The following is a 56,673-nucleotide window of genomic DNA, read 5'->3' as shown; positions in this document are numbered from 1 at the left end:
CGGCAATATCCGCGGGGTTGAGAGCCACGGCATGATGGCCTCGATGCGGGAACTGGAGCTGGGTGAGGATCACGACGGCATCATCGAACTGGCCTCGGGCGAGGTCGGGCAAAAGTTCACCGACTGGCTGGCGCAGAATGATCCGGCCAAGGTCGATCCGGTGATCGAGATTGCGATTACACCCAACCGTCAGGACGCGCTGGGCATCCACGGCGTCGCGCGCGATCTGGCGGCGCGGGGGCTGGGCACGTTGAAACCGCTCAAGGTTGAGACGGTCAAGGGCGGCTTCCCCTGTCCGATTGCCGTCACCATTGACGCCGATACGGCGGGCGACGGCGACGCCGATACGGCGGGCGACGGCGGGTGTCACATCTTTGCCGGGCGGCTGATCAAGGGCGTCAAGAACGGGCCAAGCCCGCAGTGGCTGCAGGACCGACTGCGCGCCATCGGGTTGCGCCCCATTTCGGCGCTTGTTGATGTGACCAACTTCTTCACCTTCGACCGCAACCGCCCGCTGCACGTCTTTGACGCGGATAAGGTCAAGGGCGGTGCCCTGCGCATCCATCGCGCCAAGGCCGGTCAGACGCTGGTCGGGCTGGATGAGAAGGACTACGCCTTTTCCGATGGGCAAGTGGTGATCTCTGACGCCGAGGGGGTCGAGTCGATCGGCGGCATCATGGGTGGACTGGCGACAGGCTGTACCGAGGAAACGGTCAACGTCTTCCTGGAGGCCGCCGTTTGGGACCGCATCCAGATCGCCCACACCGGTCGCGCGCTCAAGATCAATTCGGACGCGCGGTATCGCAACGAACGCGGCATCGACCCGGCCTACAACATGCAGGCAATGGAAGACGCGGCGCAGATGATCCTTGATCTCTGCGGTGGTGAGGCGTCTGAGGTTGTCGTCGCGGGTGAGGTGCCGAACACAGACCGCGCCTACAAGCTGGACACAGATCATGTGGTGTCGCTGGTCGGCATGGAAATCCCCGCCGACACGCAGCGCGCCACTCTGACGGCGCTGGGCTTTCGCATGGACGGCGACATGGCGCATGTGCCGTCGTGGCGTCCCGACGTGATGGGTGAGGCCGATCTGGTTGAAGAAGTGGCGCGCATCGCCTCGCTGACCAAACTTCAGGTCAAGCCGCTGCCGCGTCTGTCCGAAGGTGTGGTGCGGCCCATCCTGTCACCCATGCAGGTGCGTGAGCGCAGTGCGCGCCGCACCGTGGCGGCGCTGGGCTACAATGAATGCGTGACCTACAGCTTTGTCGATCAGGCGGCGGCGGCGCTGTTTGGCGGCGGTGATGACGCTCATAAACTGGCCAATCCGATCAGTTCAGAGATGAGCCATATGCGGCCCTCACTGTTGCCCGGACTGTTGCAGGCGGCCGCCCGCAATCAGGCGCGCGGTTTTGCCGATGTGGCGCTGTTCGAGGTCGGCCATGTGTTCGACGGCGGTGAGCCGGGCGAGCAGCATCTGCAGGTTGCGGGGGTTCTGGTGGGCCGGACCGGACCAAAGGACGTGCATGGCTCCGCCCGTCCGGTTGATCTGTTTGACGCCAAGGCGGACGCCGAAGGTGTGCTGGCGGCCATTGGCGCACCTGCCAAGACGCAGATCCTGCGCGGCGGCGAAGGCTGGTGGCATCCCGGGCGGCATGGCCGTTTCTGTCTTGGCCCGAAAAAGGCGCTGGGCGTCTTTGGGGAACTCCACCCCAAGGTGCTGGATGCGCTGGACGTCAAAGGCCCGGCCGTCGGCTTTGTGATCTGGCCGGAACTGGTGCCGATGCCGCGCAGATCCGGTGCGACACGGGCGGCCCTGGTACTGAACGATCTTCAAGCGGTTGAACGCGACTTTGCCTTTGTCGTCGATGCGGATGTTGAGGCGCTGACACTGGTCAACGCCGCCGTCGGTGCGGACAAGGTGCTGATTGAGGACGTGCGCGTCTTCGACGAGTTCATCGGCGGCAGCCTGGGGGAGGGCAAGAAATCTCTGGCCATCACAGTGCGTCTGCAACCGACTGACAAGACGTTGAAGGAAAAGGACATCGAGGCGATCTCTGCCAAGATCGTCGAGAAAGTCAGCAAGGCTACCGGCGGCACGCTGCGGGGATAAGCGGCGGCAAGACATTTCACCGGACGGTAGCGAAAGGGCGGGGATATCCCCGCCCCTTGGCGTGTCAGGGGGTCAGTTCTTGCCTATGCCCATGCCCATTCCACGGCCAAAGTCGGCAGTGGTGACCGCGCCGTCCTCGTTCTTGTCCATTGCGACAATCCAGGCGGCGGCATTGCCGACAAACTCCTCACGGCTGACTTTGCCGTCGTTGTCGGTGTCATTGTGGGCAAGCAACATGCCATCGGCGGCGCGCATCATGGCGCCGCGTCCGTGTCCGCCATTTTCGGCCATGTCGGCCTCGCGGGCCGCGTCAAACATCACATATTCCTCGGCGTCCAGAAAGCCGTCTTCATCGCTGTCAAAGGCGGTGAAAACGTCATTGCGGCGCTCTGCGGCCTCTTCGGCGGTCACTTTTGCATCGCCGTCCAGATCCCACATTTCGATGAAATGTGCGCCGGACTGGCCGTGCTGGGCAAAGGCGGGGGCGGCGGCAAGAACAAGGGCGAGGGCAATAAATCGGGTCATCTGATCCATCCATTAACTGTGGTTGCAGTTATATAACGGTATTGGAATGTGATCCCGTCGCGGCAGGCTGTCGCAGGGACAAACCGGGGCGCGACCCGGCGGACAAACAAAGAGGCCCCCCAACGGGGCCCCTTTGCAAACACGATGCAGTCCGCTGTTCAGGCGGAGAATTCGTCAAATGCGGCCAGCGCTTTGGTGCCGTACATGACGCCGGGGCCGCCGCCCATTTCGACACAGACAGCCAGCGTTTCGGCGATCTCTTCGCGAGTTGCGCCCAGTCGAACCAATGCCTCTGTATGGAACAGGATGCAGGGTTCGCAGCGGATCGCCACGGCGATGCCCAAGGCGATCAGTTCCTTGGCCTTGTGGGTCAGCGCGCCGTCATTTGAGACGCTCTTGGCAATCGCACCAAATCCCTGTGCTGTGTCGGCGATCGCAGTGTTGAACGACTTCACCTGCGGTTTCATCGCGGTGAGGGTGGCTTTGTAGCTCATGGATCGGCTCCGATGTTGTGTTCGTCGGCTTCAAAACACGTCGGTGAATAGCCTGCCTTGATCAGGATCAGCTTCGGCATCGGACTGCCCCTTGGTCATCACCGGCTGCACAAGGGGCCAGCGATGAACGAAAAAGGGCCCCGCCAAATGGCGAGGCCTTGTCCCGGTCTGGTGTCCGCGTTCAGGCCAGCAGGCGGCGCGCGATCACCTGTGCCTGAATCTCTGCTGCACCCTCAAAGATGTTCAGGATACGGGCATCGCAGAGGATGCGGCTGATGCTGTATTCCAGCGCAAAGCCGTTGCCACCGTGGATCTGCAACGCGTTGTCCGCATTGGCCCAGGCCACGCGCGCGCCCAACAGCTTGGCCATGCCAGCCTCAAGGTCACAACGACGGCCCTCGTCCTTTTCGCGGGCCGAAAAATAGGTCAATTGGCGCGCGATCATGATTTCCACCGCCATCATCGCCAGCTTGCCGGACACGCGCGGAAAGTCGATCAGAGATTTGCCGAACTGCTTGCGGTCGATGGCGTATTGCATGCCCACGTCCAACGCCGACTGCGCCACGCCGATGGCCCGGGCGGCGGTCTGGATGCGGGCGGATTCGAACGTCTCCATCAACTGTTTGAAGCCGTTGCCTTCCTCACCGCCCAGCAGGTTCTCACCCTTGACCTTGAAGTTGTCAAAAGCCAGTTCGTATTCCTTCATGCCGCGATAGCCCAGCACCTCGATTTCACCGCCGGTCATACCCTCGGTGGGAAACGGGTCCGCATCGGTGCCGGCGGTCTTTTCGGCAATGAACATCGACAGACCCTTGTAGTTGTCGGTCGAGGTGTCGGTGCGCGCCAGCAGCGTCATGATGTGCGTGCGGGCGGCGTGGGTGATCCATGTCTTGTTGCCGGTGACACGATAGTCGCCGTTCTCATCTTTGACCGCACGGGTCCGCAGCGCGCCAAGGTCAGAGCCGGTGTTAGGTTCTGTAAAGACGGCTGTTGGCAGGGTCTCTCCGCTGGCGAGACGGGGCAGCCATTTTTCCTTTTGCGCCTGCGTGCCGCCCGCGATGACCAGTTCGGCGGCAATCTCGGAGCGGGTTCCCAGAGAGCCGACACCGATATAGCCGCGCGACAATTCCTCTGAGACCACGCACATCGAGGCCTTGGACAGTCCCAGACCGCCAAACTCCTCCGGGATGGTCAGGCCAAAGACGCCCATCTCTGCCAATTCCTCGATGATTTCCATCGGGATCAGCTCATCCTTGAGGTGCCATTCGTGCGCATATGGCTCAACCCGCTCGACGGCGTAGCGGCGGAACTGATCGCGGATCATTTCCAGTTCTTCATCAAGGCCAGTACGCCCCACCGTCACCTCGGCGCGGCGTTCCTGCATCAATTCCACAAGGCGGGCACGGGCGCCGGGGTTGTTGCCGTGTTGCATGAGATGCTCGACCTCGGCGGTCAGCATGACGCGGCGTTCGTCCTGATTCAGGCCCATGTCCGCAAGGCGTACGATCTCGCCCTGGTTCATCTGGATGCCGCCGTGGATCTGCGACAGGTACTCGCCAAAGGCGATCTGGTGCAACAGCTGTTCGACCTCACCAAAGCTGCCTTCGCCGTTCAGGGTCGTGGCCCAATGCTGCATCTGCCGCAACGATTCGACATAGGTCGCCAGCCAGGCCAGCCCGTGCGCGGCGAACTGGTTTTGCTCGACCAGCGCGCCGGAAACGCGGCCATCGGCCATGACCCTATCGCGCACATGGCCTCGGGCGGTTTCCAGAATTGCCTCGACAGGGGCGACGGCCGCGCCGGTAAGTGTCAGAAGATCCGGCAGAATCACGCTGTCGAGTGTCAGGTCTTGTCCATCATGTGCCATCAAATCAGGTCCTTTCTTGGTGCGCTGGCCTTGTCATGGCGGCCCGGAACGGGACCAGAGCGCGTCTCTTTTTTCGGTGCGGAACGTCTTGGGGTGAGCCCGGTTCTGCAGTCTCAATGGTCCTAGCTACTTTGCAAGTGCAGCGCAACAAAAATACGTAAAGACATACTTTGTTGTTCATTTGTTGCGCGTAAAAGATTCGACGTGCAGTCGTTTGGTCATATGCTATGACGTAAATCATGCCCGGAATCCTTGCTGAACTTTCTCCATTTATCCTGCTTTGTGCCGTTGGAATTGCGGTTCTCTCGGGCGTTATCAAGGGGCTTGTCGGATTTGCCATGCCGATGGTCCTTGTGTCCGGGCTGGGCAGCTTGATTGCGCCTGAACTGGCACTGGCCGGATTGATCGTGCCGACCCTGTTGGCCAATGGTGTCCAGGCCTTGGCGCAAGGGCCGCAGGCGGCCATGCAATCCGTGCGGCGTTTCCGCCTGTTTCTGGGGATTGCCTTTGTCATGTTGCTGTTGTCGGCGCAGCTGGTGGCCGTTGTTCCGACCCAGGTCCTTTTGTTGATGATCGGCGGGCCGATCATCGTCTTTGCGATCCTGCAACTGGCGGGCTGGCAGCCACGGGTGGCGGATAGCGGTCATCGGGGGCTGGAGATCGGAGTTGGGGCCTTCGCCGGGTTCATCGGCGGATTTTCCGGCATCTGGGGCCCCCCGACGGTGGCCTATCTGACCGCACTGGGCACCGAAAAGCGTGAGCAGATGCGTGTGCAGGGTGTGATCTATGGACTGGGCGCGGTGGCGTTGACGCTGGCGCATATCGGATCGGGCGTACTGAACACCAAGACGGTCTGGCTGTCAGTGCTGCTGTTGCCTCCGGCCTTGGTGGGCATGTGGATCGGCAAGCAGGGGCAGGACCGGATCGACCAAAAGGCGTTTCGCCGTGCGACGCTGCTGGTGTTGCTGGTCGCGGGCTTGAACCTTGTACGCCGGGCCTTACTCTGAGCCCCATGACATTTGAGGATCTTGCGGCCCGGGTGACCCGTCTGGTGGACGGCGAACTGGCGGGCTTTGCGGTGCGGGGGCGTGGGGATCGTCTGCTGCTGGAAGACTTCGCCCGCCTACGGGTCCGGCGCCCCCGGCCCATCACGGTGAATTTCAGCGGTGGACTGACAGGGATCTGCTACAGCGTGACCCGGTCTGACGGCGACTATTCGGTCCTGTTCATGCCGACGGCAGGCTATTTCAGCCTGTGTGTGGACAGCGTCTTCGGCCCGCTGGATATCGGCGTACACGGCCCGGCGCTGGGTTGTTTTGCTTCCGTCTGAAGGACGAAGGGGCGGACCTCCAAAGACATCCGCCCACCCCGTTGCCGCATTGAATACGGGCGTTTAGCGCACAAACTTCTTGAACTTCACCCGCTTCGGTTCCAGCGCATCTGCCCCCAGACGGCGTTTCTTGTCCTCTTCGTATTCCTCGAAGTTGCCTTCGAACCATTCCACATGCGCCTCACCCTCAAACGCGAGGATATGCGTGCAGATCCGGTCAAGGAAGAAACGGTCGTGCGAGATCACCACGGCGCAACCGGCGAAGTCGACGAGGGCATCCTCCAGCGCTCGCAGGGTTTCGACGTCAAGGTCGTTGGTCGGCTCATCCAGCAGGATGACGTTGCCCCCTTCTTTCAACAGCCGCGCCATGTGGACCCGGTTGCGTTCACCCCCCGACAGCAGGCCGACCTTTTTCTGCTGATCGCCGCCCTTGAAGTTGAAGGCCGAGCAATAGGCGCGGGAGTTCATTTCCGCATCGCCCAGCTTGATCAGTTCGGCCCCGCCAGAGATCGCCTCCCACACGGTTTCATTGGCCGACAGGTCATCGCGCGACTGGTCGACATAGGCCAGTTGCACGGTGTCGCCCAGTTCGATGCTGCCCGCATCGGGTTTGTCCTGACTGGTGATCATCTTGAACAGCGTGGATTTACCCGCGCCGTTGGGGCCAATCACGCCGACGATGCCACCGGGCGGCAGCGAAAAGGACAGATCTTCGATCAACAGCTTGTCGCCCATGGCCTTGGTCAGGTTTTCGACCTCGATCACGCGCGACCCAAGGCGTTGGCCGTTGGGGATGATGATCTGCGCGCGGGCCAGCTTTTCCCGCTCTGACTGGTTGGCAAGGTCGTTGTAGGCGCTGATCCGGGCCTTGGATTTCGACTGGCGTGCCTTGGCGCCCTGCCGCATCCAGTCCAGTTCGCGTTCCAGCGTCTTTTGCTTGGCCTTGTCCTCACGCGCCTCTTGGCTGAGGCGTTTGGCCTTTTGTTCCAGCCAGGCCGAATAGTTGCCCTCATACGGAATGCCGCGACCGCGATCCAGTTCGAGGATCCAGCTGGTGATATCATCAAGGAAATAGCGGTCGTGGGTGACGATCAGGATCGTGCCCTTGTATTCCATCAGGTGGTTTTGCAGCCAGGCGATGGTTTCAGCGTCAAGGTGGTTGGTCGGTTCGTCCAGCAGCAGCATGTCGGGCGCTTCGAGCAGTAGTTTGCACAGTGCGACACGGCGCGCTTCACCGCCTGACAGGGTGGTGATATCGGCGTCATCAGCGGGGCAGCGCAGGGCCTCCATCGCGACGTCGATCTGGCTGTCCAGATCCCACAGGTTTTCTGCGTCGATCTGATCCTGCAGCGCGGCCATCTCTTCGGCGGTTTCATCCGAATAGTTCATCGCCAGTTCGTTGTACTTGTCGAGGATGGCCTTCTTTGAGGCCACGCCCAGCATGACGTTTTCGCGCACTGTCAGGGTTTCGTCCAGTTTCGGCTCCTGCGGGAGGTAGCCCACCTTGGCGCCCTCGGCGGACCACGCTTCACCGGTGAAATCCTTGTCGAGGCCGGCCATGATCTTCATCAGGGTGGATTTACCAGAGCCGTTGACGCCGACGACACCGATCTTGACACCGGGGAGAAAGTTCAGGCGGATGTTTTCAAAGCATTTCTTGCCGCCCGGATAGGTCTTGGAGACGCCATCCATGTGATAGACATACTGGTACGAGGCCATGATCCGCTCCTGCGCGCTTGTGCGTTGTTCGGCACGGAGTACCGCGTTGCCGGGACAGGTGCAATCAGAGGCGGGCGCGCGCGGTATTCTTGCGGAGGCGACCCCAAGCGCGTATCGGGGGCGCGTTGCTTGGGACGCAGGAGGGGCGCCGCGTGCCACCAGAGATGGATCACGGAACAGAAATGGGCAGATGTCTGGGCGGTGCTGCCCTACCAAGGGGCGCGCGGGTCGGGCTGCTGGGCGGGTCGTTCGATCCGCCTCACGAGGGCCATCTGCATTTGTCACGGGAGGCCCTGAAGCGGTTTGATCTGGATCTTGTTGTCTGGTTGATCAGTCCCGGGAATCCGCTGAAACCCAATCCTCCGGCACCCCTGGCGGACCGGATGGCGGCGGCTGGTGCGCTGGTGGATCACCCGCGCATCCGGATCAGCGATTTTGAGGCGCGGTTAGGCACACGCTACACGGCGCAAACTCTGGCCAGCCTGCAACAGCAGTTCCGCGACGTTCAGTTTGTTTGGTTGATGGGGGCAGACAATCTTGCGCAGTTTCACCTTTGGGAAGACTGGAAGGACATTCTGAGGACAGTGCCGGTGGGAGTTCTGGCGCGCCCGGGTTTGCGGATCGCCGCGCGCAGTTCGCCCGCGGCGCGGATATTTCGGGCGGCACGCATCCCGGCAGGGGCGTCGCATTTGCTGGGCGCGGCCGACGCACCCGCCTGGTGTTTTGTGAACATCCCGATGATGGACGTCAGCTCCAGCGCGATCCGGGCCATGGGCCGCTGGGCAACAGGGCGCAAATCGTGAACTGCTGCGGTCCAGTTGTCAGTTGCCCGCAGGTGCGGGATTCGCTTAGATCACGCGCATGACGAAAGGCTTTTCCAGACGTGCCTTCATGGGAGGGACTGCCGGGCTGGCGCTAGGCGGGGCGTTGCCCGGCTGGGCGCGCGCGCCGGACACCTCCTTGCGCCCGGTGGCGCGGGCAGATGATTTCCGCAAACGGGTACAGCCCCCCGCCGAGGCGCTGATTGAACGCGCGGCGCTGGACGGCGACGTCAGTTTTGCCGTGGCCCGGTTGCAGAACGGCGAATTGCTGGAGACACATTCCCCGGATGTGGACCTGCCTCCGGCCAGCGTGGCCAAGGCGTTGACCGCTGGCTATGCGCTGGACGTGCTGGGACCGGCGCATCACTTTGTCACCCGCGTGATCGCCACCGGCCCGGTGACGGACGGTGTTGTTCAGGGGGATCTGGTGCTGGCGGGCGGCGGCGATCCGACGCTGGACACCGACGCGCTGGCCGATCTGGCCAAGGCGGTCAGCGCGGCGGGCGTGACCGGCGTGACAGGTGGGCTAAAGGTCTGGGGCGGGGCGCTGCCGTCACTGCCCGGGATAGACGCCAGCCAGCCGGATCATGTGGGCTATAATCCCTCGGTGTCGGGTCTGAACCTGAACTATAACCGGGTGCATTTCGAATGGCGCCGCGCCGGGGCGGATTATGCAGTCACGATGCAGGCACGATCCAGCGCACATCGGCCTGATGTGCTGATGGCGCGCATGGCGCTGATTGATCGCAGCCTTCCAGTCTATACCTATGAGGACGCGGGCGGGCGCGACAACTGGACCGTGGCGCGTGGTGCGCTGGGCGATGGCGGCGCACGCTGGCTGCCGGTCAAGAAACCCGAATCCTATGCCGGTGAGGTTTTTCAAACCATGCTGGCGGCCAATGGCGTGCGCGTCAGTGGTGCCAAAACTGCCGCGGCACTGCCTGCGGGCGAGGTGCTGGCCAGCCATGACAGCCAGCCCTTGCGGATCATCCTGCGCGACATGCTGAAATGGTCGACCAACCTGACGGCAGAGGCGGTGGGCCTTGCGGCGACGGTCAAGCGGACCGGCGTCGTTCCTGCCTCGCTGGCGGCCTCCGCGGCCGAGATGAACGTCTGGGCGCAAACACGGCTGGGAGTGTCGGGCCTTGCGCTAGTCGACCATTCCGGGCTGGGCGATCAAAGCCGGATCAGCGCGCGTGAAATGATGGGATGCCTGCGCGCCTTGCGGATGACCATGGGGATCAAGCCGCTGCTCAAGGATATTCCGATGCGCGACGACTCGTATGCCGTGGTTGAGGATCACCCGGTCAAGGTGCGGGCAAAGACCGGGACATTGAACTTTGTCAGCGGGTTGGCCGGGTTCATCGACCTGCCGGATGGCACCGAACTGGTCTTTGCAATCTTTGCCACCGACTTGCCGCGCCGCGACGCCCTGACCAAGGCGCAGCGTGAACGGCCCGATGGCGGGCGCAGTTGGAACAGCCGTGCAAAGATCCTGCAACAGGGACTGATCGAACGTTGGGGCGTGCTGTACGAAAGCGATCCGGCCTGAGACGCAGACACGGGATGCAGGCATGAAAAAGGCCCCGTAATGGGTACGGGGCCTTTGGTCTGACGGGCAGCGCCAAGCTGCCGGGACAAAACTCAGTTGTCGATCACGACCTTCATGTTCTTTTTGCCGACTTGCTGGGTCAGCTTGAACAGCAGGGCCGCATGTTCGGGATGCAGGCGCACACAGCCAGCAGAGGCGGGACGGCCAAGGCGACTGATCTGATCGGTGCCGTGGATCGCATAATCCCCGTTGTAGAAGATGGCGAAAGGCATCGGCGCGTTGTTGTAGATGCTGGACCGGTGATGCTTGGACAGCCAATAGGCGTTCCACTGGCCGCGCGGCGTAATCTTGCCATTGCGGGCGGTGGACACGGGCCAGCGATAGGCGACCTGACCGTTGTAGATCACGGTCATTGTCTGAGTTGATACATCAACCTTGGCCACAAGTGGCGCGGCCATGGACATCAATGGGGTCAGACAGAGTAGGGCCACGGCAAGCGCGGCAGCGTAAAAACGATTCATATGTCCCTCCAGGTAACAAGCTTGGCAGCTTCGGCAAAAAAATGCCTGAAGGGACCCTACTACGCGGTTAACCGCCGGTCAGTCGGGGATTCCCGACCTTGCGGATTCCAAGGAAAACAAGCTTTTCGGATATGGGATTTATGCAACGGTTTGATGAGAGTTTCAGCCAAACCCTGCTTCGTCAGGGCTGAAGGTGCCGCGCGCGGGCGCCACGTTCGATTGCGGCGGCGTGCAGGCGATCAAGATTGAGCTCATAGCGAATCTCTTCGAGCAGGCGCAGTTCTGCTTCGCGCAGCGTGCCGTCGGCGGCGGCCACGTCACAGGCCAGCGCATATGCCGTCTCGAACAGTCGTTCGGGCAGGTTGTCGCGGATCAGCCCGAACAGCGCATCAAGTCCGTCTTCCTGATCGAACAGTTCGAAAATTAAGCTGGACATGGTGCGGACCCGGTCGGCATCGTAGTCGGCAAAGATCGGCAGCATGTTCACGGCGCTTTCGATCTTGATCAACTCGGCGGTGCGGACGTTCTCGTCCGAGGCCGAGACGGCGATCATCAGCGCCACAAGGCAATCCTGCGGGCTGAGCGGTTGGGTGTCATCGGTCATTTTGGGCCTCGGGTTGTTTGCGGCGATGCAGCGCAATTTATTGACGCAGACCCCAAGGAGCAATAGGAAGCGCGCGCAACATTTCCCCAAGGAGAACCGAAATGTCCGATCTGCGCGATGCGGCGATGAGTGCCAAGGCCTGGCCGTTCGAAGAAGCGCGCCGGATCCTGAAACGGTATGAAAAAGCGCCCCCCGAAAAGGGTTATGTGCTTTTCGAGACCGGCTATGGTCCCTCGGGTTTGCCGCATATCGGCACCTTTGGTGAGGTTCTGCGGACCACCATGATCCGTCGCGCGTTTGAGACGATGTCTGACATTCCGACGCGGCTGATCTGTTTTTCCGACGATCTGGACGGGATGCGCAAGGTTCCGGGCAATGTGCCTAATCAGGAGATGTTGCAGGAGCACCTGCAAAAGCCGCTGACATCGGTGCCCGATCCGTTTGGCACACACGACAGCTTTGGCGATCATAACAACGCCATGCTGCGGCGGTTCCTCGATACCTTCGGGTTCGACTATGAGTTTTATTCGGCAACAGAATTCTATCGCACCGGCCAGTTCGACGCGACGCTGATGCTGGCCGCGGAACGCTATGACGACGTGATGAAGATCATGCTGAAGTCGCTGCGCGAGGAGCGTCGTCAGACCTATTCGATCTTCCTGCCGATCCACCCGGAAACGGGTCGCGTGCTGTATGTCCCGATGAAAAACGTCGATGCGGCAAAGGGCGAGATCACCTTTGACGATGAGACCGGACGCGAATGGACGCTGCCGATCACCGGCGGCAACGTAAAGTTGCAGTGGAAGCCGGACTTTGGCGCACGCTGGGCGGCACTGGGTGTCGATTTCGAGATGTACGGCAAGGACCATTCGACCAATACGCCGATTTATGACGGCATCTGCCGGGCGCTGGGGGCAAAGGCGCCCGAGCATTTCACCTATGAGCTGTTCCTTGACGACAAGGGGCAGAAGATTTCCAAGTCGTCGGGCAACGGCATTTCGATCGATGAGTGGCTGACCTATGCCTCGACCGAGTCTCTGTCCTATTTCATGTTCCAAAAGCCCAAGACGGCAAAGCGGATGTATTTCGATGTCATTCCCAAGGCGATGGACGAATACCACCAGCAGCTGCGCGCCTACGCGACGCAGGATCTAAAGGCGCAATTGTCGAACCCGGTCTGGCACATTCACGGCGGCGATGTGCCGGAATCGAAGATGGTTGTGCCGTTCTCGATGTTGCTGAACCTTGCCAGCGCGGCAGGGGCCCACGACAAGGACACGCTGTGGGGCTTTATCCGCCGCTACGCGCCCGACGCCACGGCACAGACCCATCCGGATCTGGATGCGGCGGCAGGATATGCGGTGAAGTATTGCGAAGACTTCGTTCTGCCGAACAAGACCTTCCGCGCACCGGATGACAAAGAGCGCGCCGCGATGACAGATCTGGCCGCGCAGTTGAAGGCGCATGATGGCGCGACGGATGACGAAACGCTGCAATCCATGGTCTTTGCCGTCGGCAAGGCGCATGAGTTCGAGAACCTGCGCGATTGGTTCAAGGCGCTCTACGAGGTGCTGTTGGGTCAGAGCCAGGGACCGAGATTTGGCGGTTTCATCGCGCTCTACGGTGTCGATGAAACCGTGGCGCTGATCGAAAAAGGGCTGGCGGGTAAACTGGGCTGACAAGCCCGGTCGATTTGGGCATCGCCGCTTCGTGATTGTGACAGTTGCGCCTCGCGGCCTACCTCTGGGAAAGCCGCGAGGAGGATACCATGCGTAAAATATTGATCGGGCTGGCCATGGCGGCCGCCCTTGCCGGGGCGGTCCGGGCGCAGGACGCCCTGACGCCCAACCCGCAGATCCAAGGCATTATTCAGGGTCAGATCGACGCCTTTCAAAGCGATGATTTCGTGACGGCCTTTGGCTTTGCCAGTCCGGGCATTCGGGGAACCTTTCGCACGCCAGAGAATTTTGGCGCGATGGTGCAGCAAGGCTATCCGATGGTCTGGCGTCCGCAGGATGTGCGCTTTGGTCCTCTGCGCGAGATCGACGGCGGCCTGTGGCAACAGGTGCTGATTCAGGACACCGGCGGCCAAAGCTATATCGTGGAATACCGTATGGAGCAGGTGGATGGCGCGTGGCGGATATCCGGGGTCCAGGTGATCCCGGCGCCGGGCCTGTCAACCTGACGGTGCGGGACGGGAGCGGCGCTCGCGCGCGCTGCGCGCATTGCCCCGCCCACCGTCCCCGGCCGAAAGAGACCGTTTCGTGAGATCTAGAAGTCGGTCCAGACACCGAACTTGAGCCCCATAAACGTGTCACCCGTCAGCCCCCATGTAACCCCGGTTTCAAGTTTCACCGGCCCCCGCAGAGGCAGCACGAGCGATGGCGCCACGCGGACAAAGGGATCGCGCCCATCGGGCTGGCCGGTCTGAACCTGAAGGATCAGCTTGCGGTCCTTGGACAGGTTGCGCCCCCATGTCATGTCCAGCTTGAGATCGGTACGGCCCGTGTCGACATAGCTTTCGGCGACGCTGTCGATCGACAACCAGCCGGTCTTGAGGCCCCAGCCAAGCGATAGACCGGGACGCAACACGCGCTTGCCCGAAATGATGCCCAAACCAAACTGTGCAGAGATCTGCGGACCCTTTTCGGCCTGCCGCACAGGCCATTGGAAAAACAGGACCGACTTGCCGCTGCCAGACACCGAATGGCCGATATCCGCGCCAACGGTCAGCCGGTCGGTCAACCCGTATTCCATGTAGAGGGTCGAATAGTCGTCCGTCGGGTCCATTGATGTCCATGTGCCCATGTCCTGCGGCCAGCCCAGCCGGATGGACAAGCTGGCAAAACCGTCGCCCTGCTTGCGCGGCCACGCCCCGGCTTGCGCCGAAGAGGCGACAAGGCAGCTGATCACGGAACAGGCAAAGAGACGGACGACTGGGGACATCTGTGCTGCGCGGCCGCGCCTCCGTTAAGGCATTGTTTACCAAGGTAGGGGCGGATTGGTTAACGAGAGGTGAATCAATCCGCCGGAGGGACTGGATTCCCCGCGCGCTGGGGTGCAAGGTCCGTTGAGGTGGTGTGCGGGGGATGTCATGGCTGGACGGGTGATCACGGTTGCGCAGCAAAAGGGCGGCAGCGGCAAGACGACGCTGGCGGCGCATCTGGCGCTGGGTTTTCACGGTCAGGGCAAACGTGTCGCGGTGGTGGATCTTGACCCGCAGGGCAGTCTTGGCCGGTGGTTCATGACCCGGATCGAAAATGCGCCAGAGACCTGCGAGGGGCTGGAATTTGCGACCTCCTCTGCCTGGGGCATTTCCTACGAGGTGCGCAAGCTATCGGCCTCCAACGACATTGTCATCATCGACACCCCGCCCAAGGCGGACAGTGATCTGCGCCCGGCGCTGCGCGTGGCGGATCTGGTGGTGGTGCCGGTGGCGGTCAGCCATGTGGATCTGTGGGCGACCGAAGGCGTGCTGGATCTGGCCGCGCGGGAAAACTGTGCCACGCTGCTGGTGATGAACCGGACCCGCGTGGGTACGCGTCTGAACGCGGAAGTGGCAGAGGCAGCATCACGTCTTGGGGCAGAGGTGGCGCGGGCCAGCCTAGGCAACCGCGTCGGCTATGCCGAGGCGCTGGGGCAGGGGCGCGGTGCGCATGAGGGCGGCAAATCACCCGCCCGGGATGAAATCGCGGCGCTGTTGCAGGAGGTGGCGGAGCGGCTTGGGACCGGGTAAAGGGGCGCCAAGGAGACGCCCGATGACCGATCTTGACGCACTTTCCCAGTTGATCCGCTCCGACGCTCAGGCGCGGGGGCAGACGATTTCCCGCCTTGGCTATTTCTGCGCGCCCTTCCGCCCGGCCAGCGGTCCGCTGTCGGACAAGGTGATCAAAGTCTATCGCGGCTTGCGTGACGTTGCGGCGCTGGAAAGACTGAATCAGTGCCACGACGATTACGTCGACGCGCTGCTGGCGGGCGGCGTTCCCATGCCGCAGACCGAGTTTCATCTGCTCGACCTGGACGGGACCAAGGTGCCGGTGATCGTACAAGAGGCGCTGCCTATGGACAGCCTGATGCGCCCCATGATGCAAGACGCGCCGGTGTCCACCACGCTGGAGATGATGGAGGCGGCAGGGCAGGTCATCGCCCGCTTTTGGCATTGGGCAGCAGCGCAGGAGGGCCGGATCGGCTTTCACCCCTCGATTCGCAACTTTGGGATCATTGACGGCAGTGCGGTGTTTTTCGACACGTTTCCGCCGCTGATCCACTACAGCCGCGAAGAAATGGGCAGGATGCTGCTGACCTTTTCGGACAAACGCCTGATGCGCGTGATCGGACCGCTGATGCAGACACGCGTGACGGGTATTCAGGACGAATGGTATTCGCCAGCAGAGACGCTGGTGGGACTGGTCGGCTCGGCCTGCCGGTTGCGCCCGGATCATGCGGCGGCCTACCTTGATTGGGGCCGGGATTTCGTTGGCCGTGAGATGACGCCCTGGGCCGATGAGGCGTTGGCGGGGCTGAACGCGCCGCCCAAACTGCCGGGCTACTGGACCGGGTTTCGCAAGCTGCTGGGCCTGCAGGGTGAACCGAACGTCTGATGGGGTGATGTGACAGACCCCCACTTCGCGGTACATGCCAGAAATGGCGCGCAATAGATGTCATTCGGCTGGGTCGCGCGGTTGGGATGCTCCGCAGCGGGTCTTTCTTCAGAGAAGTAATCACGGCATTCTCCCAATTTCTTCTGGCCAAAAATATCCCGGGGGAGGCGACCAAAGGGAGACGGGGGCAGCGCCCCCAACCATCGGATCGGCCCTGACGCAGAACCTTCTGCCAGCCCCTTTTCCTGTTCCTGGCACTGTCCAGCCGACCGAATAATCGAATGGCCTCGGCAAAGAAAGTCGTTGTGCCCAGCCGTGACGGCTTGGCCTTTTGCGCGTGGGGAATTACGCCATGGACATGCCAAGCAAGACACCGGATTTCTTTGACACTGGCGCGCTGGTGGGCGTGCTGACCACGCAGCCGCTGGACCGGGTGCTGGATTATCGCGCGCCTGAGGGCGGGTGCTGGCTGGGGGCCTACGTCGAGGTGCCGCTGGGGCCGCGCAAGGTGCTGGGCGTTGTCTGGGGGCCTGGGCGCGGCGATTTCGACCTGTCAAAGATTCGCGCCGTGAACCGGGTGCTGGATGTCGCCCCGATGCGCGAAGAGATGCGGTTGTTCATCGAAAAGTCCGCCGCCTACACCCTGACCCCTTTGACGGCGATGCTGCGGTTGGCGACGCGGGCGCCGGGGCTGGGCGATCCGCCGTCGATGCGCAAGGTCTACCGACTGGGCGATGGAGAGCCGCCGCGCATGACCGACGCGCGTACCCGCGTTTTGGATGCGGCGCGTGAGATGGGCGGCATGTCACTGACGTTGAAGGAGCTGGCAGAGGCGGCCGGGGTGACGCCGTCGGTGGTTAAGGGGCTGGTCAAAAGCGGCGCGATCCTTGAGGAGGACACACCGCGCGACACGGCCTTTCCCCGTTTGGACGCGGAGTATGGCGGCAAGGAACTGACAGAGGATCAGGCTGCCGCGGCAGAGGTCTTGCGCGCCGGTCAGCGGGCCGGCCGCTATGAGACCGTGTTGCTGAAAGGCGTGACCGGGTCGGGCAAGACCGAGGTCTACCTGGAGGCGGTGGCAGAGGCACTGCGGCAGGGGCGGCAGGCGCTGGTCCTGCTGCCGGAGATTGCCCTGTCGGCAGAGTTCCTGACACGGGTCGAGGCGCGTTTTGGCGCGCGCCCGGCCGAATGGCACTCTGGCGTGACGATGACCGAACGGCGGCGGGTTTGGCGTATGGTCGGTGAGGGCAAGGCACAGGTGGTGGTCGGTGCCCGGTCCGCGCTGTTCCTGCCGTTCCAGAACCTTGGCGTAATCGTCGTCGATGAGGAACATGACACGTCCTACAAGCAAGAGGATGGCGTACTGTACAACGCCCGCGACATGGCGGTGTTGCGGGCGTCCATTCTGGGCGCGCAGGTGGTGCTGGCCTCGGCCACGCCCGCGCTGGAAAGCTGGGCCAATGCGGATGCGGGCAAGTACAAGCGGCTGGTGCTGACCTCGCGCTTTGGTCCGGCGGTGATGCCTCAGATGCGGGCGATTGACATGCGGGCGGAGGATCTGCCCTCGGGGACGTGGATTTCGCCGACCTTGCAGGCGGCGGTTCGGGCGCGGATGGAAAAGGGCGAACAGGCGCTGCTGTTCCTGAACCGGCGTGGCTATGCGCCGGTGACCCTGTGCCGGGCGTGTGGCGAACAGATAGCCTGTGATCATTGCGATGCGCGCATGGTAGAGCATCGCTTTCTCAAACGGCTGATCTGTCATCAGTGTGGTGAAAGCAAACCCGTGCCGGAGATCTGCCCATCCTGTCAGGTCGAGGGCAAGCTCGCCGCTGTGGGGCCAGGGGTGGAGCGGTTGGCCGAAGAGGCGGCGGCAAAGTTTCCCGACACGCGGATAGCTGTGCTGTCTTCGGACCTGTTCGGGACGGCGCGTGAGCTGAAGGCGCAGATCGAGACGATTGCGGCGGGCGGGGCGGATATCATCATCGGCACGCAGCTGGTGGCCAAGGGGCACAACTTTCCCCACCTGACGCTGGTAGGCGTGATCGATTCGGACCTGGGCCTGCAAGGGTCGGACCTGCGCGCAGCCGAGCGGACCTTTCAATTGATGCGGCAGGTGGCGGGGCGTGCGGGGCGGGCGGAAAAGCCGGGGCAGGCGCTGTTGCAGACCTTTCAGCCCGAGCATCCGGTGATCCGGGCCATTCTGGCGGGCGATGAAGAGGCGTTCTGGAAGGCCGAGGCAGATGAGCGGCGTCTGGCCGGGATGCCGCCCTATGGGCGGCTGGCGGGCATCATTCTGTCGGGTGGGGACGTGGCAAAGGTGTTTGATCTGGGCAATTATCTGGCCCGAAACGATGCCGCCCTGAGGCGGGTCGATGCGGTTGTCTGGGGGCCTGCGCCCGCGCCCATCGCAAGGGTGAGGGGGCGGCATCGGGTGCGGCTGCTGGTGAAGGCGCCCAAGGGCGTGGCCTTGCAAGGGGCGCTGGCGGACTGGGTCGGTCAGGTCAAGCTGACCGGCGATTTGCGCATGGCGATCGATATTGATCCGCAGAGTTTTTTCTGAGGCAAATGAAAAGCTGTCCACGCGTGGACAGGATGGGTGACGTCGCGTCTTCAGTGGGTTGCAGAGACGGTTTTACCTTTGGTTTACCCTTGGCTCGAAAACGCGGGCGCGCATTTGGGGGGAGTCGGGGTGAGAAACCCCTGCTCGCCACACAGGTATCGCGCTTTCTCGGGGAACCTGAGTTTGCCTGAATCCTTGGGACGTGTCGCAGGTGAGGGTGCGCCCCCAAGTCTGTCCAAGCCCGGGACCAGCAGGTTCCCCGGCGTCGTGGCCGCGCGTCCCGGAAATCGCGCGACCAAAGCGCCACAACGAAGGGAGTTTTCAGGGGTCGCCTTGTTTGTCCCTCTGGCCGCCTCTACATCGCCAGCCATGAGACGTTGGATCCCCTTTCTGAAATCCTCTCCACGGGTGTCGGTTGTGCGCTTGCAAGGCGCCATCGGCGTGCCGGGACGGTCCAGCATCAGCGACCGTTCGGTCGCGGGTATGCTGGAAAAGGCCTTTCGGTCCAAACCGGACGCCGTCGCGCTGGAGATCAACTCGCCCGGCGGGTCGCCGGTGCAAAGCTCTTTGATCGGCGCGCGCATCCGGCGGCTGGCGGATGAGCACGAGGTGCCGGTGATTGCCTTTGTCGAGGACGTGGCGGCCTCTGGCGGCTATTGGATCGCAAGTGCGGCAGATGAGATCATCGCCGACCCCAGTTCGATCCTTGGGTCCATCGGGGTGATTTCATCGGGCTTTGGCGCGTCCGAGTTCCTGCAACGGCAGGGGATTGAACGCCGCGTGCACACCGCTGGCAAATCCAAGAGCATGCTGGACCCGTTCCGCCCCGAAAAGCCTGAGGACGTTGCCCGCCTGACCCGGCTGCTGGAACAGTTGCACGGCACGTTTATTGCCCAGATCCGGGACCGGCGCGGCGACAAGCTGACCGAAAATCCGGAACTGTTCACCGGCGAGGTCTGGATTGGGCAATCGGCGGTGGATGAGGGGCTGGCCGATGGCATCGGACACCTGGTGCCCGCCATGAAGGCGCGTTTTGGTGACAAGGTGCGTTTCAAACGCTTTGAACAGCGCAAGCCGCTGCTGCCGCGTCTGGGCGCGCAGGTGGTGCAGGGCACGCTGGGCGAGATCGAGGAACGCGCGGACTACGCGCGGTTTGGTCTGTCTTGATCGTCAAGATTGTCGCCCTTTTCCTGGCATTCATTGCCATTTTGGGATTCTTCGGCAAGTTGCGCGTGCCGGGGGCACGTCAGCTGGGCCAGTTGCGCGACCGCGCGCGGCTGGGATCAAAGAAATGTCCGCACTGTGGCCGGTACAAGATCGGCAAGGGCCCCTGCGACTGCCGAAAGGGGAAGACCTGAGATGGTTTACGGCTACGCGGCTCTTGGCCTGGTCATCCTGTTGCTGGCCGGTGATGCGCTTGTCAAAGGGGCGGTGAACGTCTCTTTGCGCATGGGGATTCCGGCGCTGATCGTCAGCCTGACCATTGTCGCCTTTGGCACCTCGGCACCCGAATTGCTGATTTCCATCAAGGCGGCGCTGGAAAATGCGCCGGGCATTGCGCTGGGCAACGTGGTGGGGTCGAACACCGCCAATGTGCTGCTGGTGCTGGGTGTGCCCGGCCTGATCACGATCATGCACACCAGCCAATGTGATACCCGGTCCAGCTATGTGCAGATGATGGGCGCGACGCTGGTCTTTATCGCGCTGGCGTTCCGGGGCGTGTTTGACATGACGGCGGGCATCGGCCTGCTGGTCTTGCTGGTGGTCATTCTTGGCGGTCAGGTCCGTGATGCGCTGCGTCACCGGGCGAGTGGCGTTGCGGACGCCGACCTTGAAGAGCCCGAGGGCGCGGACCCGGACATGCCGTGGTGGAAGATCGGGTTGTTTCTGGCGCTGGGCCTGATCGGCCTGCCGCTGGGCGCGGATCTGCTGGTCGACAGCGCCGAGGAAATCGCCCGTATGTATGGCGTGCCGGATGCGGTGATCGGCCTGACGCTGGTTGCGCTGGGCACATCGCTGCCGGAACTGGCGACAACGGTGATGGCGGCGATCCGCAGGCAGGCGGATGTGGCCATCGGCAACGTGATCGGGTCGAACCTGTTCAACCTGCTGGCCATCATCGGGGTCGCCTCGCTGATCGCGCCGATAGAGGTCAGCCCGGGGTTCTTGCAGTTTGACCTGTGGGTCATGCTGGGGGCCTCTGCCTTGCTGATGCCGTTTGTCTTTTTCGGCCGCGACATTGGCCGCGTCTGGGGCGTGCTCTTGTCGGGGCTTTATGTGAGCTATGTCGTCATCGTATTGACCTGACGGAGGAGCACATGAGCGGAGTGGCGGGACGCGCACTGGTGACAGGGGCGGGGCGGCGTTTGGGCCGCGCCATGGCAGAGACGCTGGCAGCGCAGGGCTACGCGGTGGCGGTGCATTACGCGGGATCGCAGCAGGCGGCGCAGGAGGTCGTTTCGGGCATCGTCGCGCGCGGCGGGCAGGCGGTGGCCTTGCAGGCGGATCTGCTGGTCGAGGACGAGGCGCAGGCATTGGTGGGGCGCGCGGCGCAGGCGCTGGGCGGGCCGCTGACGGTGCTGGTCAACAATGCCTCGATCTTTGAACACGATGACATCACCAGCGCCACGCGCGACAGTTGGGACCGGCATTTTGAGAGCAACCTGCGCGCGCCTTTTGTGCTGACGCAGGCCTTTGCGGCGCAGGTGCCGGAACCGGTGATGGATGCGCGTGCAGAGCCGGTGGCGCAGGGGCTGGTGGTCAACATGATTGACCAGCGGGTGCGCAAGCTGACGCCCGAGTTCATGAGCTACACTCTGGCGAAATCGGCGCTGTGGACGCTGACCCAGACTGCGGCGCAGGCGTTGGCCCCAAAGGTGCGGGTGAACGCGATCGGACCGGGGCCGACGTTGCAGGGCGGGCGGCAGGATGCCGAATCGTTTGCACGCCAGCGCGCGGCCACGGTGTCGGGACGGGGCGTCAACCCTGAGGATATCACCGATGCGTTGGAGTTCTTCCTGAAGGCGAAAGCGGTGACCGGGCAGCTGTTCTGCATCGACGGGGGGCAGCACCTGGCCTGGCAGACACCGGATGTAACGGGTGTCGAGTGACCTGCCGTCGGGGAAGTTTTGCACTGGTCACAAACCCTTAACAAAAGCGTTACGAAAAGATGAAGATTCTCAATAGCTTGTAAGGTGGCTGGTTTTATTTTCAATAAAATCAATGGCTTGAATTATTGCCTAAAATTTGTGCAGCGCCGCGAAGTGGGCCTGAAACAAGGAGAATTTCGACATGCCCGGAAATTGCCCGCAGGTTTATCCACAGTTTCGGTGGATGCAATAACACTTGAACCGGGCTAAGCCGCGTTGCAGCAAAGGCAAGGAATCGCGCATCGGTCTGCAGGGGCGTATGGCTGCCGGTCGGGACTTGGCAAGGGAGGGATTCCACCGTGGCAAACGGGCACGACATCATTCAGGGCTATCTGAATTCGCTGGACAGTTCGCCCGGCGTTTACCGGATGCTGGATGACCAGAGCCGCGTTCTGTACGTCGGCAAGGCGCGCAACCTGAAGGCGCGGGTGTCGAGCTATGCGCGGCCCACCGGGCATTCGCGCCGCATCGAACGGATGATCTCTGACACCGCGTCGATGATGTTCCTGACCACCCGGACAGAGACCGAGGCGCTGCTGCTGGAGCAGAACCTGATCAAGCAGTTGAAGCCCAAGTTCAACGTGCTGCTGCGTGACGACAAGTCCTTTCCCAACATCGTTGTGACCGATCATGACTACCCGATGATCAAGAAGCATCGCGGCGCGAAAAAGGAGAAGGGCGATTACTACGGCCCCTTTGCCAGCGCGGGGGCGGTCAACCGGGTGCTGAACCAGTTGCAGAAGGCGTTTTTGCTGCGCAACTGCTCGGATTCCATGTTCGACACCCGCACGCGGCCCTGTCTGCAACACCAGATCAAACGCTGTAGCGCGCCCTGTGTCGGCAAGATCAGCCCCGAAGAGTATGGCGCAAGCGTTAGGGATGCGCAGCGGTTCCTGTCGGGGCGCTCGACCCAGATCCAGGCGCAGTTGAAGTTACAGATGGCCGAAGCATCCGAGGCGATGGAGTTTGAGCGTGCGGCGGCCTTGCGCGATCGTATCCGGGCGTTGACGCAGGTGCAGACGGCGCAGGGGATCAACCCGCAGACCACCGCCGAGGCGGATGTGATCGCGCTGCACATGGAGGGCGGACAGGCCTGTGTACAGGTGTTTTTCATCCGTGCGAACCAGAACTGGGGCAATCAGGATTTCTACCCCCGCGTCGGCGAGGACGTGAGCCATGCGGAGGCCATGGAGGCCTTTCTGGGCCAGTTCTACGACCAGAAGGAACCGGCGCGTCTGCTGCTGCTGAGCCACGGGATCGAGGACGCGGACCTGATGTGTGAGGCGCTGTCGGACAAGGCGGGCCGCAAGGTCGAGATCACCGTGCCGCAGCGGGGCGAAAAGGCGGAACTGATCGACGGAGCGCTGCGCAACGCCAAGGAGAGCCTTGGCCGCAAGATGTCGGAAAGCGCGGCGCAGACCAAACTGTTGAAGGGGCTGGCCGAGGCGTTTGACCTGGACGCGCCGCCCGCGCGGGTCGAGGTCTATGACAACAGCCACATCCAGGGCACCAACGCGGTGGGCGGGATGATCGTGGCCGGGCCGGACGGGTTCATGAAGAACCAGTACCGCAAGTTCAACATCAAGGGTGCGGACCTGGTGCCCGGCGATGACTTTGGCATGATGAAGGAGGTCCTGCATAGGCGTCTGACGCGGTTGCAGAAGGACGATCCGGACCGGGACAAGGGGCTGTGGCCTGACCTGATGCTGATCGACGGCGGCGCGGGGCAGGTGTCGGCGGTGGCCGAGATCATGGCGGAACACGGCGTGGACGATCTGCCGTTTGTCGGGGTCGCCAAGGGTATCGACCGCGACGCGGGCAAGGAGGAATTTCACCGTGTCGGGCAGCGGCCCTTTGCGCTGCGGCACAACGATCCGGTGCTATATTTCGTCCAACGCCTGCGCGACGAGGCGCACCGCTTTGCCATTGGCACCCACCGGGCGAAGCGGGCGAAATCGCAGATGGCCAACCCGCTGGACGAGGTGCCCGGTGTTGGCGCGGCCCGCAGGCGCGCGCTGATGGCGCATTTCGGCTCTGCCAAGGCGGTGAGCCGCGCCAACCTGGCCGATCTGAAGGCGGTGGAGGGGGTCAGCGCGGCACTGGCGGAGCGGGTCTACGCCTATTTCCACGAAAAGGGGTGAGGGGGCGTGATCCGGCTGGCCCGCCGTTGGCAGGGCTGGTTGAGCCTGCGGGACAAGCCCGCAGGCGGTGAGGGGCGCTGCCCCTCTTGGCCGATGGCCAATTCACCCCGGGATATTTTTGGCCAGAAGAAGCGTGGGGCGGTTTGGCGTTTGGGACGGATGTCTGGTTCGGATGTCTGGTGTCTGGGTGTCAGGGCAGGAGGGTCTGCAGGGTTTCGCGGAGAGCGGGGGGGAGCGGCGTGGGACGGCCGTCTGTGTCGGTCAGGACCTGGGTGAAGAACCCTTCGGTGCAGGCGGTGCTGTCGTCGTTGCGGAACAGGCCGACCTCTGTGCGCATGGAGGAGGTGCCGAGGTGGCCAAGGCGCAGGCCTGCGTGGATCAGGTCGGGGAAGCCCGCCTCTGCATGGTAGCGGCAGCCGGTTTCCACCACGAGCAGGCGCATGGCCTGCGGTCCGCGGATCGCGATGCCGTTGTCCATCTGCCACAGGCTGATCGCCGTGTCGAACAGCGACAGGTAGGTGGCGTTGTTCATGTGGCCGTATTCGTCGTTGTCCATCCAGCGGGTCGGCAGGGTGCGGAAGGCGCGGTATTGGCTGCGGGTGCCGGGGGGCGTTCGGGTCATGGGGCGGGGCCTATTGTGATCTCAGGACGCGGAAGGCGGCGGAGGCACCCCAGCCAGCCGCGATGGCGATGAACAGTGACATCAGGCCGTAGACCAGGGGCTGTTGACGCGAGAGCACGAAGAGCCAGCGTTCCAGGCCGACTTTGCGCACCTCGATTTCGGTCTCGTAGGAGGCGACGACGGTGCCGCCCCGTGTGAGGAAGATGCGCGTCGGGTAGGTGCCTTCGGTCAGGTTGGCGGGCATCGAGACGGCGGTGTTGAAGAGGGTTTCCTCGCGCACGGTCACGGTGTTTTCGAGCAGTTGGTAGGTGCCGTCACGGCTGCGGATGCGGATCACCGCCTCTGTGAAGCTTTGCGCATCGGGGACGTCCATCGGGGCCCCGACAGAGCGGATGGCGCGCGGGATCGAGATCCGGTGGCGCAGGTCCTCTGTGTCCGAGATCACCGCGTCCCAGGGGGCCGAGGTGGCGATGGCGTAGAAGCTGGGCGCGGAGTCCACCTCGACCGCATGGGCGTTGACCCAGATGCCGAACCGGCGCGCCTGTCGCCAGACGTTGAGGGGCTTGTGCGGGCCGGCGACCGCGACAATCACCTGAAGCGGGTCGCCGGTGATCGGGGTGTCCCGTTTGACCGCGCCGAAGATCAGGATGTCGGAGCCGTCGAAATCGGTGGAGATCTGGACGATGTCCTTGCTCAGGCCCAGCACGACTTCCTCTGCGCGGGCGGGCAGCGCGAGGAGCAGGAGGAGGATCAGCCAGCGGGTCATGAGCCGGGAACCTCGGCGATGACATAGAGTTCGGACGGGGTCAGCAGCAGATCGAGCGCCAGCTTGCCACAGACCAGTAGGACAAGACCGGCCAGCAGGATGCGCAATTGTTCGGCCCGCAGCCGCATGCCGATGGTGGTGCCGACCTGCGCGCCCACGACGCCGCCGACCAGCAGCAGCACCGCCAGCATGACGTCGACGGTATAGTTGGTCGTGGCATGCAGCAGCGTGGTGAAGGCGGTGACAAAGATGATCTGGAACAGAGAGGTGCCGATGACGACCTTGGTCGGCATGTTCAGCAGGTAGATCATGGCGGGCACCATGATAAAGCCACCGCCGACGCCCATGACGGCGGCGAGCACCCCCACGGCGAGGCCTACCACCAGCGGCGGGATGACGGAGATATACAGTCCCGAGGTGCGGAACCGGATCTTGAACGGCAGCGCGTGGATCCAGTTGTGTTTCTTGCGCTTGGGCGGTGTGCCGCGGCGGGATTTGCGCAGGGCATTCAGGCTTTCGACAAACATCAGCGCGCCGATGATGCCGAGGAACACGACGTAGCACAGGTTGATCAGCAGATCGACCTGGCCCAGCGATTTCAGGTAGTTGAACAGTACGACGCCAATCGCCGCGCCGACAAGGCCGCCAATCAGCAGGACCGTGCCCATTCGGAGGTCCACCGTCTTGCGTTTGAGGTGTGCCATCAGGCCGGACACCGATGCGGCGACGATCTGGTTTGCCCCGGTGGCGACGGCCACAGCAGGCGGCACGCCGATGAAAAACAGCAGCGGAGTCATCAGAAATCCGCCGCCCACGCCGAACATTCCCGACAATATCCCGACCAGCCCCCCGAGGCCGAGGAGGAGGAAAACGTTCACTGAGACTTCGGCGATGGGAAGGTAGACCTGCATGAGCCAAGCTAGCCCCATGCGCGGGGAGGTTGCAAGTGCAGCATTGCGCCAGTGGCGCCGTGGTCAATGCGCGGGAGAGCGGGAATCGCCGTGGCGATTACCGCTCTTTGACGTAGGGTTCGCCGCCGGCGCGGGGCGGGATCGCCTTGCCCACGAACCCGGCGAGGATGACCACGGTCAGAATGTAGGGCAGTGCGTCCATGACCTGTACCGGCACGACAAAGGCACCAAGGTCAATGTTCTGGAACCGCAGCGCCACGGCCTGCAGGAACCCGAAGAGCAGGCAGGCCCCCAGCGCGTACCAAGGCCGCCATTTGGCAAAGATCAGCGCGGCAAGCGCGATGTACCCCCGTCCGGCGGTCATTTCGCGCACAAAGCCTGCTTGCAGGCCAGTGGCGAGATAAGCCCCCGCCAGACCGCACAGCACACCCGCGATGGCGATGGAGGCAAAGCGCAGCCCGACGACAGAGACCCCGGCGGTATCCACCGCCTCTGGCGCCTCACCGACCGCGCGCAGGCGCAGGCCGAACCGGGTGCGGAACATGACCCACCACGTCAGAGGCACCAGCAGGAACGCGACATAGACAAGGATCGAGTGGCCCGAGATCAGATCGGCATAGATCGGCCCGAGAACCGGCACGGGGCGCAGGCTGTCGGCGAATGGCAGGGTCAGTTCACTGAACCGCGCGCCACCAACCAGGGACGGCGTGCGCCCGCCCTGGGAAAACCACGTCTGGGCGATCAGCACGGTCAGCCCGGAGGCGAGGAAATTCAGCGCCACGCCGGAAATGATCTGGTTGCCGCGAAAGGTGATCGAGGCCAGTCCGTGAATGGCCGACAGCGCCATGGACGAGACGACGCCCGCCAGCAGGCCCAGCCAGACCGACCCGGTCATGAAGGCCACGGCGGCGGAAAAGAACGCGGCGATCAGCATCTTGCCCTCTAGCCCGATGTCGACAATGCCAGAGCGTTCCGAAAACAACCCCGCAAGGCAGGCCAGCAACAGGGGCGTGGACAGGCGGATGGTGCTGTCGAGCACCTGGATGACCGTGTTGAAATCCATCACACGTCTCCCTTGCGGAAGGAAAGAAAGATCTTTTCCAGCGGCATTCGGATCATGTTGTCCAGCGCGCCGGTGAACAGGATCACCAGTGCCTGAATGACCGTCACCAGCTCACGCGGGATCGAGGTCCAGAAGGCAAGCTCTGCCCCGCCCTGATAGAGAAAGCCGAACAACAGCGCGGCAAGGAATACGCCGACCGGATGGGACCGGCCCATGAGGGCCACGGCGATGCCGAGGAAACCCGCCCCTTCGGCGGCGTTGAGCACCAGGCGCTCTGCCTCACCCATGGTGGTGTTCAGCGCCATCATGCCCGCCAGACCGCCCGAGATCAGCATGGTGATGACGGTGATCTTGACCGGCGAGATACCGGCGTATTTCGCCGCCGTCTCTGAATTGCCAAAGGCGCGGATTTCATAGCCCAGCCGGGTGCGCCAGATCAGCAGCCAGACCAGAATGCAGGCGAGGACGGCGACGAAAAAGGACACATTCGCAGGAGAGCCGCGAAACAGAACCGTCTCCGAGGTCGAGAACATCTGCTGGAACGTCGGCAAAAAGGTCTCTTCGGGGAAGCGGCCCGAGGCGGGCTCCATCGACCCCTGCGGTTTCAGGACGTTGACCAGAACATAGTTCAGCACCGCCGAGGCGATGAAATTGAACATGATCGTGGTGATCACGATATGGCTGCCGCGTTTGGCCTGCAGGTAGCCCGGGATCAGCGCCCATGCCGCGCCAAAGATCGCCGATGAGGCGGTGGCCCCGATCAGAGCAATGCTCCAGTGTGGCCATGGGACATAGAGACAGGCCAGCGCCACGCCAAGACCGCCGATCAGGGCCTGCCCCTCGCCGCCGATGTTGAACATCTTGGCCTGAAAGGCGACCGCGACCGCCAGCCCGGTAAAGGTGAAGTTGGTGGCATAGTACAGCGTATAGCCCCAGCCAGAGGACTTCATCAGCGCGCCGTCGACCATCAACTGAAAGGCCGTGACCGGGTTCTCGCCGATGGCAAGGATCACAAGGGCCGAGATCGCGGCGGCCAGCAGCACCGAAATCACAGGAACAAGGACCGCGTCGGCCCAGGCTGGCATCTTATCCATGCGGCGACTCCATCCGGATCAGGGGGGCAGGCAGGCGCGTGTGCAGGAGATCAGCCATTTTTTTTCGCGGCCTCCTCACGCCGTTTCTTTGCTTCGAGTTGTTCGTTCACCACCTCGATCAGTGGTTTGTCCTTGTCGGGCATCTCTGTCACGCCCGCCATGAGCAGGCCCAGTTCGGTCTGGTTGGTCTCGGACGGCAGCCGTTCGCCCATGATCTCACCGTCGAACATCACCGCGATGCGGTCCGACAGGGACAGGATTTCGTCCAGTTCGACCGACACCAGCAGGATGGCCTTGCCCTTGTCACGCAGGGCGACGATCTGTTGGTGAATAAATTCGATCGCGCCGATGTCGACGCCGCGCGTGGGCTGGCCGACCAGCAGGATTTCAGGGTTGCGTTCGATCTCGCGGGCGAGGACCAGTTTTTGCTGGTTGCCGCCCGAAAAGTTACGCGCGGCGAGGTTTGCATTTGGCGGACGGACGTCGAACCGCATCATCTTTTGCGCGGCCTCTTCCTTGATCGCGGCGTTGTTCATCAGCGGGCCGGATTGGTAGGCCGCGTCGTTGTGATAGCCAAAGATCAGGTTTTCCCAAGCGGCGAACGGCAGGATCAGCGCCTCGTGGTGGCGGTCCTCGGGGACATGGGCGATGCCGCGCGCGCGGCGGCTTTTCCCGTCCGAATAATTGCCGGTCAGGTCGATGTCCTGCCCGTTGACGCGCACCGTCCCGGTGGCGTCGGCATAGCCGCCCAGCACATGCAGCAGATGCGTCTGGCCGTTGCCGGAAACGCCCGCCAGTCCCAGGATTTCACCCGCGCGCACGGTAAACGAGATGCCTTTGAGCCGCTCAACCCCGGCCTCATCGACATGGCGCAGGTTTTCAACCTCCAGCACGGGTTTGCCGTGTTTGGCGGGGGTCTTGTCGACGCGTAGCAGCACCTTGCGGCCCACCATCAGCTCTGCCAGCTGTTCGGGGCTGGTTTCTGATGTCTTGACCGTGGCCGTCATCTCACCCCGGCGCATGACCGACACGGTGTCGGTGATTTCCATGATCTCACGCAGCTTGTGCGTGATCAGGATGATCGTCTTGCCCTCTCGTTTCAGCCCTTCGAGGATGCGGAACAGGTGGTCGGCCTCGGCGGGGGTCAGCACGCCGGTCGGCTCATCCAGGATCAGGATTTCCGCCTCGCGGTAGAGCGCCTTGAGGATTTCGACCCGTTGCTGGTGGCCGACGGACAGATCCTCGATCAGCGCGTCGGGATCGACCTGCAGTTCGTATTCTTCGGCCAGATGCTTGAGCACGCCGCGCGCCTTGGCCAGCGAGGTTTGCAGCAGGGCACCGTCCTCGACGCCCAGAATGACGTTTTCGAGGACGGAAAAATTCTGAACCAGCTTGAAGTGCTGAAAGACCATGCCGATGCCGGCGCTGATCGCGGCCTGGCTGTCGGGGATCGCGGTCTTTTTGCCGTTGATGAAAATATCCCCTTTGTCGGCTTTGTAATAGCCGTAGAGGATCGACATCAGGGTCGATTTGCCCGCGCCGTTTTCGCCGATGATGCCATGGATCGTGCCGGGCATCACGCGGATCGCGATGTCCTTGTTGGCCTGCACGGGGCCAAAGGCCTTGGAGATGCCTTTGAGTTCGATGGCGGGGGTGTCGGTCATGTCATTGCGGCTTTCGCAGGCGAAGGCAGAGGGGCCGCATTGGCGGCGGCCCCTCGAGAAAGGCGGTCCGGGCGCAGGATGCGCCCGGAGAGATGGTGGATCAGAAGTTCAGAACCGGGCAGGCGTCGTCGGACGAATAGTCGTGGACCGAGATTTCGCCGGCAATGATCTGCTCGCGCGCGGCATCCACGGCGGCCTTCATCTCGGCGCTGACCAGGTCGGCGTTGTTGTCGTCGAGCGCGTAGCCGACGCCGTTGTTGGCCAGACCCAGCGCGATCACGCCGGTTTCCAGATCGGGACCGGCCGACATGGCGTCGAACACGGCGACATCGACGCGCTTGAGCATCGAGGTCAGGACCGAACCGGGGTGCAGGTAGTTCTGGTTGCTGTCCACGCCGATCGACAGGATGCCCTCGTCGGCGGCGGTTTGCAGCACGCCCAGACCGGTGCCGCCAGCGGCAGCATAGATCACGTCGGCGCCCTGCGAAATCTGCGCCTTGGCCAGTTCCGACCCCTTGACCGGGTCATTCCATGCGGCGGGGGTGGTGCCGGTCATGTTGGAAATGACCTTGGCATCCGGTTTGACCGCCAGCACGCCCTGCGCATAGCCGCAGGCAAACTTGCGGATCAGCGGAATGTCCATGCCGCCGACAAAGCCCACGGTATCGGATTCGGAGGCCATCGCCGCCATCATGCCGACAAGGTAGCTGCCTTCATGCTCGGCAAACAGGACCGACAGGACGTTGGGGTGTGCCTCGGGATCGACATAGCCGTCGATTGTGACAAACTTGGTGTCCGGATACTCGGGTGCCACGGCGGTGATCGGCGTGGACATCGAAAAGCCGGTGGTCACGATCGGGTTGAAACCGGCCTCGGCGAAGCGGCGCAGGGCCTGCTCACGCTGGACTTCGGACTGCAATTCGATGTCGCGGTAGTTGCCGCCGGTTTCGGCCTTGTACCGTTCGGCACCATTGAAACCGGCCTCGTTGAAGGATTTGTCGAACTTGCCGCCGAGGTCATAGATCAGCGCCGCGTCGGCAACTGCCGCGCCGGCGCTGAGGGCCAGTGCGGCGACAGTGCCGAGGGTCTTGGCAAAGAAGGTCATGGAAGGCTCCCTGGTGTGACGGGCAGATTTTCCGCCCGGTCTGTTTATGATGCGGCAATGAAAGCCGCAGGGGACAGGGGGGGTCAACCGATTTTTGCAGAGGGACCAATGCCAAAGGCCTGACGTCAGGGCAATGCGCGCGACATGATCAGGGCATCATCCCGCGTGCCGTCGGGGCGCGGATAGTAGCCGCGACGCAGGCCTGCGCGGGTGTAACCTTGTCCGGAATAGAACGCGCGGGCCGGGTCATTGGCCGCCGCGACCTCCAGAAACACGCGCGTTGCCCCGCGCGCGGCGGCCTGCGTGTGAAAGACGGTCAGGGCGCGCGATGCCTCTCCGGTGCGTTGCCTGTCGGGATCGGCAGCCAGCGCAAGGATTTCGGCCTCGTCGGCGATGATCTGGCCCAGCACAAAGGCGTGGTCCGTTGTCGCCAGCAGGCTATGCGGGCTGGACAGGGTTTGGGCAAACTGCGCGGCGCTCCACGGTGTCAGGTGGCGGTAGGCGCGGTGGGTGAGCGCCGCGAGGGTCTCAGGCGTCATCCAGAATCACCGGTGGCGCATCGCGCGAAGGGGCGGCATCCGCAGGTTTGAGGTACAAGGGCGCGGGGCGTGGCAGCGGGTCGCGCCAGCGGGACGCCGCGATGCGCGCCACGGCAGAGGCCGGGGCATAGCGGGCGGGGGTGCTGGTGGCACTAAGGTGCGCCGCAACGGCCTCGGCGGCGGAGCCGACGCAGGTCAGGCCGGGCTGTGACCAGACGGGCGGAATGTCTGCCACGGCGACCAGCTGCGCGTGGATATCGGGCATCATGCCCTGCGATTGCACATAGGCCTGTTCACGCGGGGCGGTGAGACAGGACAGCACAGGGCCGGGGGTATCGAGCGCCGCCGCCTCCAGCAGCGACACGCCGACCGCCGGAATGCCCAGCGACAAGGCCAGACCACGGGCCGCCGCCACTGAAATGCGCACCCCGGTGAAATTGCCGGGACCAACGCCCACGCCAAGGGCGTCCAGATCGCCCCAGCCAAGGCCAGCCTCTGCCAACACCTCTGTCAGCAAGGGCATCAGGCGTTCGGCCTGACCGCGCGCCATGTCCTCATGGGCGGCGGCGATCACATCGCCCCCGTCGAACAGCGCCGCGCCCACATGGGCGGCAGAGGTATCAAAGCCAAGGATGAGCGTCATGCGGTCCACGTGCCTGAAAGGGGGGCGGCGCGGTGCGTCAAGCCGCTGTCGCCCCGCGCGACCATGGGCGGACGCGCCGCAGGCAAAAGGGCGCCGCAACAGCAGCGCCCTGAAAACGGGTTTGGTTTGGGTCCGGACACTGGTCAGACCGCGACGGGGCGGACCTCGGTCACTTCGGGGATGTAGTGACGCAGCAGGTTTTCGATGCCCATCTTGAGCGTCAGGGTCGACGACGGGCAGCCCGCGCAGGCCCCCTGCATGTGCAGGTAGACCACGCCACGGTCAAAGCCGTGGAACGTGATGTCGCCGCCATCCTGGGCCACTGCAGGACGCACGCGGCTGTCCAGCAGCTCCTTGATCTGGCCGACAACCTCTGAGTCCTCGCCATCATGTGCGGCATGGCCACCGGCCTGCGCCGCGCCATCCATCATGACCGGCTGACCGGACTGGAAATGTTCCATGATCGCGCCAAGGATCGCGGGTTTGAGATGGTCCCAATCCGACGCGTCGCTTTTGGTCACGGTGACAAAATCATTGCCAAAGAAGACGCCGGTGACGCCCTCGACCGCGAAAAGACGCTGCGCCAGCGGCGAGGCGGCGGCAGCCTCGGGCGCGGGGAAGTCCGCTGTCCCCATCTCCAGCACGGTCTGACCCGGCAGGAATTTCAGGGTGGCGGGGTTGGGCGTGGATTCGGTCTGAATGAACATCTTGGATCACCCTTTTCTGGATGGTTCCTATATGCGCCCCCAACGTCCGGGCGTCAAGGATTGGAACGATTCTAAACTGGGCGGAAAAGAGGGCTGCCCTGCGGGTCTGCGGATTTTTCAGGCGGCCGTTGCGGTCAGGTGATCGCCTCAAGTCGGTCCTTGGACAGGTCGCCGGGCACAATTGTCACGGGGATCGGCAAAGAGCCTGCGCTGCGCGTCATGTGGCTGACCAGCGGGCCGGGGCCTTTCTTGTCGACCGCAGCCCCCAGCACCAGCAAACCGATTTCGGGATCGTCCTGGACCTGGGCCAGGATTTCGCTGACCGGATCACCTTCGCGGATCACCAGTTCGGGGTCGACGCCCTGCTTGTCGCGCATCCATTTGGCGAAGACCTCGAAATGCGCATGGATCCGTTCGCGGGCCTCTTCGCGCATGATGTCGCCAACGCCGATCCAGTGGTTGAATTCATCCGGTGGAATGACGGCCAGGATCGCGACGCCACCGCCCGACTTGGCGGCGCGCATGGCGGCAAAGCGCATGGCGTTCAGGCATTCTCGGCTGTCGTCGAGGACGACAAGGAACTTGCGCATAGGGTCTCTCCTGAGCGGGATCGTGGCAGAGGGGCGCCCGCCTGTCCAGCGTGCAGGCCGCGGGCCGCGTGTCAGCCGCTGTGCGCCCAGTCCCAGTACATCTCACGCACGCGGCGGGTGACGGGGCCAACCTGATAGGATTTGTCCTCGAACCCGGTCACGGGGGTGACCTTGTTCATGTTGCCGGACATGAACACCTCATCGGCGGAATTGAAATCCTCAAAGCTCAGCACGGTTTCGCGCACCTCGACGCCGTCGGCGCGCAGGTTGGCGATGTGGCGCGCGCGGGTGATCCCCGACAGGAAGGTGCCGTTGGGCACCGGGGTCAGGACCACGCCATCGCGCACCATAAACACGTTGGCGGTGGCGGTTTCGGCGACATTGCCCAAGGCATCGGCCACAAGCGCGTTGGCAAAGCCGCGCGCGCGCACCTCGGCCAGCATTCGGGCGTTGTTGGCGTAGAGGCATCCGGCCTTGGCGTTGACGACAGAGCTTTCCAGCACCGGACGGCGGAACCGGGTGTGGCCCAATGTGGCGCTGGCGGTGTCCGGGGCCATCGGAATTTCCTCAAGACACAGGGCAAAGCCGGTCTTGTCGGGTTGCGGAACGATGGCGGTGGCATCGCCGTCAATGCCCCAGTACATCGGGCGGATGTAGACGGCGGCGTCCGGGGCGTAGGCCTTCAGCCCCTCCTGAACGATCTGCACCATTTCGCTGGCCTCGACGGTGGGGCGCAGCATCAGCGCCTCGGCAGAGCGGTTCACGCGGGCGCAATGGGCGTCCAGATCCGGCGTGACACCCTGCGCATAGCGCGCGCCGTCAAAGACCGAAGAGCCCAGCCAGGCACCGTGATCCCCGGCGCGCATGATCATCGCGTCGCCCTCATGCCATGTGCCGTTGAAATAGGTACGGATATTGGTGCCGGTCGCCATGGATTGCCCCTTTTGTAAATTCGGCGGCAGGCTAGGCGCGGCGGCGGCGAAGGTCCAGAGCCGTTAGGCCCCCTCCGCCAGCAGCGCCTTCAGGTCCAGCGGTGCGTTGATCATTTGCAGGGTGCCAGAGGCGTCGCGGGGCCACTCCTCGGGTGCGCGATCGCGGTAGATCTCTATGCCATTGCCGTCGGGGTCGGAGAAATAGATGGCCTCTGACACGCCATGATCGGCGGCGCCCTCGATCTCGACGCCTGCATCTATGGCGGTTCTGAGGGCCTGCGCCAGGGTGGCGCGGTCGGGATAGACAAAGGCGGTATGGTACAGGCCCGGCGCGCGCGGATCGGGACGCGGGCCGTTTTTGCTGTGCCAAGTGTTCAGGCCGATGTGGTGGTGATAGCCGCCCGCCGACAAAAACGCGGCCTGTGCGCCATAGGTTTGCGTCACCTCCAGCCCGATCACGTCACGGTAAAAGGTGATGGAGCGGTCAAGGTCGGTCACTTTCAGGTGAACGTGGCCAATGCGGGTGTCGGGATGTGCGGGCATCTGTTGTCTCCTTTGACCTGATAGATGGCGCATCGCAGCCGCCCCGATAAGCCCGAAGAAGCGAAGGGGATTGGTGCGCAGGCGCGCAGGTCCGTCTGTCCATCCCTGCGGACGCGCCGGGGTATTTCAGAGCGGCCCGTGTCAGATCGGAAACCGGGGGGCCGCAAAATCACGCGATCCTGTCGGGATTGACCGGCGAAACCCGGCCGTCCCATGCTTTAACCGAGCGCAGAAGACGGGAGACGCGCATGTCCGATACCATTCGATTCACGCTCGACGGCCAGGAGGTCGAAGCGCAGCAAGGCATGACGATCTGGGAGGTGGCCAACGGCCGCGGCCTGAAGATCCCGCATCTGTGTCACACGCCGCAAAAGGGCTATCGCCCCGACGGCAACTGCCGCGCCTGCATGGTCGAGATCGAGGGCGAGCGCGTTCTGGCGGCTTCTTGTATCCGCGAACCGTCCGAGGGGATGGTAGTGCAGACCGCCACCGTCCGCGCCGAAAACGCCCGCAAACTGGTGATGGAACTGCTGCTGGCGGACCAGCCGGACCGCGACGCGGCGCATGATAAATCCTCACATCTGTGGGACATGGCCGAGGCGAACGGTGTTTCAGAGTCGCGCTTTCCGACGCTGGAGGCAGAGCGCATCCCGCTGCTGGATGACAGCCATATCGCGATGAAGGTCAATCTGGATGCCTGTATCCAATGCGGGCTGTGCGTGCGCGCCTGCCGTGAGGTGCAGGTCAACGATGTGATCGGTATGGCCGGGCGCGGGCATGATGCCTACCCGGTGTTCGATCTGGATGATCCCATGGGCGCGTCGTCTTGCGTGGCCTGCGGCGAATGCGTGCAGGCCTGCCCGACCGGGGCCTTGATGCCCTCCACCGTGCTGAACGCGGCGCAGGTGGGCGACAGCAAGGATTTCGACGAAGAGGTGAAATCGGTCTGCCCGTTCTGCGGCGTTGGCTGTCAGGTGTCGGTCAAGGTCAAGGACGGCAAGGTCAAGAACGTCGAAGGCATCAATGGCCCGGCGAACGAAGGGCGGCTGTGCGTCAAGGGGCGGTTTGGCTTTGACTATATCCACCACCCGCACCGGCTGACGAAACCGTTGATCCGCCGTAGCGATGCGCCGGAGAAGGGGCTCAACGTCGATCCAAACAATCCGTGGACCCATTTCCGTGAGGCAACATGGGAAGAGGCGATGGAAAAGGCGGCGCACGGTCTGGGTGACCTGCGCAGCTACTACGGCGGCACCTCTGTCGCGGGATTTGGCTCCGCCAAATGCACCAACGAAGAGGCTTATCTGTTTCAGAAGTTCATCCGGCAGGGCTTTGGCCACAACAACGTCGACCACTGTACGCGGCTGTGCCATGCGTCGTCCGTGGCGGCCTTGATGGAAAACGTCGGTTCTGGCGCGGTCACCGCCAGCTTTAACGAGATCGAGAACGCCGATCTGGCCATCGTGATCGGCGCCAACCCGACCGAGAACCATCCGGTTGCCGCGACCTATTTCAAACAGTTCACCAAGCGCGGCGGCGAGCTGATCATCCTTGACCCGCGCGGCACCGCGATGAAGCGGCACGCCAAACACATGCTGCAATTCCGCCCCGGCACCGATGTGGCGCTGCTGAATGCAATCATGAACGTGATCGTCGAGGAAAAGCTGTACGACCGGCAGTATATCGAGGGCTTCACCGAGGGCTTTTTCGAGTTCCGCGATCATATCCGCGCCTTTACGCCGGAGCGGATGTCCGAACTGTGCGGCATCGACGCCGAGACGATAAAGACCGTGGCGCGCAGCTATGCGGCTGCGCAGCGGGCGATGATCTTTTGGGGAATGGGCGTCAGCCAGCACATCCACGGGACGGACAATTCGCGCTGCCTGATCTCACTGGCGCTGTTGTGTGGTCAGGTGGGGCGGTCGGGCACCGGGTTGCACCCGCTGCGTGGCCAGAACAACGTGCAGGGCGCGTCGGATGCCGGGCTGATCCCGCAGGTGATGCCTGATTACCAGTCGGTGACCGACCCGGAGGTGCGCGAGCTGTTCAAGCACATCTGGCGCGGCACCGAGATTCAGGCCGCCCCCGGTCTGACGGTGGTCGAGATCATGGACCGCGTTTATCGCGGTGAGATCAAAGGTATGTACATTCTGGGTGAGAACCCGGCAATGAGCGATCCGGATGTTGAACATGCCCGCAAGGCGCTGGCGCAGTTGGATCATCTGGTGGTGCAGGATATTTTCCTGACCGAAACGGCGAACTATGCCGATGTGATCCTGCCGGCCTCGGCGCTGCCGGAAAAGACCGGCACCGTGACCAATACCAACCGTCAGGTGCAGATGGTGCGCAAGGCGGTGAACCCGCCGGGCGAGGCACGCGAGGATTGGCAGATCATCGTTGATCTGGCGCGGCGCATCGGGCTGGACTGGGATTATGACGATCCGCGCGAAATCTTTGACGAGATGAAGATGTCGATGCGCAGCCTGCATCACATCACATGGAAGCGGCTGGAGACGGAATCCGCCGTCACCTATCCCTGCAACGGCCCGGACGATCCGGGGCAGGCGGTGGTGTTTGGCGATGGCTTTCCGCGTCGCGCCGGGCGGGCCAAGTTCACGCCCGCGCGGGTGACACCGCCCGCCGAGATGCCGGACGACAGCTTTCCGATGATCCTGACCACGGGGCGGCAGTTGGAGCATTGGCACACCGGGTCGATGACGCGGCGGGCCAGCGTGCTGGATGCGATGGAGCCGGAGGCGAACTGTTCCTTGCACCCGTCGACCCTGCGCAAACTGGGGGTGGAGCCGGGCGGCCATGTGCGTCTGACCACCCGGCGCGGATCGGTCGAGGTCATGGCGCGGGCGGACCGGGCGGTGGCGCCCGACATGGTGTTCCTGCCCTTCGCCTATGTCGAGGCGGCGGCCAATATCCTGACCAACCCGGCGCTGGACCCGTTCGGCAAGATCCCCGAATTCAAGTTTTCCGCCGTCCGGGTCGAAAAGGCGGATGTGGCGCCGGTCGCGGCGGAGTGATCCTGAGGGGCGCGCCCAAGGGCGCGCGCCGGGTGTCTCGGCTGTGGCCTGCGGCCTGCGCCTCGGGCCGTTTGTGGCAGGCGGGGTGATTTGGGCCTTTGTGACGGCTTGAAGTTTCGGGGCTGGATTGTGAGTATTTTTGCCAAGAAGACGTTGACGGGGTATGCCTGCGGCGACGTCTGTTGGAGGCTTGCATGACTATTCCCGTGAATCCGAACCGCTTTTTGAAAGATCTGCACGATCTGCGTCGCTTTGGCGCGTCGGGGGTGGGCAAAGGTGTGGTGCGCCCGGCCTATTCGGACGCGGATATTGCGGCGCGGGATTGGCTGGCCGAGCGCATGACGGCGGCCGGGTTGGAGGCGCGGATTGACCCGATGGGGTCGGTGTTTGGTCTGTGTGACGGGCCGTCTTTGTTGTTGGGGTCGCATTCGGACAGCCAGCCCGAGGGCGGTTGGCTGGATGGGGCGCTGGGGGTGATCGCGGCGCTGGAGGTGGCGCGGGCGGCGCATGAGGCGGGTGGTCCGCCGGTATCTTGCGTGTCGTTTCAGGATGAAGAGGGCCGGTTCGGCGTGACCACCGGCAGCGCGGCGTGGTCCGGGGCGCTGGCGCGGGACAAGCTGGACGGATTGGTCGATCCGCAGGGGGTGACCTTGCTGCAGGCGCGGGCCGCGATGGGGGATCGACTGGGCGATTGGCTGGACCCAGGGCGGTTTACCGGGTTTTTGGAGATGCATATCGAACAGGGGCCGGTGCTGGATACCTCGGGAGAGGCTGTCGGGGTGGTCGAGGCGATTGTTGGCATTCGAGATATGGTCATCAGTTTCGAGGGTCAGCAGAACCACGCGGGAACCACGCCAATGGCACTGCGCAAGGATGCGTTTCAGGCATTGTCCGCGTTCAACGCGCTGCTGAACGACCGGTTGAGGAACGTCGTGACCCCGGCGACGGTCTGGACCATTGGTCATGTGACCCTGCATCCCAACGCGCATTCCATCGTGCCGGGCAAGGTGAAGTTTTCCATGCAGTGGCGGGATGGAGATGCCGGGCGGTTGGACCGGATGGAGGTGGTCATTCGCGAGACGGCGCAAGAGGTGGCGGCGGCGCGCGGACTGGAGGTGAGTGCCGGGCCGATGTTGGGCATTGCCCCTGTGGCGATGGATGCGGGGTTCCGCGCTGCCTTGGCCGAGGCCGCAGAGGCAGAGGTGCCGGGGCGGTGGCGGGCTATGCCGTCGGGTGCGTTGCATGATGCGTCCAACATGGCGCGGATGATGCCTGCGGCGATGCTGTTTGTGCCGTCGATCAACGGGATCAGCCATGATTTCGCCGAGGACACGGATGAGACGGATCTGGTGACCGGGTTGAAGGTGTTGGCCGGAGCGGTGTCACGGATATTGGAATGAGCGGTGGCGCGGAGTGGTCCGGGGGTGGTAAATTCCACCGTTCCCTCAATGCCGGGGCTGGTTTAGGCTGCCTGTAAGGAGGCACGCACATGGACCCTGTATCACTTGTTTTCTATGCTGGCGTCTGCGGGTTGTTGGGCCTTGCCGGTCCCAGTCTTGGCACGGCCCCGATCCGATTGGCGATCGGCGCGGTTGTGGGCGTGGTCGCCGTTTCGATCCTGCCCTTTGTGCATCAGATGCTGGGCGTTGGCGCTGAATATACCTTTGCTGGACCGTGAGGGCGCGTGCGGGACGATGCGGTCACCAGTGGCCGTTCAGCCCCAGTTGACGTCGCCCAGAAAAATATAGCCTGCGCCGTAGATCGTCTTGATCAGGCGCGGGTTCCTGGGGTCTTCGCGCAGTTTTGTGCGCAGGCGTGAGATGCGCACATCCATCGCCCGGTCAAAGCTCTCGCCCGCAGCACCTCCAAGGCTTTCCTGCATGAAGGCGCGGGTGATCAGGCGCTTGGGGCTGTCGAGGAAGAGGCGCAGCACCTCGCCCTCGGCATGGCTGAAGGCCGTCTCTGCCCCGGTGTCGTCCTCCAGCATGTAGCGGTCGAAATGCGCGGTCCAGCCGTTGAAACGCGCGGTGTCCGAGGACGTGGCGGCGCGGGCGCGGCCGCGCAGGCGGGCGCGGATGCGGGCGACCACCTCTGCCGGATCAAAGGGTTTGATGATGTAGTCATCGGCCCCCAGTTCCAGCCCGGTCACCCGGTCCTGCACCTGTGCGCGGCCCGAAATGATGATCACCGTCGCGCCCTGTTCCAGCGCAAGGCGGTGGACCAGCGTCAGCCCGTCGCGGTCCGGCAGGCCCAGATCGACGAGGCAGACATCGGGGGTGGCGCGGCGCAGCGCGGCCTCGAATTCCGTCGCGCGGCCAAAGGAGAGCGTGCGAAACCCGGCCTCTGCCAGCGCCTCTGCCAGCATCTCGCGGATGGCGGGCTCGTCGTCGAGGATGGTGACAAGGGGTGCGGTCATGCGCCGGGGTTAGCCGAATTGCGCGGCCGCCGGAAGGGGCGGCAGACCGAGGAACGCGGCGAGGTCCGGCGCGGCAAAGGGTTTGGTCAGGACGGGACCGCGCTGGCGGGCCTGTTCATGCAGCGGGTGATCGACATGCAGCGAGGTCATGAAGCGGATCGGCAGATGCGGCAGCCGGTCGCCAAGGGCAAGGCCGGGTGTTTCGCCCTCCAGCGTGATGTCGCTGAGGATCAGGGCGATGTCGGGCAGTCCTTCGGCGAGGGCGCAGGCCTCATCGACCGAGACTGCCTCGACCACCGAAAACCCCATCGAGGTCAGCATCTCGCGGATGGTTTCGCGCAGGTCGGCGCTGTCCTCGGCCAGCAGGACAAGGCCGGTGTCGGGCAGAGGCGCGGGCATGGCGCGGCGCAGCGGCAGCCGCAGAGAGACGCGCGCGCCGGTGGAGGTATTGGCAAGGCGCATGGTGCCGCCCGCCAGTTTGGTCATGTCGTAGACCATGGCCAGCCCAAGACCCGACCCTTCGCCGCCCTTGGTGGTAAAGAACGGTTCGGGTCCGTGTTCCAGCGCTGCGTCGGAAAACCCCGGGCCGCTGTCCTCGACGGCGATGTCCAGCCAGGTGTCCTGCACCTCGGCGGTGGTGACGCGGATGGTGCCAGTGGTGCCACAGGCGTCGCGGGCGTTCAGGATCAGGTTCAGCAGCGCGTCCTGCAACAGCCCGGCGTCGGCCATGACGGGGCCTTGGGTGGCGTCATCAATGGTCATGGTGACTCCGTCGGGCAAAGAGGGCGTGGCGAGGGTGCGCAGCTCGTCCAGAAACGCGGGCAGGGACAGCGGTGCAGGCCGCCAGCCGCGCGCGCTGGTCATGTCGGCGATGCGATCCAGCAGCCGCCCGCCGCGTTGCGCCGCCGACAGCGTGGCAGAGATCAGCGGTTCCGCCTCTGGTCCAAGGCTCATGCGGTGCAGTTTCGATTGCATGCCTAGGATGATGGTCAGCAGATTGGAAAAGTCATGCGCAAGGCCGGAGGTCAGTTGCGCGGCAATCTCGCGGCGGCGGGTTTGTTGCAGCGCGGCGCGGGCCTGGGTTTCCTGCGTCACATCCTGGCTGAGGATATAGACACCCGGGTCCAGCGGATCGGGGGTAAAGGCGGCGCGGATGCGGCGCGAGGACATTTCATCGTGAAATTCGAAGGCCGAAGGCCGCCCTTCTTGAGCCGCTTCCAGATGGGGGCGCACGCGGGCATAGGCCTGCGGGCCAAGGGTCTCGGCGATGTGCAGCCCCAGGATCAACGCGGGCCGACCGGGCATCACGTCGCTCAGGCGATTGTTGGAAAAGGTATAGCGGCCCCCGGCATCGACGCGGGCAATATGGGCGGGCATCATCTCGGTGGTTGTGCGAGTGCGCGCCTCTGTCTCGGCCAGCACGCGGCGCGCCTCTTCCAACGCCTTGTTGGTGGCGGCAAGGCGGCGGTTGGTCAGGGCCAGTTCCTCGGACCGTTTCAGCACCTCTTCGCTCAGCAGTTCCGACCGGGTGCGCAACAGCTGTTCCTGCGCCTTGGTGTCGGTGATGTCGGTGTAGACGGTGACCCAGCCGCCCTCTGGCAATGGCGCGCCTTCGACGCTGATCATGCGGCCATTGGCGCGGCGGCGTTCCATGTAATGCGGTTCGAACGCGCGGGCGATTTCGACCCTTGTGCGAACGAATGTCTCCAGATCGTCGACGGGGCCGTATTCGCCCCGCTCGGCAAGGTGGTGGATGGTGTCCTCAAAGGTGGCGCCGGGGGTGGTCAGGCGCTGCGGCAGGTCGAACATCTGCGCAAAGGGCGCGTTGCAGACCGCAAGGCGCAGGTCGCTGTCGTAGATCGTCAAGGCCTGACCGATGAGGTTGAGCCCGGCCTGGGTGAGGGTGGGCGTGCTCATGGGTGTTTCGCGGGCTGAGTCTTGGTGGTCGGGCAGATGTGCATGGCCGTCTCCTCTGAGCGGCAGCCTAACGGAGGCGACAGGGCGGGGGAAAGAGGGAGGGACCAAAGAGAGGGGCCAATGCCATGGGCCACGATATGTGGGTGCATGTGTTACAATTCGTAAGGATTCGGAAAAGCTCAGGAAAAAGTTGACCGCGAGGCTGAGCCTTGCCCAAATGGGAGCAGAATCGCGGCGAACAGCGGTCGGCCCGGATGTGTTGGGCAAATGGGATGTCGGGGGACCGGCATGGGGAGGAAGAGACTTGGCACATATGGCTGAGGGCGTAGAGGGTCTGCGCTCTGTTCCGGCACTGTTGCACCGCAATGCCACCCAATTCGGCTCGGCTCCCGCGTACCGGGAAAAGGAATACGGGATCTGGCAAAGCTGGACCTGGGCCGAAACCGAACAGGAAATTGAGGCGCTGGCGCTGGGCCTGCTGAACCTTGGCGTGAACGAGGGCGATTTCATCGCCGTGATCGGGCGCAACCGGCCCACGCTGTACTGGTCGATGGTCGCCGCGCAAAGCGTGGGCGCGATCCCCGTTCCGCTGTATCAGGACGCCGTTGCCGAAGAGATGGAATATGTGCTGGACCATTGCGGTGCGCGCTTTGCCATCGTCGCGGATCAGGAGCAGGCCGACAAGGTGATCGAGGTGCAGGACGATCTGCACCAGTTCGAACACCTGATCTATGTCGATCCCCGCGGGATGCGGAAATATGACCACGCGCACCTGCACGAATACAGCCATGTGCAGGAACAGGGCCGCGCGGCGCGTGACGAATTCATCAATGAACTGACGCGCCGACGTGACAAGCTGGGCTACGATGATACCTGCGTCATGCTGTACACCAGCGGCACAACCGGCAAGCCCAAGGGCGTTGTGCTGTCCAACCGCAATATCGTCGAGACGGCAAGGAATACCTCCGACTTTGACCACCTGCGCGAAGATGATGAGATTCTGGCCTATTTGCCAATGGCTTGGGTTGGGGACTTCATTTTCTCGATCGGGCAGGCCTATTGGACCGGATTCTGCGTGAACTGTCCGGAATCCGCTGAGACGATGATGACCGACCTTAAGGAAATCGCGCCAAGCTACTACTTTGCGCCGCCACGGGTGTTCGAGACGCAGCTGACCAGCATCACCATCCGGATGGAAGATGCGGGAAAGCTGAAGCAACGGATGTTCCATTACTTCATGGGCCATGCCCGCAAGGTGGGGCCGAACATTCTGGACGGGGAAAGCGTGGGTCTGGTCGACCGGATCAAGTACAAGCTGGGCGAACTGATGGTTTACGGCCCGCTGAAAAACGCGCTTGGATTTTCCAAGGTGCGGGTGGGCTATACGGCGGGTGAGGCGATCGGGCCGGAGATCTTTGATTTCTACCGCTCGCTGGGGATCAACCTGAAACAGCTTTATGGTCAGACAGAGGCCAGCGTGTTCATCACCCAGCAGCCGGACGGGCAAGTGCGGTCCGATACCGTTGGCGTGCCGTCACCGGGGGTCGAGATCAAGATCGCCGAGAATGGCGAGGTGTTCTACCGCTCTCCCGGGACGTTTGTGGAATATTACAAGAACGCGGAAAGCACGGCCGACACCAAGGACGCTGAAGGTTGGGTTGCCACCGGCGACGCGGGGTTTTTCGAAGAGGGCACGGGGCATCTGCGGATCATCGACCGGGCCAAGGACGTGGGGCAGATGGCGGATGGCGCGTTGTTTGCGCCGAAATACGTCGAGAACAAGCTGAAGTTCTATCCCAACATCCTTGAGGCCGTGGTCTTTGGCGCGGGGCGCGACCGCTGTACCGCCTTTATCAACATCGACCTGACGGCGGTGGGCAACTGGGCGGAACGCAACAACATCGCCTATGCCAGCTATCAGGAACTGGCACAGCACCCGCGCGTGCTGGAAATGGTTCAGGGCCACGTCGAAGAGGTCAACGTCAGCGTGGCGCAGGACGATATGCTGTCGGGCTGCCAGGTGCACAGGTTCCTGATCCTGCACAAGGAACTGGACGCCGACGACGGCGAGATGACGCGCACCCGCAAGGTGCGGCGCAAGATCATCGGCGAGAAATTCGCTGATCTTGTGAGGGCTTTGTACGACGGATCGGACGAGATCTATACCGAGACCGAAGTCACCTATGAGGACGGGCGCAAGGGCAAGATCAAGGCGACGCTGCAAATCCGCGACGCCAAGGTGGTGCCGGTGGTGCCCGCAAAGGTCGCGGCGGAATGAGGGTCGGACGCTCCTGCGCCTGCGACGCATATCGCCCCGCCCACCATCCCGCAGCGCGTTTCAGTTCGGAACGCGTGGTTGTGGTGGGGGCCGACATGAGTATTTGGACCAAGAAGAAGCTGGGGGACGTCGCGTGAAAGACTCGCAAGGATACGTCACCGCGGACGGGCGCCAGATTGGCGGCGTCCTGATGGAGATGAAGAACATTACTCTGAAGTTCGGGGGGGTTACGGCGATTTCCGACATTTCCTTTGATGTTCGCGAGGGGGAAATTCGGGCGATCATCGGCCCCAACGGCGCGGGCAAGTCGTCGATGCTGAACGTCATCAGCGGCTTCTACACGCCGACCGTGGGCGAGGTCTGGTACAAAGGCGCGAAACGTCCCCCCATGAAGCCCTATGAGGTGGCGCGCATGGGCGTGGCGCGGACGTTCCAGAACATCGCCTTGTTCGAGGGCATGTCCGTGCTGGACAACGTCATGACCGGGCGCTTGACGCATATGAACGCCTCTATTCCGGCGCAAGCGCTGTGGTGGGGACCGGCCCGGGCCGAAGAGATGGAAAACCGGGAGAAGGTCGAGAAAGTCATTGATTTTCTTGAGATTCAGGCGATCCGCAAGACCCCCGTCGGGCGTCTGCCCTACGGGCTGAAAAAGCGGGTGGAACTGGCGCGCGCGCTGGCGGCGGAGCCGTCGATCCTGCTGCTGGATGAGCCGATGGCGGGGATGAACGTCGAGGAGAAAGAGGACATGAGCCGCTTTATCCTGGATGTGAACGACGAATTCGGCACCACGATCTGCCTGATCGAACACGACATGGGCGTGGTCATGGACCTGTCCGACCGGGTTGTCGTGATGGATTACGGCAAGAAGATCGGTGACGGAACACCCGATGAGGTGCGTGGCAATCAGGACGTGATCGACGCCTATCTGGGGGTGCCACACTGATGGACAATCACGCTGCACCAAACATGCACACGGCATGCACAACCCATGCGCATCACGCGCGCGGCATGAACTGAGGGGCGGGGCACCATGGACCTACTGAATCAAATCTTTATCGCACCTTTTGTCGACATGGTCGCCGCACCAGATTTCCTGTTGCAGGTGCTTTGGGAGGGGCTGGTGTCGGGCGTGCTGTATGCGCTGATTGCGCTGGGCTTTGTGCTGATCTACCGCTCCAGCCGCATCTTCAACTTTGCGCAGGGCATCATGGTGGTGTTCGCCGCGCTGACGCTGGTGGGGCTGCACGCGATGGGAATCCCGGCGTGGATCTCGGTGATACTGACGCTGGGCGTGATGTTTGTCCTGGCAGTGAGTATCGAGCGGATCGTGTTGCGCCCCTTGGTGGGGCAGCCAGATATCATCCTGTTCATGGCCACGATCGGCATCACGCTGTTCCTGATCGGCTTGGGAGAGATCATCTTTGGCGGTGAGAACAAGCAGATGATTTCCGCCGAACTGGGCATTCCGACCGGCGACACGGTGCTGGAGCCTTGGGGCGGTCTGCTGATCCTGCAACACCTCGACATCACGGTGGTCGGTGTGGCGGTGGTGCTGGTGGGCGCGCTGCTGGCCTTCCTGAACTACACCCAGATGGGTCGGGCGATCCGGGCGCTGGGCGATGATCATCAGGCGGCCCTGTCGGTCGGGATCTCGCTTCAGACGATTTGGGTGCTGGTCTGGTTCATTGCGGGCATCATTGCGCTGGTCACGGGCATTGCTTGGGGCGCGCGGGCGGGTGTCAGCTTTGCCCTTGAGGTGATCGCCTACAAGGCGCTGCCGGTGCTGATGCTGGGCGGGTTGGAGTCGATCACCGGGGCGATCATCGGCGGGTTGATGATCGGCCTGTCGGAAAAGCTGTTTGAGATCTACTGGGGCCAGCCGATCCTTGGCGGCAATACGGAAACATGGTTTGCCTTTGTGTTGGCGCTGATCGTGCTGCTGTTCCGGCCGCAGGGACTGTTCGGGGAACGCATCATCGAAAGGGTGTAGGGCGACGCGGGGCGCGTCGCCACACCAACAGCGGCGGGGACCGCCGCGCTGTGACAGCCTTGAGCGGCTGTCTAACGAGGAACGAAACGTTATGTCCAAACTGATTGCCATACTGAACGTCGTCGCCTGGTCCGGCTTTTGGGCCTTTGGTTATCTGGCGCTGACCGCCAACCCCGAGGCAGAGGGCCGTATGACCATTGCCCTGCTGCTGGCGGCGGCGGGCGGAGCGCTGGGCATGTGGGCGTATTTCTGGCTGGTGCGGCATTCGGAGCGGACAGGCTACGCCAAACCGACAAGGAGCCGACCCCGGTTCGAGGCCGATGAAAGTTTGGAGAGCTGAGATGGCCAGACCCCGTGGCAAGGACACGACTTCGCGGCGTGCCGAACGCAGCGATCCTGAGGTTGCCGATCTGGCGCGCGGGGCCAACGGCCTGGGAGAGCCCGCCGACCCGCAGGACATCGCGCAGGGGCTGCTGAAGGCCCAGATGGAGGCGATGAACACGATGATGACGGCCTCTGTCGACATGACGACGGCGACGCTGAAGGCGATGGCGCAGATGTGGGGGGTCGGCGCCCCCGGACGGCGTGACGGGGACAAGGACCGCTGAGGCGGCGCTGCTGAATTCCTTTCCAAAGGCGGCCCGACCGGCCACCACGGGGAGAGCGACGACACGAGCCGCGCATTGAACGCGGATGAAGGTAAAGGGAGGGGCGGATGCTCTATCGCACCGCAGGACAGTACAAGACGAGTTACGAGGCCGATCAGGCGCTGTTTCCGGTCCGGCAGGATGCCGTGCTGCTGGGCATCATCCTGCTGTTTGTCTGGGTGATCTTTCCGTTGACGGCGAGCGAGTTCACCTTTCAGACGCTGCTGATCCCGATCCTGATCTATTCGCTGGCGGCGCTGGGCCTGAACATCCTGACGGGATACGCCGGGCAGCTGTCGCTGGGCACCGCCGCCTTCATGGGGGTCGGGGCCTATGCCTGCTACAAGATGATCACGATCATGCCGTGGATGAACCCGATTGTGGCGATCCTGCTGTCGGGCTTTTTCAGCGCCGGTGTGGGTGTGATGTTTGGCATCCCCAGCCTGCGGATCAAGGGGTTCTACCTGGCGATTGCGACGCTGGCGGCGCAGTTCTTTCTGGTCTGGCTGTTCGAGAAATGGGCCTGGCTGTACAATTACAACGCCTCGGGCGCGATCCAGGTGCCGAACCTGGATATCTTTGGCCTGTATGTGTCCGGTCCACAGGCGGATTCGATTGTGCAATACTATGTGGTGCTGTTCATCGTCAGTCTGCTGACCTGGCTGTGCATCAACCTGACACGCGGCACGCTGGGCCGGACGTGGAAAGCGACGCGCGACATGGACATCGCGGCGGAACTGATCGGCATCAACCTGATGCGGTCCAAGCTGACGGCCTTTGCCATCTCATCCTATGTGGTGGGCGTGGCGGGCGCGCTGTTCGTGTTCATGTGGCGCGGTGCGGCGGAACCGAACCTGTTCGACATCCCGCTGTCGTTCCGCATCCTGTTCATTGCGATCATCGGCGGCCTCGGGTCGATCATGGGCAACTATCTGGGCGCGATCCTGATCGTCGGCCTGCCGGTGGTGCTGAACCTGCTGCCCGAAACGCTGGGCATTCCGATCTCTTCCTCGATGGTAGAGCATCTGAACATCATGATCGTTGGCTCTTTGATCGTGTTCTTCTTGATCGTCGAGCCGCACGGGCTGGCGCAACTCTGGCGTCTGCTGCGTGAGAAACTGATCCTCTGGCCGTTCCCCTACTAAGGGGGAGGTCCAACAACAAAAGACCAAGACAGACAGTGACATGAGACATTCCAAGGGAGGAAAGACATGAAACATTTCACCAAACTGGCCTTTGCCGGCGTTCTGGCGGCGCTGACCGCAGGCGCGGCGCAGGCGCAGGAACTGTATACCCCGAACCTTGCCTATCGGACCGGGCCGTTTGCCGCGACCGGCATCCCGCTGATGAACGGTCAGGCCGACTATATGGCGATGCTGAACGCCCGCGATGGCGGCATCGGCGGCGTTATGGTCAACGCCGAAGAGTGCGAGACCGGCTATTCCACCGAAAAGGGCGTGGAATGCTATGAAAAGACCAAGGGCAAGGCGATTGTCACGCAGCCCTGGTCGACCGGCATCACCCTTCAGGTGCTGCCCAAGACCAACGTCGACATGATCCCGATCCTTGCGTCCGGCTATGGCTTTAGCCCGATGATGGACGGCAAGGTGTTCCAGTGGGCCTACAACACGCCTGCCGGATACTGGGACGCCGCCGACATGATCATCCAGTATCTCGAAGGCATGGAGTCGCTGGACGGCAAGACCATCGCGTTCCTGCATCTGGATCACCCGTTCGGCAAGGAACCCCTGCCGGTGCTTGAGGCGCTGGCCGAGGAAAAGGGCTTTACCCTCAACCCAATCCCGGTTGGTCTGAAGGAAATGCAGAACCAGTCGGCACAGTGGTTGCAGATCCGCCGGATGCGTCCCGACTATGTCGTGATGTGGGGCTGGGGCGCGATGAACGCCGGGGCCATCACCGAAGCGGTCAAGACCAAGTTCCCGATGGAGAACATGCTGGGTGTCTGGTGGTCCGGACATGACGCGGACCTGGCCATCGTCGGCGAGGCGGGCAAAGGCTACAAGTCGATCAGCTGGTCCTTCCCGAACCTGGACGCGCCGGTCATGGCGGATATCCAGAAGCATGTGATCGACGCAGGGTTGTCCAAGACCGATGAGACAGAGATGAAAGGCGTGTTCTATTCGCGCGGCATCATCATTTCGGCTATTCTCGCCGAAGGCATCCGCGTTGCTCAGGCGGAATACGGTGTTGCCGAGATCAACGCCGAGCAACTGCGCTGGGGGCTGGAAAACATCAACATGACCGAGGCCCGGATCGACGAACTGGGCCTGACCGGCATGGTGCCGCCCTTTGCGACTTCGTGTTCGAACCACACCGGCCATTCGGGTGGCTGGATGCTGGAATGGGACGGTGAAAAGTTCGTCAAGGTCAGCGACCACCTGACGGCCAATGTCGCGGCCTATACCGAGCTGGCACAGAAAAACGCCAAGGATTACGCCGACGCCAATGCGCCTTGGCCGGTGGCCGAAGGCTGCGAAGGCTGATCTGAAATCCTCCCCGGCGGCGCGTGTGCCGCCGGGGAGATCTGAGTATTTTCACCAAGAAGAAGCTGCAGGGGCCACGAACCGCCCCGGGGTGTGAGGACAAACCGATGCTGGATGCGGCGCGAACGGATGAGACGCTTCTTGAGGTCAACAACGTCGAGGTGATCTACAACCACGTCATCCTTGTGCTGAAAGGCGTGAGCCTGAACGTCAAGAAGGGCGGGATCACTGCCTTGCTGGGCGGGAACGGCGCGGGCAAGACGACCACGTTGAAGGCGATTTCCAACCTGCTGCACTCTGAGCGGGGTGAGGTCACCAAAGGGTCGATCATCTACAAAGGTGAGGTGGTGCAGGATCTGGAACCTGCGGCACTGGTCAAGCGCGGCGTGATCCAGGTGATGGAAGGTCGCCACTGTTTCGAACACCTGACCGTCGAGGAAAACCTGCGGACCGGCGCCTATACGCGCCGCGACGGCAAGGGTGCCGTCGAGGCGGATCTGGAGATGGTCTATAATTACTTTCCCCGGCTGAAAGAGCGGCGCAGGTCGCAGGCCGGCTATACCTCTGGCGGCGAGCAGCAGATGACGGCGATCGGCCGCGCGCTGATGAGCCGCCCTGAAACGGTGCTGCTGGATGAGCCGTCGATGGGGCTGGCGCCGCAACTGGTGGAACAGATCTTTGAGATCGTGAAATCGGTAAACGAGAACGAAGGCGTCTCTTTCCTGTTGGCTGAACAGAACACCAACGTCGCGCTGCGCTATGCGCACAGCGGGTACATTCTGGAGAATGGCCGGGTGGTGATGGAAGGCCCTGCCAAGGAGTTGCGGGAAAACCCGGACGTCAAGGAATTCTACCTCGGCATGTCTGACGAAGGGCGGAAATCCTTTCGCGATGTGCGCTCTTATCGCCGCCGCAAGCGGTGGCTGGCCTGAAAAATCCATATTTGAAAGGAATGACGTGATGTTTCGTTTTGCCGTTGCTTGTGTGGCCCTTTTGGCCGCCGCCCCCGCGTTTGCCAGTGATCTGGTCCTGCGTGACATTCTTCAGGAACAGCCCCTGTCTGATGCGCCCGACATGAAAGTGATGATTACGCGGGTGACGGTGAAACCGGGCGGCGCTGTGGTCGAGCATATACATCCGGGCGATGAACACGCGGTGGTGTTGCGCGGCGGAACCGTTCTGCTGACCGATGGGCAGGAGGCCGAGTATGCCGAAGGCGACGTGCTGTTTTTCTCTGCCGGTGAGATGCATGGCGGGCTGCGCAATATCGGCGGCACAGAGATTGTCCTGCTGACCACCCATGTGGTCAACGTGCTGGAACCCTTTCGCTGGCCTGCGGAGTGACGCAATGCCAGGTGTGCGGGTGGAACGGAAGAAACGGGCGCAGGGCAGGGTATGTGGCGCTCAGCCCGCCGTGGCGGTGACGCCCTTGCCTGCCGTGGCCGGGTAATCATGCTCCGTCCGCATCTCTTCGATCCGCGCCAATGCCTCGTCTCGGGTATTGCGGATGTTGGGGCGGAAGTCCTGGCTTTGTGCGCGCAGACGGATGTCGGCCTCGGTTTCCGAGCCGGGGGCGTAGCGCACCGACCCCAAGGAATGCGCGAGGTTCAGCGTCTTGCCCCGATGCGCGTATTGCACCCAGGCGGCGGGCAGGATCTGCGTGCCCTCGTAGTTGATGAGAAAGAACCACTTGTCACGCCCAGAGGCGGCGATGCGGGCCTCGATATGGTCGTAGAAATCATTGACGTCGCGCGAATGGTGGAAAGTGAACCAGGAGAAATCCGCCTCCATGATGCGGGTGTCTTCGTCAAAGGTGAGGCGGTGGAAAAAGTCGGTCTCGACATAATTGGGGTCATGCTGGACCCGGGCGCGGCGGCGCGAGGGCATCTGGCCGATTCTCACCAATGCGTCGGCGCGGCAGGTCAGCAGGTTGGGATCAAACGCCTCTGTCAGGGCGGCGCGTTCGATCTGGGCGGCGGTCTCGGGCGAGGCATCAAACCGGACCGAACCCATGGAATGCGCCAGGTTCAGTGCGCGGCCCCGGCGCGCGTAGGCGACCCAGGCGCTGCTGTCGATCCGCGTGCCGTTGAGGTTGATGAGAAAGAACCACAGCTCCTCACCAGTCTTGGCAATGCGGTCCTCGATCCGGTCATAGACGCGGTTGACGGTTTCCGAAGTGTCAAAGGTGAAGTCGGAGAAATCCACCTCCATCACCTGCCGGTCGTCGTCGAACAAGATGCGGTCGTTGAAATCACGGGCCATCGCCGGGCCTCCTCTCCCATTGATGCCTCACGGTTTAGGGCAGGTTGCAGTGGCGTGCCTTGTTTCAGATCAACGCCCCCGATGTCGCGGCGGACGCGACTGTGGGGCCGACAGACAAACAGGCTAGGACCGGCAATGGGGCCGGGTGGCGTAGAATTCCGAAGGAGAGCTTGATGAGCACCTATTTCGACGCGCTGGAAACACGCAGCCGGGACGCGCGTGCGGCGGCGCACCTGGAGGCGTTGAACGCGCAACTGGCCAAATACGGCATCGACCGGCTGGAAACACTGGCCGGGTTGGCGGAGCTGCCGGTGTTGCGCAAGTCCGACCTGGTGGTGAAACAGGCCGCCGAGCCGCCGTTTGGCGGGCTGCCGGTGTCGAACATCGCGCATGTGTTCCAGAGCCCGGGACCGATCTATGAGCCGGGTGGTATCAGCCATGACTGGTGGCGGATGGGCCGTTTCCTGAACGCAGCCGGGATTGGACCGGGCGACATCGTGCAGAACTGTTTTGGCTATCATCTGACACCGGCGGGCATGATCTTTGAATCCGGCGCGCGGGCTGTCGGGGCCGTGGTGCTGCCCGCAGGCACCGGCCAGACCGAATTGCAGGCGCGCGCGGCGCATGACATCGGCGTCACCGCCTATGCCGGGACGCCGGATTACCTGAAGCTGATCCTTGAAAAGGCGGACGCGTTGGGTCTGTCGTTGGGGATTACGCGTGCGGCGGTTGGCGGCGGGGCGCTGTTTCCATCGCTACGGCAGTATTATGCGGATCGCGGCATCCAGTGTTTGCAATGCTACGCCACTGCCGATCTGGGCAACGTTGCCTATGAGAGTCCGGCGATGGAGGGCATGATCCTGGATGAGCATGTCATTGTCGAGATCGTCACCCCCGGCACCGGCGATCCAGTGCCCGAGGGCGAGGTGGGAGAGGTGGTTGTGACCTCGCTCAACCCCGATTACCCGCTGATCCGCTTTGCCACCGGTGACCTGAGCGCCTTGCTGACAGGGGAAAGCCCCTGTGGGCGGACCAATGCGCGTATCAAGGGCTGGATGGGTCGCGCCGACCAGACGACCAAGATCAAGGGGATGTTTGTGCGCCCCGAACAGGTCGCCCAACTGGTGGCAAAGCATGCCGAGATCGCGCGGGCGCGTGTCGTTGCCACCCGCGAAGGCGAGATGGACATGATGACGGTGCGAATCGAGACCGATAGCGGCGATGCCGCCGCCTTTGAGGGCAGCGTGGCAGAGGTGCTGAAGCTGAAAGGCAAGGTCGAGCTGGTGCCGCCGGGTGCGCTGCCGCGTGACGGGCTGGTGATCGAGGATCAGCGCACTTACGACTGAAATCGCGCAAGCCCTTGCCACACCGGCGGAAAGCCGCGCGTGGCAGGGACCTGGCGCCGCTGGCTGGGCGGAACACCGCCATTTTCCCCGCACGCGCCGCTTGCCCTGTCATGGCGGCGCGATAGGCTTTGTCCCAAAGCAGACGACGGGGAGGAAAGCTCATGCGGAATGTGGCATTGGCCATGGCGGGCGCGGTTCTGGGCGCCACGGGTGCGCTGGCAAACGGCGATGCATTGGTGATCGGCAACAGCCAATATACCGCCGTCCAGACACTGTTCGGCGCGCAGCGGGTCGCGCAGGCGGCCAGTGCGCTGAACGCTAAGGGGTTTGACGTCACGCTGGCGCAGGATGCGGGCGCGTCGGACATGCGCAAGGCCTTTGGCGAATTTGCCGAAATGCTGGACGATGACGGTGGTCCGGTGGTGATCCTGCTGTCGGGGGCCTTTGTGCACAGCGTCGGCGGCAGCTATCTGCTGCCGGTGACCGGGAATGGCCGGATCGACGAGGCGGATGTGCTGATCCAGGGCTTTCCTCTGGATGCGGCGCTGGCGGTGCTGTCGGCCTATCAGGGGCGGGCGTTCCTTGTGCTGGGGGAAACTGGCGCAGAGCCGGATCTGAACCTGTTCCTGACCGCCGGACTGGGAGAATTGGACATCCCGCAGGGAGTGACAGTGATTCGCGGTCCGGCGATGGATGTGGCCCGCTATGCGGCGCGCGACATGGCCCGGACCGCGCGTTTTGTGCGGCGCGCCGCCATCGAATACGAATTGCAGATTGAGGGGTACGCCCCGCAGGGACAGGTGATCGTACGCGAAGGCGACGTCAGTCCGCCGCGCGGTGCCATCGACCCGCCGCTGCCTGATCCCTTTGCCAATCGGGCGGCCGACGATGTGGCCTGGCGGCTGGCGCAAGAGGCCGATTCGGCTGAAGGCTACAAAACCTACCTCGACGGCTTTTCCGAAGGCGCGCATGTGAACGCGGCCCGGCAGCGACTGTCGGCGCTGAATGCCGAGCCGTTCTACCGTGAGCGTCGCGCCGAAGAGGATCTGGACCTTGACCGTGATGCCCGCAGGGCCATCCAGCGCGACCTGACCATCCTGGGCCATGACACCCGCGGCATCGACGGCGTGTTTGGCAATGGCACGAGGGGCGCGGTCCGTCGCTGGCAGGAAGAGACGGGGCTGAAGGTCAGCAGTTATCTTGACCGTGACCAGATCGCGCGGTTGCAGGCGCAGGCTGCGCGCCGCGCCGCAGAACTGGAAGAAGAGGAAAAGCGCCAGCAGGCTGAACGGGCACGGCAAGAGCGCGCCTTGTGGCGGCGCGTCCGGGATCGGGGCGATGAGGCGGGGTTCCGCGAGTACCTCCAGACATACCCCGAAGGGCAGTTTGTCGACGAGGCGCGCGCGGTGCTGAAGGCGATCGACAAACAGCGCGCGGATCAGGCAGTGGGCCAGGATCGGCGTGACTGGAACAAGGCGACCCAAGCCAATTCGGTAGCCGCGTATAACGCCTATTTGCGCGACTGGCCCAACGGCGCCTTCCGTGAAGAGGCCAAGCAGCAGATCGCACAGTTGCAGTTTGACGCAGAACGGGTGCGCAATTCGGTTCAGGCCCGCAACGAAGAGCAGGCGATGAACCTGAATTTCGTGGCCCGCCAACTGACCGAACGACGGCTGGATCAATTGGGCATGAAGCCGGGTAAGGTTGACGGGCAGTTTGATGAAAACACCCGCGCGGCGCTGCGCCGTTTTCAGGATGCGCGCGGCCTGCGGGTGTCTGGCTATCTGGATGAACAGACCATGGTGCGCCTGCTGGCTGGCGGCATCATGGGCATCGACCGATAAACTGCCGGATCGCGGTGTGGCTTGCCGCCTCACGCGGTGGGTGCGCGGTGCATCGGACACAAGGCTGCGGGTTGCTGCCCGCGGCCCTGGGTTGATGCCGGGAACCGATGGGATGACGCCGTAAGAGCCCGCCTTGGGAACCCGACGGGCATTCCAGGAAAATTCCTGATAAATATACGCGGATTTTCACTCAAGATTTGAATAGGCCGCGGAGCCGGATTTCACGCGGTATTAAGCTGCTTCCCAGCAATATGTTTCACCAAGTCGTTGCAGTAGTTTCACGGTGAAGGAGTGCTTGCGGTGAAGTCACTTGAATCCCGCAGTCCCGGGATCACATCCTTGCACGTCCTTATCGTGGCCTTGTCGCTTGCCATGACTGTCGGCGCTTGGGTCTATTCCAAGAACCAGGTGGACCTGCAAATAGAGAACAGGTTTCTGGCCGCCAAGGACCGCACCATCGGCCTGATCGTCGATCGCATGTCCCGATACGAAGACGCGCTTTGGTCCGGTGTGGCCCATATCGATGCCAAGGGCGGCAAGACATCCCATGCCGAGTGGAAGACGTTCGCCGGTTCGTTGAACCTGGAAAAAAAATACCCCGGCGTGAACGGGATTGGCGTCATCTATTACGTCGATGGGAAAAATCTTGCGGATTTTCAGACCCTCAGGGATGCCGAAAGGCGCGATTTTTCGGTTTTTCCGCAACATGAACAGGACTTCATGCTGCCGATCACTTTCATCGAGCCCGAAGATATCAACGCCGCAGCCATTGGCCTTGATGTGGCGCACGAGACGAATCGTCGAACTGGTCTTTTGGCAAGCCGTGACACGGGAACAGCGCAGATCACTGGCCCGATTTTCCTTGTGCAAGACAGCGGACATACAGCGGGATTTCTGTTTTACACGCCATTTTATGACGGAGAGAGGCTTTGTTGCGCAAAGTCGGTAACGTCCGGAGTTCCCCTTTCCCCGGACGCAATTATCCCACAGGCTCTGTGACGGGTATGCCGAGCGCGGTGTAGCCGTTGAGCACGGCGGCGCGGATCTGAAGTTCGGCGACCTGACGATCGAAGTCGCGCGCCATGAGGCTCTGCCCCAGCAGCTTCACGCAATGCATCTTCGTCTCGGCGCGGCTTCGTCGGTGGTATCCGCTCCATTTTCTCCAGATGGCGCGGCCAAGGTATTTCGAAGCGCGCAGCGCCTCGTTCCGAGCGATAGCCCCTGCAGTCGATGGCTTCCACGGCTTGGCATTCTTGCGCGG

Annotated in this window: 52 protein-coding genes and 1 pseudogene (1 of these 53 only partly in view); 29 read left to right on the top strand and 24 right to left on the bottom strand. The window is 63.0% G+C overall.

Annotation, left to right across the window (positions count from 1 at the left end):
* A protein-coding gene (gene pheT / locus CHB90_RS14380; RefSeq protein WP_089278568.1) for a phenylalanine--tRNA ligase subunit beta crosses the window boundary here: on the top strand, positions 1–2,110 show its 3' portion. Its footprint begins 320 nt before the window's first position; the window shows 2,110 of its 2,430 coding nt (coding positions 321–2,430); its start codon lies off the left edge, out of view; the stop codon is at positions 2,108–2,110.
* Positions 2,111–2,182: 72 nt separating this feature from the next.
* Here the strand turns inward: pheT and CHB90_RS14375 are convergent, their stop codons facing one another.
* The 3 genes from CHB90_RS14375 to CHB90_RS14365 all read right to left on the bottom strand — a co-directional run bounded on the left by CHB90_RS14375 (position 2,183) and on the right by CHB90_RS14365 (position 4,996).
* Entirely contained in the window at positions 2,183–2,635 is a 453-nt protein-coding gene (locus CHB90_RS14375; protein ID WP_245823253.1) for an EF-hand domain-containing protein, read from the bottom strand.
* Between the two features lie 158 nt (positions 2,636–2,793).
* On the bottom strand, positions 2,794–3,129 hold the full coding sequence (locus CHB90_RS14370) for a carboxymuconolactone decarboxylase family protein (RefSeq protein WP_089278566.1): 336 nt from the start codon (positions 3,127–3,129) through the stop codon (positions 2,794–2,796).
* Positions 3,130–3,310: 181 nt separating this feature from the next.
* Positions 3,311–4,996, bottom strand: coding sequence for an acyl-CoA dehydrogenase family protein (locus tag CHB90_RS14365; RefSeq protein ID WP_089278565.1), 1,686 nt, complete (start codon positions 4,994–4,996; stop codon positions 3,311–3,313).
* A 239-nt stretch (positions 4,997–5,235) separates the two neighbouring features.
* Here CHB90_RS14365 and CHB90_RS14360 point away from each other — a divergent pair, with 239 nt between their 5' ends.
* Both CHB90_RS14360 and CHB90_RS14355 read left to right on the top strand, forming a co-directional pair.
* Positions 5,236–6,003, top strand: coding sequence for a sulfite exporter TauE/SafE family protein (locus CHB90_RS14360; protein ID WP_089278564.1), 768 nt, complete (start codon positions 5,236–5,238; stop codon positions 6,001–6,003).
* 5 nt (positions 6,004–6,008) lie between these two features.
* Positions 6,009–6,326, top strand: a complete 318-nt coding sequence (locus CHB90_RS14355; RefSeq protein ID WP_089278563.1) for a hypothetical protein — start codon at positions 6,009–6,011, stop codon at positions 6,324–6,326.
* Between the two features lie 63 nt (positions 6,327–6,389).
* On the opposite strand, the gene ettA is transcribed toward CHB90_RS14355, so the two are convergent.
* Positions 6,390–8,045: an energy-dependent translational throttle protein EttA gene (ettA, locus tag CHB90_RS14350; RefSeq protein ID WP_089278562.1), complete on the bottom strand. Its 1,656-nt coding sequence runs from the start codon at positions 8,043–8,045 to the stop codon at positions 6,390–6,392.
* Between the two features lie 182 nt (positions 8,046–8,227).
* Between ettA and CHB90_RS14345 the strand changes: the two genes are divergently transcribed.
* On the top strand, positions 8,228–8,848 hold the full coding sequence (locus tag CHB90_RS14345; protein WP_089278574.1) for a nicotinate-nucleotide adenylyltransferase: 621 nt from the start codon (positions 8,228–8,230) through the stop codon (positions 8,846–8,848).
* 58 nt (positions 8,849–8,906) lie between these two features.
* Entirely contained in the window at positions 8,907–10,418 is a 1,512-nt protein-coding gene (gene dacB, locus CHB90_RS14340; RefSeq protein ID WP_089278561.1) for a D-alanyl-D-alanine carboxypeptidase/D-alanyl-D-alanine endopeptidase, read from the top strand.
* A 92-nt stretch (positions 10,419–10,510) separates the two neighbouring features.
* Here the strand turns inward: dacB and CHB90_RS14335 are convergent, their stop codons facing one another.
* Both CHB90_RS14335 and CHB90_RS14330 read right to left on the bottom strand, forming a co-directional pair.
* Entirely contained in the window at positions 10,511–10,939 is a 429-nt protein-coding gene (locus CHB90_RS14335; protein ID WP_089278560.1) for a L,D-transpeptidase, read from the bottom strand.
* A 181-nt stretch (positions 10,940–11,120) separates the two neighbouring features.
* Positions 11,121–11,543, bottom strand: coding sequence for a tellurite resistance TerB family protein (locus CHB90_RS14330; RefSeq protein WP_089278559.1), 423 nt, complete (start codon positions 11,541–11,543; stop codon positions 11,121–11,123).
* Positions 11,544–11,644: 101 nt separating this feature from the next.
* Here CHB90_RS14330 and CHB90_RS14325 point away from each other — a divergent pair, with 101 nt between their 5' ends.
* Both CHB90_RS14325 and CHB90_RS14320 read left to right on the top strand, forming a co-directional pair.
* On the top strand, positions 11,645–13,222 hold the full coding sequence (locus CHB90_RS14325; protein WP_089278558.1) for a lysine--tRNA ligase: 1,578 nt from the start codon (positions 11,645–11,647) through the stop codon (positions 13,220–13,222).
* An 89-nt stretch (positions 13,223–13,311) separates the two neighbouring features.
* Complete coding sequence (locus CHB90_RS14320; protein ID WP_089278557.1) at positions 13,312–13,728, top strand: DUF4864 domain-containing protein; 417 nt, start codon at positions 13,312–13,314, stop codon at positions 13,726–13,728.
* Between the two features lie 86 nt (positions 13,729–13,814).
* Here CHB90_RS14320 and CHB90_RS14315 read toward each other — a convergent pair whose 3' ends face one another.
* A complete protein-coding gene (locus tag CHB90_RS14315; RefSeq protein ID WP_089278556.1) occupies positions 13,815–14,489 on the bottom strand; it encodes a hypothetical protein in 675 nt (224 codons plus the stop codon).
* A 148-nt stretch (positions 14,490–14,637) separates the two neighbouring features.
* On the opposite strand from CHB90_RS14315, the gene parA reads away from it, so the two are divergent.
* From parA to uvrC, 7 genes are all read left to right on the top strand, one after another.
* Complete coding sequence (gene parA / locus CHB90_RS14310) at positions 14,638–15,279, top strand: ParA family partition ATPase (protein ID WP_089278555.1); 642 nt, start codon at positions 14,638–14,640, stop codon at positions 15,277–15,279.
* Between the two features lie 22 nt (positions 15,280–15,301).
* The gene (locus CHB90_RS14305) at positions 15,302–16,144 is read left to right on the top strand and encodes a DUF6206 family protein (protein ID WP_089278554.1); all 843 of its coding nucleotides are present in this window, start codon (positions 15,302–15,304) and stop codon (positions 16,142–16,144) included.
* A 352-nt stretch (positions 16,145–16,496) separates the two neighbouring features.
* Positions 16,497–18,704 carry a primosomal protein N' gene (locus CHB90_RS14300; protein ID WP_245823252.1) on the top strand — a complete coding sequence of 736 codons (2,208 nt, stop codon included), beginning with the start codon at positions 16,497–16,499 and terminating at the stop codon, positions 18,702–18,704.
* Positions 18,705–19,073: 369 nt separating this feature from the next.
* Positions 19,074–19,871 (top strand): S49 family peptidase, encoded by a 798-nt coding sequence (locus CHB90_RS14295; RefSeq protein ID WP_089278553.1) that lies wholly within the window; start codon positions 19,074–19,076, stop codon positions 19,869–19,871.
* A 192-nt stretch (positions 19,872–20,063) separates the two neighbouring features.
* The gene (locus CHB90_RS14285) at positions 20,064–21,011 is read left to right on the top strand and encodes a calcium/sodium antiporter (protein WP_089278551.1); all 948 of its coding nucleotides are present in this window, start codon (positions 20,064–20,066) and stop codon (positions 21,009–21,011) included.
* A gap of 11 nt (positions 21,012–21,022) precedes the next feature.
* The gene (locus CHB90_RS14280) at positions 21,023–21,814 is read left to right on the top strand and encodes an SDR family oxidoreductase (protein WP_089278550.1); all 792 of its coding nucleotides are present in this window, start codon (positions 21,023–21,025) and stop codon (positions 21,812–21,814) included.
* Between the two features lie 338 nt (positions 21,815–22,152).
* Positions 22,153–23,994, top strand: coding sequence for an excinuclease ABC subunit UvrC (uvrC, locus tag CHB90_RS14275; RefSeq protein WP_245823251.1), 1,842 nt, complete (start codon positions 22,153–22,155; stop codon positions 23,992–23,994).
* Positions 23,995–24,184: 190 nt separating this feature from the next.
* Here uvrC and CHB90_RS14270 read toward each other — a convergent pair whose 3' ends face one another.
* From CHB90_RS14270 to CHB90_RS14210, 13 genes are all read right to left on the bottom strand, one after another.
* Positions 24,185–24,616 carry an acyl-CoA thioesterase gene (locus CHB90_RS14270; RefSeq protein WP_089278548.1) on the bottom strand — a complete coding sequence of 144 codons (432 nt, stop codon included), beginning with the start codon at positions 24,614–24,616 and terminating at the stop codon, positions 24,185–24,187.
* Positions 24,617–24,626: 10 nt separating this feature from the next.
* Positions 24,627–25,382, bottom strand: a complete 756-nt coding sequence (locus tag CHB90_RS14265; protein ID WP_089278547.1) for a TIGR02186 family protein — start codon at positions 25,380–25,382, stop codon at positions 24,627–24,629.
* Positions 25,379–26,293, bottom strand: a complete 915-nt coding sequence (locus CHB90_RS14260; RefSeq protein ID WP_089278546.1) for a sulfite exporter TauE/SafE family protein — start codon at positions 26,291–26,293, stop codon at positions 25,379–25,381. The genes CHB90_RS14265 and CHB90_RS14260 overlap by 4 nt, the downstream gene beginning before the upstream one ends.
* Positions 26,294–26,390: 97 nt before the next feature.
* The gene (locus tag CHB90_RS14255) at positions 26,391–27,356 is read right to left on the bottom strand and encodes an ABC transporter permease (protein ID WP_089278545.1); all 966 of its coding nucleotides are present in this window, start codon (positions 27,354–27,356) and stop codon (positions 26,391–26,393) included.
* Positions 27,356–28,450, bottom strand: coding sequence for an ABC transporter permease (locus CHB90_RS14250; RefSeq protein ID WP_089278544.1), 1,095 nt, complete (start codon positions 28,448–28,450; stop codon positions 27,356–27,358). Before CHB90_RS14250 ends, CHB90_RS14255 begins: the two co-directional genes overlap by 1 nt.
* A gap of 50 nt (positions 28,451–28,500) precedes the next feature.
* On the bottom strand, positions 28,501–30,114 hold the full coding sequence (locus CHB90_RS14245; RefSeq protein WP_089278543.1) for an ABC transporter ATP-binding protein: 1,614 nt from the start codon (positions 30,112–30,114) through the stop codon (positions 28,501–28,503).
* 100 nt (positions 30,115–30,214) lie between these two features.
* The gene (locus CHB90_RS14240; RefSeq protein WP_089278542.1) at positions 30,215–31,219 is read right to left on the bottom strand and encodes a BMP family lipoprotein; all 1,005 of its coding nucleotides are present in this window, start codon (positions 31,217–31,219) and stop codon (positions 30,215–30,217) included.
* Between the two features lie 125 nt (positions 31,220–31,344).
* Positions 31,345–31,758 carry a GNAT family N-acetyltransferase gene (locus CHB90_RS14235; protein ID WP_089278541.1) on the bottom strand — a complete coding sequence of 138 codons (414 nt, stop codon included), beginning with the start codon at positions 31,756–31,758 and terminating at the stop codon, positions 31,345–31,347.
* The gene (tsaB, locus tag CHB90_RS14230; RefSeq protein ID WP_089278540.1) at positions 31,748–32,401 is read right to left on the bottom strand and encodes a tRNA (adenosine(37)-N6)-threonylcarbamoyltransferase complex dimerization subunit type 1 TsaB; all 654 of its coding nucleotides are present in this window, start codon (positions 32,399–32,401) and stop codon (positions 31,748–31,750) included. Before tsaB ends, CHB90_RS14235 begins: the two co-directional genes overlap by 11 nt.
* Positions 32,402–32,544: 143 nt before the next feature.
* Entirely contained in the window at positions 32,545–33,108 is a 564-nt protein-coding gene (locus CHB90_RS14225; RefSeq protein WP_089278539.1) for a NifU family protein, read from the bottom strand.
* 134 nt (positions 33,109–33,242) lie between these two features.
* Positions 33,243–33,698 (bottom strand): universal stress protein, encoded by a 456-nt coding sequence (locus CHB90_RS14220; protein WP_089278538.1) that lies wholly within the window; start codon positions 33,696–33,698, stop codon positions 33,243–33,245.
* Positions 33,699–33,769: 71 nt separating this feature from the next.
* On the bottom strand, positions 33,770–34,630 hold the full coding sequence (locus tag CHB90_RS14215; RefSeq protein ID WP_089278537.1) for a branched-chain amino acid aminotransferase: 861 nt from the start codon (positions 34,628–34,630) through the stop codon (positions 33,770–33,772).
* Between the two features lie 63 nt (positions 34,631–34,693).
* Positions 34,694–35,173: a VOC family protein gene (locus CHB90_RS14210; RefSeq protein WP_089278536.1), complete on the bottom strand. Its 480-nt coding sequence runs from the start codon at positions 35,171–35,173 to the stop codon at positions 34,694–34,696.
* Between the two features lie 248 nt (positions 35,174–35,421).
* On the opposite strand from CHB90_RS14210, the gene fdhF reads away from it, so the two are divergent.
* The 3 genes from fdhF (at position 35,422) to CHB90_RS14195 (ending at position 39,883) form a co-directional block, all read left to right on the top strand.
* On the top strand, positions 35,422–38,205 hold the full coding sequence (gene fdhF / locus CHB90_RS14205) for a formate dehydrogenase subunit alpha (protein WP_089278535.1): 2,784 nt from the start codon (positions 35,422–35,424) through the stop codon (positions 38,203–38,205).
* A gap of 194 nt (positions 38,206–38,399) precedes the next feature.
* Positions 38,400–39,605: a Zn-dependent hydrolase gene (locus CHB90_RS14200; RefSeq protein ID WP_089278534.1), complete on the top strand. Its 1,206-nt coding sequence runs from the start codon at positions 38,400–38,402 to the stop codon at positions 39,603–39,605.
* An 89-nt stretch (positions 39,606–39,694) separates the two neighbouring features.
* On the top strand, positions 39,695–39,883 hold the full coding sequence (locus CHB90_RS14195; RefSeq protein ID WP_089278533.1) for a hypothetical protein: 189 nt from the start codon (positions 39,695–39,697) through the stop codon (positions 39,881–39,883).
* A gap of 36 nt (positions 39,884–39,919) precedes the next feature.
* Here the strand turns inward: CHB90_RS14195 and CHB90_RS14190 are convergent, their stop codons facing one another.
* Positions 39,920–40,621, bottom strand: a complete 702-nt coding sequence (locus tag CHB90_RS14190) for a response regulator transcription factor (RefSeq protein ID WP_089278532.1) — start codon at positions 40,619–40,621, stop codon at positions 39,920–39,922.
* A 9-nt stretch (positions 40,622–40,630) separates the two neighbouring features.
* Positions 40,631–42,538 carry a hybrid sensor histidine kinase/response regulator gene (locus CHB90_RS14185; protein WP_089278531.1) on the bottom strand — a complete coding sequence of 636 codons (1,908 nt, stop codon included), beginning with the start codon at positions 42,536–42,538 and terminating at the stop codon, positions 40,631–40,633.
* A 313-nt stretch (positions 42,539–42,851) separates the two neighbouring features.
* Between CHB90_RS14185 and CHB90_RS14180 the strand changes: the two genes are divergently transcribed.
* The 9 genes from CHB90_RS14180 to CHB90_RS14140 all read left to right on the top strand — a co-directional run bounded on the left by CHB90_RS14180 (position 42,852) and on the right by CHB90_RS14140 (position 51,304).
* Positions 42,852–44,816, top strand: a complete 1,965-nt coding sequence (locus tag CHB90_RS14180; RefSeq protein ID WP_089278530.1) for an AMP-binding protein — start codon at positions 42,852–42,854, stop codon at positions 44,814–44,816.
* 190 nt (positions 44,817–45,006) lie between these two features.
* The gene (locus CHB90_RS14175; RefSeq protein ID WP_245823254.1) at positions 45,007–45,762 is read left to right on the top strand and encodes an ABC transporter ATP-binding protein; all 756 of its coding nucleotides are present in this window, start codon (positions 45,007–45,009) and stop codon (positions 45,760–45,762) included.
* Between the two features lie 87 nt (positions 45,763–45,849).
* Positions 45,850–46,809 carry a branched-chain amino acid ABC transporter permease gene (locus CHB90_RS14170; protein ID WP_089278528.1) on the top strand — a complete coding sequence of 320 codons (960 nt, stop codon included), beginning with the start codon at positions 45,850–45,852 and terminating at the stop codon, positions 46,807–46,809.
* A 91-nt stretch (positions 46,810–46,900) separates the two neighbouring features.
* Entirely contained in the window at positions 46,901–47,149 is a 249-nt protein-coding gene (locus CHB90_RS14165) for a hypothetical protein (RefSeq protein ID WP_089278527.1), read from the top strand.
* Position 47,150: 1 nt separating this feature from the next.
* A complete protein-coding gene (locus CHB90_RS14160; protein ID WP_089278526.1) occupies positions 47,151–47,417 on the top strand; it encodes a hypothetical protein in 267 nt (88 codons plus the stop codon).
* A 107-nt stretch (positions 47,418–47,524) separates the two neighbouring features.
* The gene (locus CHB90_RS14155; RefSeq protein WP_089278525.1) at positions 47,525–48,601 is read left to right on the top strand and encodes a branched-chain amino acid ABC transporter permease; all 1,077 of its coding nucleotides are present in this window, start codon (positions 47,525–47,527) and stop codon (positions 48,599–48,601) included.
* Between the two features lie 66 nt (positions 48,602–48,667).
* Complete coding sequence (locus CHB90_RS14150) at positions 48,668–49,960, top strand: ABC transporter substrate-binding protein (protein ID WP_089278524.1); 1,293 nt, start codon at positions 48,668–48,670, stop codon at positions 49,958–49,960.
* 107 nt (positions 49,961–50,067) lie between these two features.
* Entirely contained in the window at positions 50,068–50,892 is an 825-nt protein-coding gene (locus CHB90_RS14145; protein ID WP_089278523.1) for an ABC transporter ATP-binding protein, read from the top strand.
* A gap of 28 nt (positions 50,893–50,920) precedes the next feature.
* Positions 50,921–51,304, top strand: coding sequence for a cupin domain-containing protein (locus CHB90_RS14140; protein WP_089278522.1), 384 nt, complete (start codon positions 50,921–50,923; stop codon positions 51,302–51,304).
* 60 nt (positions 51,305–51,364) lie between these two features.
* Here CHB90_RS14140 and CHB90_RS14135 read toward each other — a convergent pair whose 3' ends face one another.
* Positions 51,365–52,222 carry a hypothetical protein gene (locus CHB90_RS14135; RefSeq protein WP_089278521.1) on the bottom strand — a complete coding sequence of 286 codons (858 nt, stop codon included), beginning with the start codon at positions 52,220–52,222 and terminating at the stop codon, positions 51,365–51,367.
* Between the two features lie 173 nt (positions 52,223–52,395).
* Here CHB90_RS14135 and CHB90_RS14130 point away from each other — a divergent pair, with 173 nt between their 5' ends.
* The 3 genes from CHB90_RS14130 to CHB90_RS14120 all read left to right on the top strand — a co-directional run bounded on the left by CHB90_RS14130 (position 52,396) and on the right by CHB90_RS14120 (position 56,411).
* Positions 52,396–53,568, top strand: coding sequence for a phenylacetate--CoA ligase family protein (locus CHB90_RS14130; RefSeq protein WP_089278520.1), 1,173 nt, complete (start codon positions 52,396–52,398; stop codon positions 53,566–53,568).
* 161 nt (positions 53,569–53,729) lie between these two features.
* Positions 53,730–55,412 carry a peptidoglycan-binding domain-containing protein gene (locus tag CHB90_RS14125; RefSeq protein ID WP_089278519.1) on the top strand — a complete coding sequence of 561 codons (1,683 nt, stop codon included), beginning with the start codon at positions 53,730–53,732 and terminating at the stop codon, positions 55,410–55,412.
* A gap of 300 nt (positions 55,413–55,712) precedes the next feature.
* The gene (locus CHB90_RS14120; RefSeq protein WP_245823250.1) at positions 55,713–56,411 is read left to right on the top strand and encodes a CHASE domain-containing protein; all 699 of its coding nucleotides are present in this window, start codon (positions 55,713–55,715) and stop codon (positions 56,409–56,411) included.
* Here CHB90_RS14120 and CHB90_RS14115 read toward each other — a convergent pair.
* Positions 56,392–56,673: pseudogene (locus tag CHB90_RS14115) on the bottom strand (IS5/IS1182 family transposase); the annotation flags it as partial. The gene CHB90_RS14120 and the pseudogene CHB90_RS14115 overlap by 20 nt on opposite strands.

The organism is Antarctobacter heliothermus (assembly GCF_900188425.1).
In the GTDB taxonomy this organism is placed as follows: domain Bacteria; phylum Pseudomonadota; class Alphaproteobacteria; order Rhodobacterales; family Rhodobacteraceae; genus Antarctobacter; species Antarctobacter heliothermus.
The sequence above is the reverse complement of the archived record's forward strand: the minus strand, read 5'-3'. Positions and strand labels throughout refer to the sequence as shown.

Bases quoted from the DNA above. Each gene is read 5' to 3' on its own strand.
- CHB90_RS14165 (WP_089278527.1), top strand. From the start codon at position 46,901: ATGTCCAAACTGATTGCCATACTGAACGTCGTCGCCTGGTCCGGCTTT.
- CHB90_RS14140 (WP_089278522.1), top strand. From the start codon at position 50,921: ATGTTTCGTTTTGCCGTTGCTTGTGTGGCCCTTTTGGCCGCCGCCCCC.
- CHB90_RS14245 (WP_089278543.1), bottom strand. From the start codon at position 30,114: ATGACCGACACCCCCGCCATCGAACTCAAAGGCATCTCCAAGGCCTTT.
- CHB90_RS14180 (WP_089278530.1), top strand. From the start codon at position 42,852: ATGGCTGAGGGCGTAGAGGGTCTGCGCTCTGTTCCGGCACTGTTGCAC.
- CHB90_RS14175 (WP_245823254.1), top strand. From the start codon at position 45,007: ATGGAGATGAAGAACATTACTCTGAAGTTCGGGGGGGTTACGGCGATT.
- CHB90_RS14150 (WP_089278524.1), top strand. From the start codon at position 48,668: ATGAAACATTTCACCAAACTGGCCTTTGCCGGCGTTCTGGCGGCGCTG.
- CHB90_RS14250 (WP_089278544.1), bottom strand. From the start codon at position 28,450: ATGGATAAGATGCCAGCCTGGGCCGACGCGGTCCTTGTTCCTGTGATT.
- CHB90_RS14235 (WP_089278541.1), bottom strand. From the start codon at position 31,758: ATGACGCCTGAGACCCTCGCGGCGCTCACCCACCGCGCCTACCGCCAC.
- parA (WP_089278555.1), top strand. From the start codon at position 14,638: ATGGCTGGACGGGTGATCACGGTTGCGCAGCAAAAGGGCGGCAGCGGC.
- CHB90_RS14195 (WP_089278533.1), top strand. From the start codon at position 39,695: ATGGACCCTGTATCACTTGTTTTCTATGCTGGCGTCTGCGGGTTGTTG.
- CHB90_RS14145 (WP_089278523.1), top strand. From the start codon at position 50,068: ATGCTGGATGCGGCGCGAACGGATGAGACGCTTCTTGAGGTCAACAAC.
- CHB90_RS14215 (WP_089278537.1), bottom strand. From the start codon at position 34,630: ATGGCGACCGGCACCAATATCCGTACCTATTTCAACGGCACATGGCAT.
- CHB90_RS14270 (WP_089278548.1), bottom strand. From the start codon at position 24,616: ATGACCCGAACGCCCCCCGGCACCCGCAGCCAATACCGCGCCTTCCGC.
- CHB90_RS14280 (WP_089278550.1), top strand. From the start codon at position 21,023: ATGAGCGGAGTGGCGGGACGCGCACTGGTGACAGGGGCGGGGCGGCGT.
- fdhF (WP_089278535.1), top strand. From the start codon at position 35,422: ATGTCCGATACCATTCGATTCACGCTCGACGGCCAGGAGGTCGAAGCG.
- CHB90_RS14210 (WP_089278536.1), bottom strand. From the start codon at position 35,173: ATGCCCGCACATCCCGACACCCGCATTGGCCACGTTCACCTGAAAGTG.
- CHB90_RS14360 (WP_089278564.1), top strand. From the start codon at position 5,236: ATGCCCGGAATCCTTGCTGAACTTTCTCCATTTATCCTGCTTTGTGCC.
- CHB90_RS14345 (WP_089278574.1), top strand. From the start codon at position 8,228: ATGGGCAGATGTCTGGGCGGTGCTGCCCTACCAAGGGGCGCGCGGGTC.
- CHB90_RS14135 (WP_089278521.1), bottom strand. From the start codon at position 52,222: ATGGCCCGTGATTTCAACGACCGCATCTTGTTCGACGACGACCGGCAG.
- CHB90_RS14330 (WP_089278559.1), bottom strand. From the start codon at position 11,543: ATGACCGATGACACCCAACCGCTCAGCCCGCAGGATTGCCTTGTGGCG.
- CHB90_RS14325 (WP_089278558.1), top strand. From the start codon at position 11,645: ATGTCCGATCTGCGCGATGCGGCGATGAGTGCCAAGGCCTGGCCGTTC.
- CHB90_RS14185 (WP_089278531.1), bottom strand. From the start codon at position 42,538: ATGAGCACGCCCACCCTCACCCAGGCCGGGCTCAACCTCATCGGTCAG.
- CHB90_RS14285 (WP_089278551.1), top strand. From the start codon at position 20,064: ATGGTTTACGGCTACGCGGCTCTTGGCCTGGTCATCCTGTTGCTGGCC.
- CHB90_RS14265 (WP_089278547.1), bottom strand. From the start codon at position 25,382: ATGACCCGCTGGCTGATCCTCCTCCTGCTCCTCGCGCTGCCCGCCCGC.
- CHB90_RS14260 (WP_089278546.1), bottom strand. From the start codon at position 26,293: ATGCAGGTCTACCTTCCCATCGCCGAAGTCTCAGTGAACGTTTTCCTC.
- CHB90_RS14190 (WP_089278532.1), bottom strand. From the start codon at position 40,621: ATGACCGCACCCCTTGTCACCATCCTCGACGACGAGCCCGCCATCCGC.
- CHB90_RS14355 (WP_089278563.1), top strand. From the start codon at position 6,009: ATGACATTTGAGGATCTTGCGGCCCGGGTGACCCGTCTGGTGGACGGC.
- CHB90_RS14225 (WP_089278539.1), bottom strand. From the start codon at position 33,108: ATGTTCATTCAGACCGAATCCACGCCCAACCCCGCCACCCTGAAATTC.
- CHB90_RS14155 (WP_089278525.1), top strand. From the start codon at position 47,525: ATGCTCTATCGCACCGCAGGACAGTACAAGACGAGTTACGAGGCCGAT.
- CHB90_RS14200 (WP_089278534.1), top strand. From the start codon at position 38,400: ATGACTATTCCCGTGAATCCGAACCGCTTTTTGAAAGATCTGCACGAT.
- CHB90_RS14220 (WP_089278538.1), bottom strand. From the start codon at position 33,698: ATGCGCAAGTTCCTTGTCGTCCTCGACGACAGCCGAGAATGCCTGAAC.
- CHB90_RS14295 (WP_089278553.1), top strand. From the start codon at position 19,074: ATGAGACGTTGGATCCCCTTTCTGAAATCCTCTCCACGGGTGTCGGTT.
- CHB90_RS14255 (WP_089278545.1), bottom strand. From the start codon at position 27,356: ATGGATTTCAACACGGTCATCCAGGTGCTCGACAGCACCATCCGCCTG.
- CHB90_RS14125 (WP_089278519.1), top strand. From the start codon at position 53,730: ATGCGGAATGTGGCATTGGCCATGGCGGGCGCGGTTCTGGGCGCCACG.
- CHB90_RS14375 (WP_245823253.1), bottom strand. From the start codon at position 2,635: ATGACCCGATTTATTGCCCTCGCCCTTGTTCTTGCCGCCGCCCCCGCC.
- dacB (WP_089278561.1), top strand. From the start codon at position 8,907: ATGACGAAAGGCTTTTCCAGACGTGCCTTCATGGGAGGGACTGCCGGG.
- CHB90_RS14320 (WP_089278557.1), top strand. From the start codon at position 13,312: ATGCGTAAAATATTGATCGGGCTGGCCATGGCGGCCGCCCTTGCCGGG.
- CHB90_RS14365 (WP_089278565.1), bottom strand. From the start codon at position 4,996: ATGGCACATGATGGACAAGACCTGACACTCGACAGCGTGATTCTGCCG.
- CHB90_RS14315 (WP_089278556.1), bottom strand. From the start codon at position 14,489: ATGTCCCCAGTCGTCCGTCTCTTTGCCTGTTCCGTGATCAGCTGCCTT.
- ettA (WP_089278562.1), bottom strand. From the start codon at position 8,045: ATGGCCTCGTACCAGTATGTCTATCACATGGATGGCGTCTCCAAGACC.
- CHB90_RS14240 (WP_089278542.1), bottom strand. From the start codon at position 31,219: ATGACCTTCTTTGCCAAGACCCTCGGCACTGTCGCCGCACTGGCCCTC.
- CHB90_RS14305 (WP_089278554.1), top strand. From the start codon at position 15,302: ATGACCGATCTTGACGCACTTTCCCAGTTGATCCGCTCCGACGCTCAG.
- CHB90_RS14170 (WP_089278528.1), top strand. From the start codon at position 45,850: ATGGACCTACTGAATCAAATCTTTATCGCACCTTTTGTCGACATGGTC.
- CHB90_RS14300 (WP_245823252.1), top strand. From the start codon at position 16,497: ATGGACATGCCAAGCAAGACACCGGATTTCTTTGACACTGGCGCGCTG.
- CHB90_RS14370 (WP_089278566.1), bottom strand. From the start codon at position 3,129: ATGAGCTACAAAGCCACCCTCACCGCGATGAAACCGCAGGTGAAGTCG.
- tsaB (WP_089278540.1), bottom strand. From the start codon at position 32,401: ATGACGCTCATCCTTGGCTTTGATACCTCTGCCGCCCATGTGGGCGCG.
- CHB90_RS14160 (WP_089278526.1), top strand. From the start codon at position 47,151: ATGGCCAGACCCCGTGGCAAGGACACGACTTCGCGGCGTGCCGAACGC.
- CHB90_RS14130 (WP_089278520.1), top strand. From the start codon at position 52,396: ATGAGCACCTATTTCGACGCGCTGGAAACACGCAGCCGGGACGCGCGT.
- CHB90_RS14335 (WP_089278560.1), bottom strand. From the start codon at position 10,939: ATGAATCGTTTTTACGCTGCCGCGCTTGCCGTGGCCCTACTCTGTCTG.